The organism is Micromonospora sp. BQ32, from assembly GCF_059358895.1.
On the sequence record NZ_JCADBI010000001.1, the window covers coordinates 684829 to 741708 of the forward strand.

52 protein-coding genes (2 of these 52 cut by a window edge) are annotated in these 56880 nt (G+C 71.6%); 23 read left to right on the forward strand and 29 right to left on the reverse strand.

What is annotated here, in order from left to right:
- Window positions 1-786, reverse strand: the 5' portion of a protein-coding gene (locus AC5L30_RS02990) for a LysR family transcriptional regulator (RefSeq protein ID WP_494865149.1). Its footprint begins 147 nt before the window's first position; 786 of the gene's 933 nt are visible here — the first part of the coding sequence; it begins with the start codon at window positions 784-786; the stop codon falls past the left edge of the window.
- A gap of 127 nt (window positions 787-913) precedes the next feature.
- On the opposite strand from AC5L30_RS02990, the gene AC5L30_RS02995 reads away from it, so the two are divergent.
- Window positions 914-2167: an MFS transporter gene (locus tag AC5L30_RS02995; RefSeq protein WP_494865151.1), complete on the forward strand. Its 1254-nt coding sequence runs from the start codon at window positions 914-916 to the stop codon at window positions 2165-2167.
- On the forward strand, window positions 2167-2739 hold the full coding sequence (locus AC5L30_RS03000; RefSeq protein ID WP_494865152.1) for a GNAT family N-acetyltransferase: 573 nt from the start codon (window positions 2167-2169) through the stop codon (window positions 2737-2739). The genes AC5L30_RS02995 and AC5L30_RS03000 overlap by 1 nt, the downstream gene beginning before the upstream one ends.
- Before the next feature lie 34 nt (window positions 2740-2773).
- On the opposite strand, the gene AC5L30_RS03005 is transcribed toward AC5L30_RS03000, so the two are convergent.
- Window positions 2774-3514, reverse strand: a complete 741-nt coding sequence (locus tag AC5L30_RS03005; protein ID WP_494865153.1) for an SDR family oxidoreductase — start codon at window positions 3512-3514, stop codon at window positions 2774-2776.
- A 125-nt stretch (window positions 3515-3639) separates the two neighbouring features.
- Between AC5L30_RS03005 and AC5L30_RS03010 the strand changes: the two genes are divergently transcribed.
- Window positions 3640-4122: an RrF2 family transcriptional regulator gene (locus AC5L30_RS03010; RefSeq protein WP_494865154.1), complete on the forward strand. Its 483-nt coding sequence runs from the start codon at window positions 3640-3642 to the stop codon at window positions 4120-4122.
- A 34-nt stretch (window positions 4123-4156) separates the two neighbouring features.
- Here AC5L30_RS03010 and AC5L30_RS03015 read toward each other — a convergent pair whose 3' ends face one another.
- Window positions 4157-5710 carry an ArnT family glycosyltransferase gene (locus tag AC5L30_RS03015; protein ID WP_494865156.1) on the reverse strand — a complete coding sequence of 518 codons (1554 nt, stop codon included), beginning with the start codon at window positions 5708-5710 and terminating at the stop codon, window positions 4157-4159.
- A gap of 123 nt (window positions 5711-5833) precedes the next feature.
- Between AC5L30_RS03015 and AC5L30_RS03020 the strand changes: the two genes are divergently transcribed.
- From AC5L30_RS03020 to AC5L30_RS03030, 3 genes are read left to right on the forward strand one after another with little or no spacing between them, the layout of a single operon-like run.
- Window positions 5834-6865, forward strand: a complete 1032-nt coding sequence (locus tag AC5L30_RS03020; protein ID WP_494865157.1) for an aldo/keto reductase — start codon at window positions 5834-5836, stop codon at window positions 6863-6865.
- The gene (locus tag AC5L30_RS03025) at window positions 6862-7368 is read left to right on the forward strand and encodes a mycothiol transferase (protein ID WP_494865158.1); all 507 of its coding nucleotides are present in this window, start codon (window positions 6862-6864) and stop codon (window positions 7366-7368) included. The genes AC5L30_RS03020 and AC5L30_RS03025 overlap by 4 nt, the downstream gene beginning before the upstream one ends.
- 24 nt (window positions 7369-7392) lie before the next feature.
- Window positions 7393-7980 carry a GNAT family N-acetyltransferase gene (locus AC5L30_RS03030; RefSeq protein WP_494865160.1) on the forward strand — a complete coding sequence of 196 codons (588 nt, stop codon included), beginning with the start codon at window positions 7393-7395 and terminating at the stop codon, window positions 7978-7980.
- On the opposite strand, the gene AC5L30_RS03035 is transcribed toward AC5L30_RS03030, so the two are convergent.
- From AC5L30_RS03035 to AC5L30_RS03055, 5 genes are all read right to left on the reverse strand, one after another.
- Window positions 7981-9273 (reverse strand): MFS transporter, encoded by a 1293-nt coding sequence (locus AC5L30_RS03035; RefSeq protein WP_494865162.1) that lies wholly within the window; start codon window positions 9271-9273, stop codon window positions 7981-7983.
- 172 nt (window positions 9274-9445) lie between these two features.
- Complete coding sequence (locus AC5L30_RS03040) at window positions 9446-10714, reverse strand: hypothetical protein (protein ID WP_494865164.1); 1269 nt, start codon at window positions 10712-10714, stop codon at window positions 9446-9448.
- The gene (locus AC5L30_RS03045) at window positions 10711-11232 is read right to left on the reverse strand and encodes a SigE family RNA polymerase sigma factor (protein WP_494865165.1); all 522 of its coding nucleotides are present in this window, start codon (window positions 11230-11232) and stop codon (window positions 10711-10713) included. The genes AC5L30_RS03040 and AC5L30_RS03045 overlap by 4 nt, the downstream gene beginning before the upstream one ends.
- A 127-nt stretch (window positions 11233-11359) precedes the next feature.
- Window positions 11360-12277 (reverse strand): hypothetical protein, encoded by a 918-nt coding sequence (locus tag AC5L30_RS03050; protein WP_494865166.1) that lies wholly within the window; start codon window positions 12275-12277, stop codon window positions 11360-11362.
- Window positions 12243-13532 carry a hypothetical protein gene (locus AC5L30_RS03055; RefSeq protein ID WP_494865167.1) on the reverse strand — a complete coding sequence of 430 codons (1290 nt, stop codon included), beginning with the start codon at window positions 13530-13532 and terminating at the stop codon, window positions 12243-12245. Before AC5L30_RS03055 ends, AC5L30_RS03050 begins: the two co-directional genes overlap by 35 nt.
- Window positions 13533-13818: 286 nt before the next feature.
- Here AC5L30_RS03055 and AC5L30_RS03060 point away from each other — a divergent pair, with 286 nt between their 5' ends.
- Window positions 13819-14313: a DUF397 domain-containing protein gene (locus tag AC5L30_RS03060; RefSeq protein ID WP_494865169.1), complete on the forward strand. Its 495-nt coding sequence runs from the start codon at window positions 13819-13821 to the stop codon at window positions 14311-14313.
- On the opposite strand, the gene AC5L30_RS03065 is transcribed toward AC5L30_RS03060, so the two are convergent.
- Window positions 14314-15546, reverse strand: coding sequence for an MFS transporter (locus AC5L30_RS03065; protein WP_494865170.1), 1233 nt, complete (start codon window positions 15544-15546; stop codon window positions 14314-14316).
- A gap of 68 nt (window positions 15547-15614) precedes the next feature.
- Here AC5L30_RS03065 and AC5L30_RS03070 point away from each other — a divergent pair, with 68 nt between their 5' ends.
- The 6 genes from AC5L30_RS03070 to AC5L30_RS03095 all read left to right on the forward strand — a co-directional run bounded on the left by AC5L30_RS03070 (window position 15615) and on the right by AC5L30_RS03095 (window position 20708).
- On the forward strand, window positions 15615-16130 hold the full coding sequence (locus AC5L30_RS03070) for a MarR family winged helix-turn-helix transcriptional regulator (RefSeq protein ID WP_494865171.1): 516 nt from the start codon (window positions 15615-15617) through the stop codon (window positions 16128-16130).
- Window positions 16131-16184: 54 nt separating this feature from the next.
- Window positions 16185-16700 carry a DUF2087 domain-containing protein gene (locus AC5L30_RS03075; protein WP_494865172.1) on the forward strand — a complete coding sequence of 172 codons (516 nt, stop codon included), beginning with the start codon at window positions 16185-16187 and terminating at the stop codon, window positions 16698-16700.
- 196 nt (window positions 16701-16896) lie between these two features.
- Window positions 16897-18585, forward strand: a complete 1689-nt coding sequence (locus AC5L30_RS03080) for an ABC-F family ATP-binding cassette domain-containing protein (RefSeq protein ID WP_494865173.1) — start codon at window positions 16897-16899, stop codon at window positions 18583-18585.
- 36 nt (window positions 18586-18621) lie between these two features.
- Window positions 18622-19110, forward strand: a complete 489-nt coding sequence (locus tag AC5L30_RS03085; RefSeq protein ID WP_494865319.1) for a GNAT family N-acetyltransferase — start codon at window positions 18622-18624, stop codon at window positions 19108-19110.
- Between the two features lie 102 nt (window positions 19111-19212).
- Window positions 19213-19638: an Hsp20/alpha crystallin family protein gene (locus tag AC5L30_RS03090; protein WP_494865321.1), complete on the forward strand. Its 426-nt coding sequence runs from the start codon at window positions 19213-19215 to the stop codon at window positions 19636-19638.
- A 71-nt stretch (window positions 19639-19709) separates the two neighbouring features.
- Window positions 19710-20708, forward strand: a complete 999-nt coding sequence (locus tag AC5L30_RS03095) for a tyrosine-type recombinase/integrase (protein WP_494865174.1) — start codon at window positions 19710-19712, stop codon at window positions 20706-20708.
- Window positions 20709-20737: 29 nt separating this feature from the next.
- Here the strand turns inward: AC5L30_RS03095 and AC5L30_RS03100 are convergent, their stop codons facing one another.
- Both AC5L30_RS03100 and AC5L30_RS03105 read right to left on the reverse strand, forming a co-directional pair.
- Window positions 20738-21145: a RidA family protein gene (locus AC5L30_RS03100; RefSeq protein WP_350863823.1), complete on the reverse strand. Its 408-nt coding sequence runs from the start codon at window positions 21143-21145 to the stop codon at window positions 20738-20740.
- 32 nt (window positions 21146-21177) lie between these two features.
- The gene (locus tag AC5L30_RS03105; protein WP_494865176.1) at window positions 21178-21549 is read right to left on the reverse strand and encodes a VOC family protein; all 372 of its coding nucleotides are present in this window, start codon (window positions 21547-21549) and stop codon (window positions 21178-21180) included.
- A gap of 88 nt (window positions 21550-21637) precedes the next feature.
- On the opposite strand from AC5L30_RS03105, the gene AC5L30_RS03110 reads away from it, so the two are divergent.
- A complete protein-coding gene (locus tag AC5L30_RS03110; protein WP_494865178.1) occupies window positions 21638-22483 on the forward strand; it encodes an LLM class flavin-dependent oxidoreductase in 846 nt (281 codons plus the stop codon).
- A 7-nt stretch (window positions 22484-22490) separates the two neighbouring features.
- On the opposite strand, the gene AC5L30_RS03115 is transcribed toward AC5L30_RS03110, so the two are convergent.
- Window positions 22491-23663 (reverse strand): outer membrane protein assembly factor BamB family protein, encoded by a 1173-nt coding sequence (locus AC5L30_RS03115; protein WP_494865179.1) that lies wholly within the window; start codon window positions 23661-23663, stop codon window positions 22491-22493.
- A gap of 30 nt (window positions 23664-23693) precedes the next feature.
- Entirely contained in the window at window positions 23694-25397 is a 1704-nt protein-coding gene (locus AC5L30_RS03120; protein WP_494865181.1) for an acyl-CoA dehydrogenase family protein, read from the reverse strand.
- A gap of 147 nt (window positions 25398-25544) precedes the next feature.
- Between AC5L30_RS03120 and AC5L30_RS03125 the strand changes: the two genes are divergently transcribed.
- The 3 genes from AC5L30_RS03125 (at window position 25545) to AC5L30_RS03135 (ending at window position 30424) form a co-directional block, all read left to right on the forward strand.
- Window positions 25545-26003 carry an Rv0361 family membrane protein gene (locus AC5L30_RS03125; RefSeq protein WP_494865183.1) on the forward strand — a complete coding sequence of 153 codons (459 nt, stop codon included), beginning with the start codon at window positions 25545-25547 and terminating at the stop codon, window positions 26001-26003.
- Window positions 25990-27192, forward strand: a complete 1203-nt coding sequence (locus AC5L30_RS03130) for a low temperature requirement protein A (protein ID WP_494865185.1) — start codon at window positions 25990-25992, stop codon at window positions 27190-27192. Before AC5L30_RS03125 ends, AC5L30_RS03130 begins: the two co-directional genes overlap by 14 nt.
- 124 nt (window positions 27193-27316) lie before the next feature.
- Window positions 27317-30424, forward strand: coding sequence for an AfsR/SARP family transcriptional regulator (locus AC5L30_RS03135; protein WP_494865186.1), 3108 nt, complete (start codon window positions 27317-27319; stop codon window positions 30422-30424).
- On the opposite strand, the gene AC5L30_RS03140 is transcribed toward AC5L30_RS03135, so the two are convergent.
- Entirely contained in the window at window positions 30412-30948 is a 537-nt protein-coding gene (locus AC5L30_RS03140; protein WP_494865188.1) for a calcium-binding protein, read from the reverse strand. The genes AC5L30_RS03135 and AC5L30_RS03140 overlap by 13 nt on opposite strands.
- A 190-nt stretch (window positions 30949-31138) precedes the next feature.
- On the opposite strand from AC5L30_RS03140, the gene AC5L30_RS03145 reads away from it, so the two are divergent.
- Window positions 31139-31987: a hypothetical protein gene (locus AC5L30_RS03145; RefSeq protein ID WP_494865190.1), complete on the forward strand. Its 849-nt coding sequence runs from the start codon at window positions 31139-31141 to the stop codon at window positions 31985-31987.
- 109 nt (window positions 31988-32096) lie between these two features.
- On the opposite strand, the gene AC5L30_RS03150 is transcribed toward AC5L30_RS03145, so the two are convergent.
- The 7 genes from AC5L30_RS03150 to AC5L30_RS03180 form a co-directional block, all read right to left on the reverse strand.
- On the reverse strand, window positions 32097-32651 hold the full coding sequence (locus AC5L30_RS03150) for a hypothetical protein (RefSeq protein WP_494865191.1): 555 nt from the start codon (window positions 32649-32651) through the stop codon (window positions 32097-32099).
- 3 nt (window positions 32652-32654) lie between these two features.
- Window positions 32655-35684, reverse strand: coding sequence for an ATP-binding protein (locus AC5L30_RS03155; protein WP_494865192.1), 3030 nt, complete (start codon window positions 35682-35684; stop codon window positions 32655-32657).
- A complete protein-coding gene (locus AC5L30_RS03160; protein WP_494865194.1) occupies window positions 35681-37582 on the reverse strand; it encodes a hypothetical protein in 1902 nt (633 codons plus the stop codon). Before AC5L30_RS03160 ends, AC5L30_RS03155 begins: the two co-directional genes overlap by 4 nt.
- A 97-nt stretch (window positions 37583-37679) precedes the next feature.
- Window positions 37680-38396: a thymidine kinase gene (locus AC5L30_RS03165; RefSeq protein WP_494865195.1), complete on the reverse strand. Its 717-nt coding sequence runs from the start codon at window positions 38394-38396 to the stop codon at window positions 37680-37682.
- 56 nt (window positions 38397-38452) lie between these two features.
- A complete protein-coding gene (locus AC5L30_RS03170) occupies window positions 38453-39844 on the reverse strand; it encodes an MFS transporter (protein WP_494865196.1) in 1392 nt (463 codons plus the stop codon).
- A 17-nt stretch (window positions 39845-39861) separates the two neighbouring features.
- Complete coding sequence (locus tag AC5L30_RS03175) at window positions 39862-40629, reverse strand: glycerophosphodiester phosphodiesterase family protein (protein ID WP_494865198.1); 768 nt, start codon at window positions 40627-40629, stop codon at window positions 39862-39864.
- A gap of 168 nt (window positions 40630-40797) precedes the next feature.
- Complete coding sequence (locus tag AC5L30_RS03180) at window positions 40798-41565, reverse strand: lysophospholipid acyltransferase family protein (RefSeq protein ID WP_494865200.1); 768 nt, start codon at window positions 41563-41565, stop codon at window positions 40798-40800.
- Between the two features lie 152 nt (window positions 41566-41717).
- On the opposite strand from AC5L30_RS03180, the gene AC5L30_RS03185 reads away from it, so the two are divergent.
- The 3 genes from AC5L30_RS03185 (at window position 41718) to AC5L30_RS03195 (ending at window position 45477) form a co-directional block, all read left to right on the forward strand.
- The gene (locus tag AC5L30_RS03185; protein WP_494865323.1) at window positions 41718-43130 is read left to right on the forward strand and encodes a cytochrome ubiquinol oxidase subunit I; all 1413 of its coding nucleotides are present in this window, start codon (window positions 41718-41720) and stop codon (window positions 43128-43130) included.
- Between the two features lie 14 nt (window positions 43131-43144).
- A complete protein-coding gene (gene cydB / locus AC5L30_RS03190; protein ID WP_396722329.1) occupies window positions 43145-44143 on the forward strand; it encodes a cytochrome d ubiquinol oxidase subunit II in 999 nt (332 codons plus the stop codon).
- Window positions 44144-44289: 146 nt separating this feature from the next.
- Entirely contained in the window at window positions 44290-45477 is a 1188-nt protein-coding gene (locus AC5L30_RS03195) for a GNAT family N-acetyltransferase (protein WP_494865202.1), read from the forward strand.
- A gap of 114 nt (window positions 45478-45591) precedes the next feature.
- On the opposite strand, the gene AC5L30_RS03200 is transcribed toward AC5L30_RS03195, so the two are convergent.
- Entirely contained in the window at window positions 45592-46038 is a 447-nt protein-coding gene (locus AC5L30_RS03200) for a MarR family winged helix-turn-helix transcriptional regulator (protein WP_494865204.1), read from the reverse strand.
- Window positions 46039-46134: 96 nt separating this feature from the next.
- Here AC5L30_RS03200 and AC5L30_RS03205 point away from each other — a divergent pair, with 96 nt between their 5' ends.
- Complete coding sequence (locus AC5L30_RS03205) at window positions 46135-46587, forward strand: MarR family winged helix-turn-helix transcriptional regulator (protein WP_494865206.1); 453 nt, start codon at window positions 46135-46137, stop codon at window positions 46585-46587.
- Window positions 46588-46593: 6 nt separating this feature from the next.
- Here the strand turns inward: AC5L30_RS03205 and AC5L30_RS03210 are convergent, their stop codons facing one another.
- The 3 genes from AC5L30_RS03210 to AC5L30_RS03220 form a co-directional block, all read right to left on the reverse strand.
- Window positions 46594-47277: a hypothetical protein gene (locus tag AC5L30_RS03210; protein ID WP_494865208.1), complete on the reverse strand. Its 684-nt coding sequence runs from the start codon at window positions 47275-47277 to the stop codon at window positions 46594-46596.
- An 84-nt stretch (window positions 47278-47361) separates the two neighbouring features.
- Window positions 47362-47823 (reverse strand): peroxiredoxin, encoded by a 462-nt coding sequence (locus tag AC5L30_RS03215; protein WP_494865210.1) that lies wholly within the window; start codon window positions 47821-47823, stop codon window positions 47362-47364.
- A 45-nt stretch (window positions 47824-47868) separates the two neighbouring features.
- The gene (locus tag AC5L30_RS03220; RefSeq protein WP_494865212.1) at window positions 47869-48702 is read right to left on the reverse strand and encodes a patatin-like phospholipase family protein; all 834 of its coding nucleotides are present in this window, start codon (window positions 48700-48702) and stop codon (window positions 47869-47871) included.
- Window positions 48703-48791: 89 nt separating this feature from the next.
- Here AC5L30_RS03220 and AC5L30_RS03225 point away from each other — a divergent pair, with 89 nt between their 5' ends.
- Entirely contained in the window at window positions 48792-49520 is a 729-nt protein-coding gene (locus AC5L30_RS03225; protein WP_494865214.1) for an SDR family NAD(P)-dependent oxidoreductase, read from the forward strand.
- Between the two features lie 37 nt (window positions 49521-49557).
- On the opposite strand, the gene AC5L30_RS03230 is transcribed toward AC5L30_RS03225, so the two are convergent.
- From AC5L30_RS03230 to AC5L30_RS03245, 4 genes are all read right to left on the reverse strand, one after another.
- A complete protein-coding gene (locus AC5L30_RS03230; protein WP_274527293.1) occupies window positions 49558-49683 on the reverse strand; it encodes an MFS transporter small subunit in 126 nt (41 codons plus the stop codon).
- Window positions 49680-51128, reverse strand: coding sequence for an OFA family MFS transporter (locus AC5L30_RS03235; protein WP_494865216.1), 1449 nt, complete (start codon window positions 51126-51128; stop codon window positions 49680-49682). Before AC5L30_RS03235 ends, AC5L30_RS03230 begins: the two co-directional genes overlap by 4 nt.
- Before the next feature lie 232 nt (window positions 51129-51360).
- Window positions 51361-52740 (reverse strand): glucose-6-phosphate dehydrogenase, encoded by a 1380-nt coding sequence (gene zwf, locus AC5L30_RS03240; protein WP_494865218.1) that lies wholly within the window; start codon window positions 52738-52740, stop codon window positions 51361-51363.
- Window positions 52741-53028: 288 nt separating this feature from the next.
- On the reverse strand, window positions 53029-56880 hold the 3' portion of the coding sequence (locus AC5L30_RS03245; RefSeq protein ID WP_494865219.1) for a DUF5005 domain-containing protein. 1509 nt of this gene lie beyond the right edge of the window; 3852 of the gene's 5361 nt are visible here — the last part of the coding sequence; the start codon falls outside the window, past its right edge; the stop codon is at window positions 53029-53031.

The window sequence follows — 56880 nt, forward strand, 5'->3', positions numbered from 1 at the left end:
CACCGGTACGCGCCGCAGGTCGTAGCTGTCCGGCCACAGGTACCGGGTGCGAACGCCTGCGAGGGTCGCCAACTCCGCGGAGTCGGCGATCTCGGCCAGCAGCGCCTCGTTGCCGAAGACCGGCCCGACCAGGTCGATGGTGAGGCCGAACGCGGCGGCGAGTTCGTCGTAGTAGTCGGCCCACTCGGTGCCGGGGGCCATGCCGGGCATCCAGATGCGGTGCTCGGCGAGTTGTGCGGGCGTGACGGTGCGGGCGTCGGCCAGGGCGTGGCGGGGGCCGACGAGCAGTTCGTGGTGCTCGTCGATCACGCGCGTGGTCCTGATCGCGGCAGGCAGGTGGCGCGCGGCGACGGTGACGGCGTGGAAGGTGGCGTCGACCGTCCCCGCCTCGACGGCGGCCGTCGCGGCGTGCAGGTCGGCGTCGAGGGTGACGACGTCCAGTTCGATGCGGGGATGCGCGCGGTGGAAGTCCTGCAACAGCACCGCGGGTGCGATCCGTCGGCTGTGCACGTCCACGCGCAGTGCCCGTCGGCCGGGGCGTACGGAGGCGTCGGCGCGCGCCTCAACCCGGAGCAGTTCACGGGCGTGCGGCAGGAAGGTCTGACCGTCGATGGTGAGGTGGGTGCCGCGAGCCGTACGGGTGAACAGCCGGACCCCGAGGTCCTTCTCCAGCGCGGCGATGCGCTTGGAGACGGCCTGCTGGGTGATCGACAGCGCGGCGGCAGCGTCCTGGAACTGGCCGGCCTCGACGGCGGCGACGAAGGTGCGGACGGCGTCGAGGTTCACCCGGCAACCCTACCGACACAACGTCTGGTTGTGGCGCACCGCTCGTCCGGTTGTTTGATACCTGGTCACCGGCCTTGCTTTGATCGCGGCGATCAACGACGAGTTGTCGGCAGCGGGAGGTGTCAGTTTGTCGGCGAGGCGATCCCTGGGTCGGCGGTTCGGGTGGTTGTGGGCGTCGTACGCGGTCAGCGCCTACGGCTCGGGGCTGGGGTTCGGGGCGTTGCCGTTGATCGCCGTGCTGGTGTTGCAGGCCAGCCCCGCTCAGGTGTCCGTGTTGGCCGCGCTGGGGCCGGCGGTGGGCGCGCTGATCGCGTTGCCGCTCGGGCCGTGGGTGGAGTTTCACCGCAAGCGGCAGGTGATGATCGCGATGGACCTGGCCCGGTTCGCGGTCCTGCTGACCATCCCCGTCGCGTACGCCCTCGGTCGGCTCAGCTTCGGGCAGTTGCTGGTCGTCTCGGCCGTGGTCGCCACCGCCAAGATCGCCTTCAACGCGGCCAGCGGCGCCTTCCTCAAGGTCCTCGTGCGGCCGGACGACCTGCTGGTGGCGAACGCGCGGTTCGAGTCGACGACCTGGAGCGCGATCGCGCTCGGGCCGCCGTTGGGCGGCACGGCGGTGGGCCTGTTCGGGCCGGTCGTCACCATCGTGGCCGACGCGCTCAGCTACCTGCTCTCCGCGCTGGGCCTCACCGCCATTCGCGGCCACGAGGACCACCCCCGCCGCGCCGGCGCGGCCCGCCTCCGGGCCGGTGAGCTGCTCGACGGCTGGCGGCACCTGCTCACCCACCGCGGCCTGCGGGCGCTCTACCTCAACCAGTTGCTCGTCGGCGGACTGATCATGGCCACCGAGCCGCTGCTGGCCGTACTCCTGCTCGGCGAGCTGGGCTTTCCGCCCTGGCAGTACGGACTCGCCTTCGCCGTGCCCTGCGTCGGCGGGCTCATCGGGTCACGGCTGGCCCGTCGGGTCGTGGCGCGCTACGGCCAACACCGCATCATCCGCACCGTGGGTACGCTGCGCGCGATCTGGCTGATCGGCCTCGCCGTCGTCCAACCCGGCGTGGTCGGTCTCGCCACGGTGATCGCCGTCGAGTTCGCGATCATCATCAGCATGAGCCTGTACAACCCGGTCCTCGCCACCTACCGCCTGCAACAGACTCCGAAGGATCGCATCGTCCGTACCCTCTCGGCCTGGTCGATCGGCAGCAGCGCGGCCATCGCCACCCTCAGCGCGCTCGGTGGGCTGCTCGCGCAGGCCACCAGCCCCCGCACGGCGATCACGGTCGCCGGGCTGGTGATCCTCGCGAGCCCGCTGCTGCTGCCCCGGCACCCGGACGCCGATCGACCGGCACCGGAGCGCTCCGCACGGGTCTCTACGATCGCGTGATGTTCCAGCCGACCTACCCGATCCGGACCGCACGGCTCGTCCTACGCCCGGTCACGATCGACGACCTCGACGACGTGTACGCGTTTCAGCGCCGACCCGACGCCGTGCGCTGGATGCTCGGCGCGGAGCCGCGTACCCGTGAGCAGTCGCGGGTGTCGGTGCTCGCCATGGCGGGCGAGGACGCGTGGCGCGCGGAGGGTGACTGCCTGACGGTGGCCGCGGTCACCGACGCCGGGGTGATTGGGATCGTGGAGTTGGTGTGGCGCAGCCAGACCGACCGCGCCGCCGAACTCGGGTTCGTCTTCCACCCCGACCACGGCGGTCGCGGGTTGGCCACGGAGGCCGCCACCGCGTTGCTGGACTGGGGCTTCACCGAGGTCGGGCTGCACCGGGTCTACGGCCGGTGCCACGCTCGCAACGCCGCGTCGGCCCGGATGATGGCGCGACTCGGCATGCGTCAGGAGGCCCGCCATGTCGAGAGTTACCTGTTCAAGGGGGAGTGGGCCGACCAGCTCGTCTTCGCGATCCTGGCGAACGAGTGGCGGGCCGGGACCCGCACGCCGCCGTCGTGATCGTCTGCCATGGCGGCGTGCGGGCGTCGACACCTCATGCCTTGCGGCCGAGCCACTCCCGGTAGGCGGTGGGCGCGATGACGGCGTCGTCGGAACCGGTGAGGACATCGCCGGACATGGCGGCGAACATGCCGGCGGTGTTGTCGGTGGTGACGGTGCGCTGGTCACCGCGGGCGGCGAGGGTGATCCGCCCCAGCTCGTCGAGGGCGAAGACGTCGGGCCCGGCGACGTTGCGGATGCCCTGCAACGGCGCGCCCATGCTGACCTCGGCGACGGCCTGCGCCACGTCGGCGGCGGCCATCGGCTGCACCGGCGTGCTGGGCAGGCGGACGGTGGTGTCGTCAGCCGTCCAGGACATGATCGACTCGACGAACTCGAAGAACTGGGTGGCGCGGACGATCGAGTACGGAATGGGACCGGCCGTGAGGATGTCCTCCTGGAGAACCTTGGCGCGGTAGTAGTCCAGGTCGGGCACCTGGTCGACGCCGACGATGGAGAGGATCACCGCGTGGCCGACGCCCGCGCGGGCGGCTGCGGCCAGCAGGTTGTCCATGGTCGTCTGGAAAAAGGCGGGCGATGCCTCGTCGAAGGTCGGTGAGTTCGTCAGGTTGACGACGACCTCGGCGCCGGCGAGCCCGTCGGACAGGCCCTGCCCGGTGAGCAGGTCCACCCCGGTGGACGGCGAGAGCGGCACCGCCTCGTGACCCGCGGCCTGCAAGATCTTGACGACCTGCGACCCGATGAGACCGGTTCCGCCCAGTACGGCGATCTTCATAACCATGCACCTTCCCGTGGCTGTGAGGTCCGACTGCTGAGGTTCAGCGATACTCGGACCTCTCTTGTCCGAGAACTATACTCGGACACAATGAATCCGAGTAACGGGGTGACTAGGGTGACGTCATGAAGATGTCCGGCGGGGTCGAGTGGGCGCTGCACTGCTGCGTGGTGCTCACGGCCAGCCACACGCCCGTTCCGGCAGCCAAGCTGGCGGAGCTGCACGACGTCTCCAGCAGCTACCTCGCCAAGCAGCTCCAGGCGCTGGCCCGCGCCGGCCTGATCCACTCCGTGCAGGGCAAGTCGGGCGGCTACGTGCTGACCCGCGCACCGGAGAGCATCACCCTGCTCGACGTGGTCCGGGCCGTCGACGGTCCGGGGCCGACCTTCGTCTGCACCGAGATCCGCCAGCGCGGTCCGTTCGCGACCCCGGCCGACGCCTGCACCACGCCGTGTCCGGTGTCCCGCGCCATGTGGGCGGCCGAGGACGCGTGGCGTCAGGCGCTCGCCGCGGTCACGATCGCCGATCTGGCCCGCGACGTCGACGCCACCTCCGGCCCCGAGGCCCTGGTCGGCATCCAGGCATGGCTGACCGGCGGGGCCAACTGACCCTGGCCGACCGGCGAAGCCCGGTGGTGCACGGTCAGCCGGTGTGGCGTACCTCGGTGTCCCAGATCTGCGCCCACGGACGTCGCAGCCCCCGGCACACGTGGATCGGGCCGCCGTTCTCGTCGTTCTCCACCTCGACCCGCTGGTCCACCCGTCCGGCGAGCGTGCACTGCTCGAACCAGGTGTTGAGCTGGTCGGGGCGCTCCCAGCCGACGGCGATGACGACGTCCGCGTCGGCGGGCGGCCGCCCGAAGTCGACCATGCTGTTGTGCCCGGAGTACGCACGGGGCAGACCACGGGCCGGCCCGTACCGGGCCACCGCGCCGGCCTCGCCGTAGTTGCCGGTGAGAACGACCGCCCGCGACCGCTCCGACGGCGGCAATCCGCGATGGACGGCGGCGAGCGAGTCGGCGAACTCCGGCCAGCCGATCGTCTCGCCGGCGTCGTAGTTGACGTCGACCACGACACCGGGCAACCGGTCGGCCGGCAGCACCGGCAGCAGCAGCACGATGTTGGGCAGCAGGAACGGCACCACGCCCAGCACGAGCAGCCCTCGCCGCAACCGGACCGACCCGCGCGATGCCCACGCCACGGTGACCAGCGCCCCGGCGGCGGTGAGCACCAGCAGCAGCGGCGCGTCGTAGTAACCCTTGCCGCCGGCGATCAGCACGATGCCGACGACGACCACCCAGGCCCAGCCCACCGCCCGGTAGGCCCGCCACGCCGGCCGGCGCAGCAGCGCGACCAGGCCGGCGATCCAGATCGGTACGGCGTACGGGCTGATGATGACGAACTGGAGGGTGAACGCGTTCAGCCGGCCACTGTAGGAGCTGTCACCGTCGGAGATGGACACCGCCACGCCGAACTGCGGGAAGCCGTTGGCCGCCTGCCAGATCAGGTTCGGCGCGGCCAGCAGCACGGCGATCCCGGCGGCGGCGAGCACCCACCGGTCGCGCAGCAGCCGGCGCGGCCCGGCGATGAGCACCCCGGCGACCAGACCCACGGCCAGCAGCGCCGGCAGCAGCTTGCTGAGCATCCCCACCCCGAGCGCCAGCCCGATGCCCACCGCCCACCGGCTGTCACCGGTGCGCAGCAACCGCACCGCGCACCACGCCGCGACCAACCAGACCAGCAGGTCGACGGTGGTGGTACTGAGCAGGTGACCGCTGGCGAAGACGATGCCGGAGAGCGCGGCGAGCACCGCCGCGAAGAGCTGCCCGCCCCGGCCGGCGCCCAACTCCCGGGCGATGGCGGCGACCAGCAGCACCGCGCCGCCGGCCAGCATCGCCGACGGGGTACGCAGCACCACCAGGTTGCCCGGGGCGATCGTGTCGAGCAGCCGGGCCAGCGCCGGAACCAGCGGACCCTGATCGACGTAGCCCCAGTCGAGGTGCCGACCGGCGAGCAGGAAGTACAGCTCGTCGCGGTGATAGCCGTAGCGGCCGGCGAGCAGCAGGAGCGTCACGGTGGTGGCGGCGGCCACCAGCCACGGGCCACGGGTTCGTGCACCGGGGGCGGGTGGCACCGCCGATGGCGGCGACTGGGTGGGCTGGTGCGGGCGGTCGATCTCGGTCGCGGGCTCGCTCACGGGCCCATGATGACCGGCGGCGTCGCCGCGTGGGTGCCCGTACCGGCGTTCGGCACTGTCCCGTATGCGGGTGGTCGAGGCGGGTGCGAAGATCAGCTTTGTCACTCGGACCGAAAGGACGATATGCGCTATCGCACTCTGGGCAGCACCGGCACCGTGGTGTCGACCCTGTGTCTGGGCACGATGACCTTCGGCGCGGAGACCGACGAGGCCGGCAGCTTCGCCCAACTGGACCGGTTCGTCGAGGCCGGCGGCACCTTCATCGACACCGCTGACGTCTACTCCACCGGCGTTTCCGAGGACATCGTCGGTCGCTGGCTGCACAGCCGACCCGACCTGCGTGACCGCCTGGTGATCGCCACCAAGGGGCGGTTCCCGATGGGCCCGGGGGCGAACGACGCCGGCCTGTCCCGGGTGCACCTGAGCCGGGCCCTGGACGCCAGCCTGCGGCGGCTCGGCGTCGAGGCCATCGACCTCTACCAGGCGCACGCCTGGGATCCGCTGACCCCGCTGCCGGAGACGCTGCGGTTCTTCGACGACGCGGTCCGCGCCGGCAAGATCCGCTACGCGGGGGTCAGCAACTTCACCGGCTGGCAGTTGCAGAAGGCCGCCCTGCTCACCCAGCACCTCAACCTCACCCCGATCGTGACCCTGCAACCGCAGTACAACCTGCTGGCCCGGGAGATCGAGTTCGAGTTGGTGCCGGTCTGCGAGAACGAGGGCATCGGCATCCTGCCCTGGTCACCGCTGGGCGGCGGTTGGCTGACCGGCAAGTACCAGCGCGACAGCACGCCCACCGGGGCGACGCGGCTCGGCGAGAACCCGCAGCGTGGCGTCGAGGCGTACGCGGGTCGCAACGCCGAGGAGCGCACCTGGCGGGTGCTCGACGCGGTCCGCCAGATCGCCGGGGACCGCCACGTGTCCATGTCGGCGGTGTCGTTGGCCTGGCTGGCGGCCCGACCGGCGGTCACCTCGGTGATCCTCGGCGCGCGGACCACCGAGCAACTCGACGACAACCTGACCGCCGCCGACCTGGTCCTCCACGCCGAGCAGGTGCGGCTGCTGGACGAGGCGAGCGCCCCGCTGGTTGGCGACTACCCGTACGGCGGCGCTGGTGTGCGCCAGCGCGCCCGCGACCTGCCGACCGGGTCATGACGTCGTTCCCCGAGCCCACCACCCCGGCCGGCAGCCGCACCGAGGTCTTCCTGCGTTACCTGGACTACTTCCGCGAGTCCATGGTGGCCAAGGTGTCGGCGCTGGCCGAGGCGGAGCTGCGGCGCAGCCGGCTGCCGTCCGGGTGGACGCCACTGGAGCTGCTCGCACACCTGCGCCACGTCGAGTTGCGCTGGATCGAGTGGGGTTTCCAGGGCCGGGACGTCGCCGAGCCGTGGGGCGACCGCCGCGACGACCGCTGGTACGTCGCCCCCGACGAGAACCGCGCGGATCTGGTGGCGGCGCTGCGGGCGCAGGGCGCGCACACCACGGCCGTGGTGACGGCACACGACCTGGCCGAGATCGGCGCGCCGGGCCCGCGGTGGAACGGCGCGGACCCGGCGTCGCTGGAGCGGGTGCTGTTCCACCTGGTGCAGGAGTACGCCCGCCACCTGGGTCACCTCGACGTGGTCGCCGAACTCGCGGGTGGCCCGACCGGAGAGTGAGGCGCTCGGCTCGACAATGAGCGAATGCCGCTGCTCGTCGTACCAGCCCTGCCCGCCGGGAGCCTCGCCGTCCAGGAGCAACCCCACCTTCCGGTACGCCCCGGGCTGGCGCTGCGGCCGTGGCGTGACGACGACGCCCCGGCCGTCCGGGCCGCCTTCGACTGTCCGCAGATCCAGCGGTGGCACGTCCGGCGCATCGACGGCGACGACGAGGCGCGGGCGTGGACGGCGCAGTGGGCGAGCCGTTGGCGTGACGAGACGTCGGCCAGCTGGGCGATCGTCGACGCCGACGACCGGCCGCTGGGTCAGGTGGGGTTGCGGGGCGTGCTGCTGGACGAGGCGTCGGCGCAGCTGTCGTACTGGGTGTTGCCCGCCGCGCGTGGTCGGGGCGTCGCCACCGAGGCGCTGGGGGCACTCACCCGGTGGAGTTTCGCGCGGGCCGGTCTGCACCGGCTGGCCCTGGAGCACTCGACCGGCAACGCGGCGTCCTGCCGGGTGGCCACCCGGGCCGGCTTTGCCGTGGAGGGCGTGGCCCGGGGGTCGGTTCGCCACGCCGACGGCTGGCACGACATGCACCTGCATGCACGGCTGCGCACCGACGGCCCGATCTGATCACCCGATCTGCTCGACGGTCGGCGCGGATGTCGTCGGCGTGGCGTCACCCTTGTCGGCGCGTCGCATCGCCCGTGGCAGTCTCAGCGCGACGACGCCGGTAGCCACCAGTCCGCCGACGCCCGCGACTATCAGGGTCACCGGGGCGGACGTGGCGTCCAGCAGGAGACCACCGGCGAGGTAGGACGTCGCGGCGGCGACCCCGATCGCGCCGTACAGATTGCCGAAGACCCTGCCGAGCATGCCCGCTGGAACCGTACGTTGCAGCAGCGTGCTGGAGGCGACGTCCATGGCCGCCAACCCGAACCCCCTGACGGCTTGCAGGGCGATCGCTGCGGCGACGGCCCAGGCGAACCCGGTCAGCAGGTTGCCGACACTGCTGACGGCGAAACCCACGATCAGCAGCAGCGGCATCGACGCCCGGGTGCCCCACCTGGACAACAGGGCGTAACCGGCCACCAGTCCGACACCGACCGCCCCCAGCAGAAGCCCGACCGCGGAGTCACCGACGTGAAAGGTCTTCTGGGCCAGCAGCACCAGCGCTACGTCGTCGACCCCGTTGAAGGCGACCACCGCAGCGAAGCCAAGGAAGATCACTCGCACCGTCGGAACACTCAACAGATAACCGATGCCCGCTCTGGCCTGTCGCAGCAGGGACGGCTGGCGCCCGTCGCCGGTTGCCGCCGGAAGTGAGGGGAGCGTCGCGAGCAGCACGGCCGAGGCCAGGAACGACACGGCGTCGACGAGCAGCACACCACGCAGTCCGACCAGCGGGAACAGGGCCGCAGCGAGCAGGGGGCCGACCGCCTCTGCCGCGTTCGAGCCGAACCCGAGGGTGGAGTTGGCGGTCTCCAGGTCACGGTCACCGACCAGTGCGGGCACCGCCGCCCGAGACGCCGGTTGAAAGAGCTGCGCAGCGGTGGCGCGAACCGCGATGAGAGCCAGCAGCACCGGCAGCGAAGGCATTGTCAGCACGATGACCAGCAGGATCGCAGCTTGGACGAGTTCGCAGACGATCATCAACCGTCGGAGATTGAGCCGGTCAGCGAGGGCGCCGGTGAAGGGACCCAGCAGGGATGGCGCGAAGTCTCCGACCAGGAGCAGAAGGGCGACCGCCAGCCCCTTTCCCGTCGTCTCGGCGACGTGGAACATCAGCGCGACGAGGCCGAGTGAATCGCCCGCGTACGAGACGAGCCTCGCCGAGAAGAGGGCTCGGAATGGCCAGTTCCGGCGCAGCAGTTGGGTGGGACGCAACGGCGCAGCGTCTGCCGTGGCGGACGCTGCGCCGGACATCTCGAATCTCCTCTGTCGCTGAGGGCTGCGGTGAGGCATCGTGCTGCCGTCGCCGAACCAGTACGCGCGGGATGGGTGAGCTGCCTGCGACACCTTCACCGACCAGCCTGTGGGTGAAGGTAGCCATCAACGCGTCGGTGAGCGCGGTATTTATGGTTGTCGGGGAGCTGGTTCAGGAAGCGACCGGGACGTCGGTGGTGGTCCCGTTGGCGTCGGTGACCCGTACGTCGGTCGCTGTCGCGGGCAGGAGTGCCGCGTTGCGGCCGGCGTCCTGCCACTGACCGTCGCCGACTCGGAAGCTGAGCGCTGACCCCTCGGCGGCGACAAGAACGCCCTGGTTGTCGGGCAGTCGTAGCCGCACAGGTAGGGGTGCCGACCAGTCCGCGGTCGTGCTGGCCACCGCTTGGAACGGCAGATATTTGCGGGCGAGCAGCGCGATGACGCGGGACGGGTCGTCGTCGTACTGGACGGTTTCCACGAGGAGCCGCCGGCCGTCGGGGGTTGCCCCGTAGACCCACAGGCGGGGAGAGCCATCGTGCGTGTGCGCTCCGCCAGGGTCGAGGTAGTCGGCGAGGGCTTCGGTCGGCGCGTTCACCTCTTTGGCAGCTGGGTCGGTGCCCCAGACCTGCTCCGCGCCGGGCAACGTGTGGCGAAGAAGCGGTGGTGCGGGCCGATCCTTGTTGCCGGGGAAGTAGATCTCGCTCGTGCCGTCGATGTGAATCATGTTCTGCCGTCCGACGGGAGTCCGGGAGAGCGCGACGGTGAGCTTCGTGCGCTGTGGCGGCACCGACAGCACCGCCGCACCGTCTCGGAACACCACCGGCTCGAAGGTCCGCTCGATCGTGCCGTCGGGCGCGTACCGCAGTTGCGGGGAGAACTCCACCGGTTGCCCGAAGTCGAGCACAAGAAGCACGTCGCGCTGCGATCCGAGCAGCGCCGCCTGCTCGAGGCCGTCCGTTTCGGAATCGGTGACCTGCGTCAGGGTGCTGACGCGCGGCCCGTCGGCGGTGGGTTTGACAAACCCCACCGTCATACCGTGCGCGGTGGCGTGGGCGACGTAGGCGGCCGGGCCAGCAGGCGTGTCTCCCGCCCACACGACGTTCGGCTCGCCGCGCGCCGGATCATCCGACTGCTCGATCTGGCGCTGCCACACCTCGCGGACCTGCCGCAAGTACCCGTCGTCGGCGGCCAGATCACCACGAGTGGGCTCGTCCAGCAGCGGCGAGGCGAGCTGTGCGTTCCCTGCGTCGCCGGGCAGGTGAACGACACCAGCCACCGGCACGGCCACCACGGCCGCGCAGACCGCCGCCAACACGGCCCGCCGACGCACCACCCGCCGCCGCCCACCCCGACGCACCTCAGCGAGCAGGCCCGGCGGGCTGACCAGGTCATCCGTCGCGCGATGCAGGATGCCGCGCACGTCACTGTCGTTCATGGTCATCGCGAACTCCCGGTTCCAGTGATGGGCATGACGAGACTCGATCCGGCCAGCGCCTCTCGCAGCCGGGCCAACCCCCGTGAGGCGTGACTCTTCACCGCACCCTCGGAGCAGCCCATCGCCGCCGCGACGTCCACGATTGGCAGGTCTTCCAGGTAACGGAGCACGACAGCGGCCCGCTGCCGGGCCGGCAACGCCCGCAGCGCCCCGACGACCAGCTCGCGAACCGCCACCGCGTCGGCGTGGTCCCGGGCAACCCCGTCGTGGTCGCCCAGCGACTGTTCCGGACGCCGGGCACGCCACCGCCACCGGTTGATCGACCGGTTGACCAGCGCACGTCGCGCGTACGCCTCCGGGCTGCTCTGCACCCGACGCCAGCGCACGTACATCTGCTCCAGCACCTCCTGAAGCAGGTCCTCGGCAGCGTGCCGGTCCCCGGTCAGCAGGAAGGCAACCCGCAACAGCACCCCCGACCGTGTGCGGACGAAGTCATCGAACTCCACCCCACGCGAATCCCTCATCTGACCTCCCGGCCTCGTCAACCAGCAAGACACCACATCGGCGCGCGAGGTTTACCGGTCCGGCAACTTCGCCCGGCGGGTCGGACCCGGTGGAGGGCGTGGGCCGCAGCTGGTGGACGGCCGGCTGTCAGTAGGGGCAGGTACGCCCGGCGCGTACCATCTGCGCGTACTCGGCGCCGGTGATGCGCAGCCGATCAGCCTTGGTGCCGTCCTTGGCCCGACAACCGTCGAACGGACTGAGGTAGATCCAGGAGTAGGCCGAGTCGTCCGCGCGTCCGGTCACCTCGAACGGCTTGTCGCCGGGTGCCGAGATCACCATTGTCTGGCGTCGTCCGTCGGCGAGGTAGTCCAGCTCCAGTCGCCATCGGCAGTGCTGCTTCGCGCTGAGCGCGCGTACCTGGATGACGTTCTTCTCGCCCTTGGGCAAGGTGATTTTGTGGGTGGCGAAGAACGGGCCGCCGGCATCCTCGCCATCCGGGTCCTCGACGAGCATGCGGGGATTCGGTCGATCCACGTGTGTCACGAGGACGATCTTCTTGGAGTCGCCCTGGGATTCGTTGGGCTCCTGGATCCCGGTGAGCGGGGGACGGCAGGGCTCGACGAGGACGGGCCGCAGGTCGACGGCCTCGGCCGCCTCGTCCCGGGTGCCGACGAGGGTGATCTCCCAGGTGCTCCGTTCGATGTCGATTGCGCCGGCCTCGACGGTCGGATCGTCGGGCCGCTTGGCGTCCAGGCGAGCCAGGTCGGCGCCGGCGGGGTAGACGTATTTGGCCGCACCCTCCTGCGGGTAGGGAACGTGCTTCAGGTCCAGGACGACGACAGGCCCGCGGCCGGCCAACTGCTCGGCCAGCTCGTTCGCGGGCTTCCACTGGTTGATCGCGCCGAGAACGACAGCGCCGAGCCAGGTGGCGACGGCACCGACCACGATCGTCAGCAGCCAGGTGACGGGACGTTTCCACCAGGCGACGGTCGCCGGCGCGGGCGACGACACCGGAGCCGGCGCGGGGCCCTTACGGCGACGCGGGCGCTTGTTGCGTGGACTCATGGACCGGAGTCTCCTGCGTATCGATGGACGTGTTCGGGGCGAGGAGCCGACGGGCCAGCAGCACGGGCAGCGCGACGAGCCAGCCCCAGGCCGCGCCGAAGCGCAGCGAGGAGGTCAATTGGACACCCAGGGACTTCCAGGGCGCGCAGCCGGTGGGGGAGTCCGTGACCGCGCAGTCGACGAGGACGTCGGACGTCGCGGTCAGCGCGGCCGCCGCGATCGTGGCACCCCAACAGACGACGACGAGCCCGAGGCGGTGCCCGGAGCTTGGCAGACCGGCGAGCAGCGCCCACAGCAGGAGCCACAGCACCAACAGCAGAGCGAGGGCGAGCACCGACCTGTGCACCCACACGTCCATCGACAGAAGATTCGGCTCGATCTCGTGGGTCAGCCGGTACTCCACGTCGTCGCGTACGCGTGGCGGTGGGGACAGGGCGGGGCGGTGCAGGAACACCCTGAGCAGTCCCAGGAATCCTCTCCCGGAATAGCTGTCCGAGACCGCGTGGGTGCCGTTGACCAGCATGAGCACCAGCACCGGAAGGACACCGGCCAGGGCAAGGTTCGCGCTGCGTCGCCGCACGTCGCCGATCAGCGCAACGTGGGGCTCGGTATCGACAACCGCGTCCTGAGCCTCGCTGTCTTCGACCGCGTCCTGGGACTTGGCTTCGCCTTCGTCGGTGTCTTTGCTGAGCCGGTCCAGCAGCAGTATCGCCAGGCTGGTGCCACCCACCAGGGATGCGTTCGTGCCTGCCAACAGGCAGCCGAAAAAGAGGGCGTCGGACGTCCAGCCGGTCAGCGTCAGGTGCGCGCTGGCGAGGAGCGTGGAGTGGTCCAGCGCCTCGTTGGCGTACCAACCGGTGGGGGCGGTGTGGACACGGACCACGAGGGTGGCCCACCAGAGCAGGTCCCCGACCGCCGTGGCGGTGAGGGCGGCGGCCGCGCCGGTCATCGCCGCGATGAACGGGTGCGTCCGCCGGGTGACAAGGCCGCAGGCCAGGTACGTCGACACCCCGATCAGCAGGATCACGACCCAGCGGATCAGCGGCGTCACCGCGTCCATCATGGGGGCGGTGATGGGGTCGAGGGGGGCGAAGAAGGCCATCCCCTTCGCGACGAGCGTCCGGAAGTCAACGGCGGTCCGGGTGACGGTGAATGGCCCCGACATCGAGCGCATCTCGGCGGTGACGCCCAGGTAGATCAGGGTGGCACTGACCGCAGCGAGCACGGCGACGACAATCCTGAATGGTCGGCTCATTTCGCCGGCCTCGTCCCGGGGTGGGTCGTCACGCCGTCAGTCTCTCGCATTGCGCTGCCTCGTATCGACCCTTGGGGGTGGCTGACGACGCCTCAGCGGGTTTCGGCCCAGCCGACGAGGCGCGGGGTCAGATCGGGCAGCGCGACGTCCGGTTGAGCTTGGTGAGATCAGTCGCGGCTTTCTCGTTGCGGCGCCGCCCACACCGCACTGTGCCGGGGGTTGCTGGACAAACACACAGCGTTACTAATCTCTTCGGGGCAGCGGATCTGTTCCAGGGAGGGACGGCATGAACCACGCCTTTGTCGCAGCGCTGGCCGCGGCGGGTCACACCGCCGAGAGCCTCGCAGGTCAGCTCGGCGTGCACCCGAAGACCGTCGCCAGGTGGGCAAGCCCGGGGCACATTCCCCAGAGTCGACACCGTGCGACCGTCGCAGGGTTGCTGGCGAAGGAGGCCGACGCGCTGTGGCCGGACGTGGTTCGGCGTCGCGAGCCGGTGTGGTTCCGGGCGTGGGTCGACCTCGAACGCGAGGCCGTGACGCTGCGGTCGTTCGAGCTGACGTGGGTGCCGGGGCTGCTCCCGGGCGTGGTGCTGGTTCGTGACACGAAGGACCGCGACGGAGGCACGCTGACGTTCAGCCCGCAGTCGTGGCGTGGCTTCGTCGCGATGGCCCGCGACGCCGGCTGGCCGACCACATCGCACGAAGGCTCCCGGCCAGCGCCGGGAGCCTTCGTCATGGGGTGGGTCCGGCCGTCGACCGCCGCGCACCGACGATCGATCTGATCATCGGACGCCAGCGGGTTCGGCCGGTTGCGGTTGCGGGGTCGCCGGCCAGGTGAGTCGACGTACGCCGGGGACGAGCGCGGTGCCCGCGCAGGAGGCGAGGACCAGCAGGCCCGCGACGGCCAGCGGGACGGGTGCGCCGAACGCGTCGGCGGCCAACGGTGCCAGCGCGTAGCCCAGCGGCATGGCACCCAGCGACACCAGCCAGTCGTACGAGGTGACCCGGGCCAGGACCTCCGGCGGGAAGTGGTGCTGCACGACGGTCTCCCACACCGGGTTGAGGTAGCCGAGGGCGGTCAGCGCCACGGCGTAGGCGGCGATCACCGCGGGGGCGGGTGCGGCGACGGCGAGCAGGAACAGCGGCGCGGCGTAGCAGGCCAGCCCGAGGTTGGCCAACAGCACCGGCCGGTGCAGCCGGACCCGTCCGGCCAGCAGCGATCCGGTGAGCATCCCGACCGCGCCGGCCTGCAACAGCAGCACCCAGGTCGTCTCGCCGCCCAGGCGGTCGATGGCGACGGCCGGCCCGAGAGTCATCAGCACGGCTGCTGCCCCGTTCCACGCGCCGTGCCCGAGCAGGCTGGTCCAGAACCAGTCGCGGGCGCGTACCTCGCCGAAGCCGTGCCGCAGATCGGCGAGGACGGAACGGCGGGGCACCGGCACGTGGCGGACCCGTACCAGCGCGAGCAGCGTGGCGCTGAGCGCGAACGACGCGCCGTCCAGGATGAACGCCCAGCCGGGCCCGGCGGCCCAGATCAGCGCGCCGGCCAGCGCCGGGCCGGCGAGGCGGCTGGTGTTGGCGGTGATCCCCATCAGGGCGTTGGCCCGCTGCCGGTCGGCCGGTTCGACGGTGCCGGCGACCAGCGGGGACGCGGTCGGAATGGCGAACGCCGAGGCGGTGCCGCCGAGCGCGGACGCCACCACCACGGTGGTCAGCGACGGGTCGCCGCCGAGCAGCTCCACGCCGACCGCGAGCTGCGTCACGCAGCGGACCAGGTCGGCCAGGAGGGCGACCCGGCGGGCGTCGAACCGGTCGGCGACCACACCGCCGAACGGCAGCAGGAGCAGCCGGGGGACGACCGCCGCGGCGAGGACGACGGCCAGCGCGCCGGTGGAGCCGGTGGCGCGCAGCACGGCCAACGCCAGCGCGGCGGGCACCACCGCGTCACCGAAAGCGGAGATGGTGCGACCCAGGAACAGCAGCCGGAAGGAGGGGTTGCGCAGCGGGTGAGCCATGACCACAACGTACTTCGCCATCGAATATTTCGCCATCGAATATTTCGGTGTTGAGGTAAACTGGCGCGGTGACCACCATTCCGGACGCCGTCGACCGGCACATCGAGCGCTGGCTGCCCGTGGTGCCCGGCCTCGACGCGGACGTCGAGGGGGCAGTGACCAGGATGATCCGATTGACCCGGCACCTACGGGCGGTCAAAGAGCGGGTCCTGGTCGACCTCGACCTGCACGCCCACGAGTACGACACCCTGCACGCCCTGGCCGGCCGCCGTGGCCGGGCGGCACCCTCGGACCTCGCCGCTGACCTCGCGATGGCCCCCGCCTCCATCACCGCGCGGGTGGACGCGCTGCTGCGGCGGGGCTTCGTACGCCGGATTCCGTCGACAGTCGATCGTCGCCGCGTCGACGTGGAGCTCACCGAGGCGGGTCAGGCCGCGTGGCGCGGGGCGATGGAGGTCCAGGGCGCCGAGGAGCACCGCCTGCTCGGCGCGCTCACCGCGACCGAGCGACGACACCTCTCCGACCTGCTGCGCCGGGTGCTGCTCGTCGCCGAGCAGCCGCAGAGCCCGCCGGAGACCGACTGAGCCGGGCCGAAATCGCCTGGCGGTCGGCGTACCGCTGATGGAAGGGTGACCGGCGTGACTGCGCATGCGCTGGCCGGGGCCCTGGCCGACGACGGACGGCGACGGATCTTCGCGGCGATCGTGCTGGGTGCGACCAGCGCGACCGAGGTCGCCGAGCGGACCGGCCTGTCGGCGCGGGTGGTGCTCACCGGGGTCCGCCGGCTCACCGACGCGGGCCTCGTCACCGGCGCGGACGGCGCGCTCGCGGCCGACGAGGCGTCGCTGCGGGCCACCGCGCGCGACAGCCGCCCAGCCGACGACGCCGAACCCGGCGTCGACCCGGTGCTACGGACCTTCCTGCGCGCGGGCGTCCTGGTGAGCCTGCCGGCGCAGCCGAGCCGGCGGCGGGTCCTGCTCGCCCACATCGCCGAGCAGTCGTTCGAGCCGGGCACCCGCTATCCGGAGCGCGCCGTCGACGACGCGCTCAAGCCGTGGTGCGCCGCGGGAGGCTCGGATCACGCGACGCTGCGCCGATACCTGATCGACGAGCGGTTGCTCACCCGCGAGCACGGCATCTACCAGCGGCTGTGATCGTCGACAACTCTCGCAAGGTGGCGCGTCATGGCTGTTAGCATCGCCGTCATGGCACGAGGTATCTGGTCGCAGAAGGTCCGCTCCGCCCGCTGACGGCGGCGCCCTTCCTCTGCTGAATTCGCGCTCGCCGTCCCGGTTCCCGCCGGGCGGCCGTTGGCTGCTGCCCGGCTCCATCGCGAGCTGCGGAGCACCGTTGAACCTCACCCCGAACCCCGAAACCATGTCCCGGTCCGTCGAGGCTGGCGACAGCGCGCACCTGCGCGCCACCAACGTCAGCGTGACCCGCGGGTCCCGCCGCGTTCTGAACGATGTCTCGGTCACCGTCTCCGCCCGGTCGCGGGTGGCGGTCGTCGGCGAGAACGGCCGTGGCAAGACGACGCTGCTGCACGTCCTCGCCGGGCTGATCACGCCGGACGACGGCACGGTGCAGCGGGCCGGCACGATCGGCCTGGCCCGTCAGGAGCTCTCCGCCCGCGACGGCGAGACGGTCGGCACCCTCACGTCCGAGGCGCTGGCCGCGTCGCTCACCGCCCTCGCCGCGCTGGACGAGGCAACCCTCGCTCTGGCCGCGGGCGATCAGAGCGCCGAGGACCGCTACGCCGCCGCGCTCGACGCGGCCACCCGGCTCGACGCGTGGGATGCCGAACGCCGCGTCAACGTGGCACTGGAGGCCCTTGACGCCTGCACCGACCGCGACCGTCCCCTGGCGACGTTGTCGGTGGGGCAGCGCTACCGGGTTCGGCTGGCGTGCCTGCTCGGCGCGCGGCACGACGTGCTGCTGCTCGACGAGCCGACGAACCACCTCGACGCCGACGGCCTGGACTTCCTGACCCGTCGGCTGCGCGAGCACGACGGCGGTCTCGCGGTCGTCAGCCACGACCGGGCGCTGCTGCGCGACGTCGCGGACCGGTTCCTCGACCTCGACCCGACCCACGACGCAAAGCCGCGGCTCTACGCCGGGGGCTATGACGCCTGGCAGGACGCGCGGCGTCGCGAGCGGGAGCACTGGGAGCAGGAGTACGAGCAGCAGCAGGACGAGCGTCGACGGCTACAGGACGCGGTGTCGAAGGCCCGCGACCGGCTCTCCACCGGCTGGCGGCCGGACAAGGGGACCGGTAAGCACCAACGCCAGTCCCGCGCGCCGGGCGTCGTGCAGGCTCTGAACCGGCAGCAGGACGCGCTCCTGGCACACCGGATCGACGTACCGAAACCACCGCCGACGCTGCGGCTGCCGGACCTTGGCGTACGGCCGGGCGCGCCGCAGGTACGCGCGCAGGGCGTCGCCGTCGACGGGCGGCTCGCCGGCCCGATCAACCTCACCGTCGACGGGGGTGACCGGCTGCTCGTCACCGGACCCAACGGCGCCGGGAAGTCCACCCTGCTCGCCGTGCTGGCCGGAGTGCTCGAACCGACCGACGGGTACGCCTGGACGGCGAGGGAGGCCCGGGTCGCCCGGCTCACCCAGGAGACCGCCGGGCAGGCCCCCGAGCTCACCGCCGACGAGGTGTACGCCCGCCAGGTGGGACGTCTGGTGTCGGGTGGGGTGCTGCCCGCCGCCGAGGCCGTGTCGCTCGGGTCGCTCGGGCTGCTGGACTCCGCCGCGACGCGTACGCCGGTCGGGCGGATGTCGCAGGGGCAGCAGCGCCGCCTCGACCTGGCGCTGGTGCTGGCCGGGCGGCCCACGCTGATCCTGCTCGACGAGCCGACCAACCACCTGTCGTCGACCCTGGCCGACGAGCTGACCGCCGCGATCCGCGCCACGAACGCCGCGGTCGTCGTCGCCACCCACGACCGGCAGTTGTTGCGGGACCTGGCCGACTGGCCGCTGCTGCGCCTCGGCGAGTCACCGACACCGGGCGCGCGAGGCCGGGCTACCGGATAAAGCCGTTGACCGGGCGGTGATGATCAACAGGTGACCATGACCGCCCGGCCCACCTGGACGACCAGCGCCAGCCGGCCCGACCACCCCGACGCGGTGGTGCTGCTGCGCGAGTACATGAGCGAGATGGTGGTGCGCTACCACCGCCGCCCCGCCCTGCCCGGTGAGGTCGACGCGGCCCTGGCCGAGATGCCCAGCGACGACCTGACCGAACCGAGCGGACTGCTCCTGATCGCCCACCACGGCCGCGACCTGGCCGGCTGCGCCGGGCTGCGCTGGCAGCCGGGCTGGGCAGAGCTGACCCGGGTGTTCGTCCGCCCCGCGCATCGCGGTGCCGGTGGGGGTGCTGCGCTGCTGACCGCGGTCGAGCAGCACGCACGGGCGGCCGGAGCGGACGCGATACGGCTCGACACCCGGCACGACCTGGTCGAGGCCCGCGCCCTGTACGCCCGGCACGGCTACGCCGAGATCCCGGCGTACTCGCGGGGCCCCTACGCCGATCACTGGTTCGAGAAGCGGTTGTCCTGAGCAGTTGACGTCGGCGCGCGGACGCGCTAAATAAGAAGAGGAAGTTGAGTCACCCCGGCTCAACTCATTACCTTCGGCCAGGAGAACCGAGGAGGCATGACGATGTTGATGCGTACCGACCCGTTCCGCGAGATCGACCGGCTCGCCGAGCAGTTCTTCGGTACGGCGGCCCGCCCCGCGACGATGCACCTTGACGCCTACCGCGACGGCGACCACTTCTACGCGGCATTCGACCTGCCCGGCGTCGATCCGGACACCATCGACTGCACCGTCGAGCGCAACGTGCTCACCGTCCGCGCCGAGCGCCGCCGGCCCTCCGGTGACAACGTCGAACTGGTCGCCGCCGAACGCCCGATGGGCACCTTCACCCGGCAACTGTTCCTCGGCGACACGCTCGACACCGACAAGCTGGAGGCCGGCTACGAGAACGGGGTGCTGACGCTGCGCATCCCGGTCGCCGAGCGCGCCAAGCCCCGCCGGGTGACCATCCAGGCCAACGGCGCCAGCCGCCGAGAGATCAACGCCTGATCCGCCACGGCAACGGGTGGGACCGGCGCGCCTGCACGCCGATCCCACCCGAGGCTGAGAGCCTTTTTCACATGGTGTTCTCCGACGCTCCGGTGCTCGCCCGCCCACCCGCGCCACCGGCGCTGCCGAACGGGCCGGTCGAGGTCACCGAGGCGTGGCTGCGCAACCGGCGGCTGTCCGAGCACACCCGTGACGCCTACCGACGCGACGTCACCGGCTGGCTCCGCTGGTGCGCCGGCCGCGACCTGGACCCGCTGCGCGCCACGTTCCTGCACGTCAACGAGTACGCCCGCGCCCTGGAGAGCAGCGTGGGCGCGCGCAGCGGTCGCCCACTGACCCCGGCGACCGTCGCCCGCCGACTCTCGGCGCTGTCCAGTTGGTACGACTTCCTGGTCAAACTGAGTGCTGTGCCGGCCAACCCGGTCTCCGGCGCCGACCGCCCCCGCGTCGACCGGGACCACTCCGCCACCGTCGGGCTCACCCCCGAGGAGGTGGACGCCCTGCTCAGTGCCGCCGACGCGGACACCGGCGCGACCGCCGTGCGCAACCGGGCCGCGCTCGCGCTCCTCGCCGACCTGGGCTTGCGGGTCGGGGAGCTGATCTCGCTGGACCTGACCGACCTCGGCACCGAACGCGGCCACCGCAGCGTGCGCTTCGTCGGCAAGGGCGGCAAGCAGCGCCGCCGCGCCCTGACCCCCGGCACCGGGCACGCCGTGGACGCCTACCTGGCCCAGCGGGCTGCCGCCACCGGCGTGCCGGTGCCGCAGCTGACCGGCCCGCTGCTGGTCACCGCCAGCGGTGCCCGGCTGGACCGGCACTCGGTGTTCCGGATGGTCCGTCGGCTCGCCCGCGCCGCCGGCATCCCGGCCTGGGCGAAGCTGTCCCCGCACTCGCTGCGGCACGCCTTCGCCACCACGGCCCGCTCGGAGGGTGTGCCGTTGGAGGACGTGCAGGACGCCATGGGGCACGCCGACCCGCGCACCACCCGCCGCTACGACCGGGACCGGCACAACCTCGACCGCGACCCGGCCTACGCGGTGTGGGCGGCCCGGTCGCGGCGTCGCGGCTGAGTGCTACACGCCCGACGTCGGGTTGTTGATCAGTCGAGAACCGCAGTAGCTTCGACCTCGACGAGGAGATCAGGCTCGCCCAGAGCACTGACACCCAGCAGCGTGATGGGCTTGACCAGGTCAACTCCCAGCTTCGCACCCGCCCGAGCGACGCCTTCGCCCAACAGGGGCATCTTGTCGGGCGACCAGTCAACGACGTAGATGGTCAGTTTCGCCACGTCGCCGAAGGACCCTCCGATTTCGGCCAGGGCGGTGCCAATGTTGAGATAGCACTGCTCGACCTGGGCGGCGAGGTCTCCCTCGCCGACTTTGCGCCCTTCGACGTCGCGGGCCACCTGACCGGCGAGGAAGACCAGCTTGGACCCGGTTGCGATCGACAACTGACGGTAGACGTCCGGCTTCGGTAACCCGTCCGGATTGACGAGAGTGATGGCCATGCTGACTCCTTCTGTCGTTGCGCCGGGCCGTCTCAGCTCTGTGGGCGGGGGCAGATGCAGAACGGCTGCCCGATCGGGTCGAGAAGCACTACCCACCGATCACCACCGGGCTGGAAGGCCGGCTTCGACGCGCCCGCGGCGACGAACTTCTCCTCCGCCACCGCCAGGTCGTCGACGTAGAGATCCAGGTGGTAGCGCTTGTCACCGCTCTGATCCGGCCAGCTAGGCGGTCGGTAGCCCTCGACCAGCCCGAAGCCGATGGAGACGCCACCGGAGCTGATCATCGCGTACTCCGGTTGACTGTGGGTGACCTCCCAGCCGAGCGCCTCGTGGTAGAACGCGGCGTGGCCGGCGGGATCGGAACTGTCGAGGTTGACCATCGCGAGGTCGGCAGAAGCTGTCACGCCGGCAGTATGCCGCCGAGGCCCGACAACTCCGGCCCCGCGACACTCGCTGCGGCCTAGTGTCGGGCCCCCGCCCTACGGTCGGCGGATGAGACACGGTCTGGAGATTTCCTGCGGCGGGGCCTCGGTCGCGGTGTCCACCCTGCTCGAGCTGGGTGAGCTGGCCGAACGCGCCGACTGGGACGGCGTGTTCGTGGAGGACTATCTGATCCACTATTCCGGCGACGAGCCGTTCACCTACGACCCATGGCTGGTCCTCGCCGCGATCGCCGGGCGCACCGACCGGGTGCGACTGGGCACCACGGTCACCGCGCTGCCCCGGCGTCGCCCGGCGAAGTTGGCGCGGGAGGTCCTCACCCTCGACCACCTCAGCGCGGGCCGGGCCACCGTGGCGGTCGGTGTCGGCGACCCCGGCGATCGGGGCCTGGCCGCCTTCGGCGAGCAGACCGAGGTGTCTGTGCGGGCCGCGATGCTCGACGAGGGTCTCGACCTGCTGACTGGGCTGCTCAGCGGTGGGCGGGTCAGCCATCAGGGCACCCACTACCGCGCCGACGGGGTGTCGCTGCGGCCTGCGCCGGTGCAGTCACCGCGGGTGCCGGTCTGGGTCGGCGGGAGTACCCAGGCCGGGGCGGTGCGCCGCCGGGCCGCCCGCGCCGACGGCATCGTGCCGTACAAGCTCACCGACACCGACGGGTGGTCCGACTTCACCCCCGACGAGGTACACGACCTGGTGAAGGCCCTGCCATCAACGCGCGCCGACGGTCAGCCGTTCGACGTGGCGGTCGGCGGCCGGCGGCGCCGTCCTGACGAGCGCACTGAACGGGCCTACCTCGGTGAGCTGGCCGCCGCCGGCGCCACCTGGTGGCTGGAGTTCGTCCCGGCCGGCGACCCGGCGACGATGCGCGCAGCCGTTGCCCGCGGCCCCCTGCGCTGACCCGGGGTCAGCGGGCGTCGAGGGGCCAGAGCGTCACGCGGGCCGTGCCGTCGCGGCAGACCAACCCGGCACCGACCCGCCGGCAGTCGGTCAGACCCGCCGGCAGCACCGCGGACACCCGATGACCGTCGCGTCCCACCGTGGCGAGCAGGGAACGCCTGCCATCCGCTGCCATCCCCAGCACCACCAGGGGTTCCGCGGCGACCCGTGGGCCCGCCACCGTGCGCCAGCGCGCCCCGGCCGGCCACGTCCACACCCGTGCCCCGGTGCCCGCGTCGATCGCCCAGCGGCCCTGCTCGTCCTGCCCGCAGATCAGGCCCTGGCAGGGCCGCAGCGTCAGCTCACCCGGCTGCACCGGCGCCCGCCAGCGCGGTGCCAGCCCGGGTAGGTCGTACCCGGTCAGCGCCACCGCGCCGCCGCCCGGGTGGCGCAGCACCAGGTGCGCGCCGACGACCTGGGGGTTGTCCGGGCCGTAGTCGGCTGGCGGAAGCTGACCCCGCCCACGTTCGGTGCCGTCGCGGGCGTCGAGCAGCCGGGCCAGCCCGTCGTCCTGCACCAGCAGCACCCGCCCGGGCCGGCCGGGCAGCGCCCGCAGCACCGCCGTGGAGGGCAGCGGGACCGACCACCGGGTCGCGCCGGTGGCCGGGTCGACGCCGTGCACCGTGCCCTCGACCCGCCGTCCCGGTTCGGAGGCGCTGCGCACCTCGCTCACCGCCACCGCCTCGTCCCCGGCCGCGTACACCCGCTCGGGTCGCCGCCACACCGGCTGGCCGGTACGCATCGACCGCGCGGTGGTCACCCGCGCCCCGCGCGCCTGGTCGCGTTCGACCAGCAGCAGCAGATCACCGACGACCTCGGCGGTCCACCCGGCGGCGGGCGGCACGGTGACCCGCCACCGCGGCGGGCCGTCCGGCGCGGCCGAGTCGTAGGCGCTCAGCGTCGGCGGGTTCGGGTCGGGGTCGACGACCAGCAGCAGCGGCCCTGCGCCGAGCACTGTCGCCCGGGCAGGCACCGCCGGCCCGACCTGGGGCGTCAGGCGCGCGACCGGGGCGGCCCCGCCGAGCAGGACACAGGCCGCCACCAGCACCGCCACCCGCCAACGGCGGGACACCGGCGGGGGTGCCCGGCGCTCGTCCAGGGGTGCGCCCCGGTCGTCACCCAGCTCGATCAACACCGACATGGGCGCCATCCGTCCGCTCGCGCCGGCCGGTCAGCAGAGCAGGTCGAGGTGGTGGTGGGCGTCCTCGGCGATCTCCTCGTGCCGCAGCCAACGGCGCGCCCACAGCCGGGCGGCCAACTCCGACTGCTCGTCCCCCCACCCGGCGTGCTCGACGAGCAACGCGGTGGTCAGCGCGTACGCCAGGCGCAACGCCAGACCGCGGGCGCCCGCGAGCACCCCCGACGCACCCGGGTCGGCGGTCACCGCGGCGATGGTCTGCTCCAACTGCGCGGCGGCGGTGGCCAGGGTGTCGGCCAGCACCGGCGACAGCGGCCGAGCCAGGTCGACGGCGGCGGCCAGCCGGCTCAGCAGCGGCGCACCGGCGTCCTCGCGGGTCAGCGCGCGCAGCACGTCCAGGGCCAGCACGTTGGTGGTGCCCTCCCAGATCGGCAGCACCTGGGCGTCGCGCAGCAGCCGGGGCACGCCGGTGTCCTCTACGTAGCCGGCCCCGCCGAAGCTCTCCACGTACTCGCTGGCGGAGCTGACGGCGAGCCGGCCGGTGGCCAGCTTCGCCAACGGCGCCACAATGCGCAGCTCCGCCGCGGCCTCCGGGTCGGCGCCGACCTCCACCCGCCCGAGCAGGGCGAAGGCGTGCCCAGCGAGGGCGAACGCGCCCGCCGCGTCGACCGCGAGGGTGCCCAGGGTCGCCCGGTGCAGGGGCGAGGACACCAGGGGGCCGCCGGCGACGTGCCGCACCTCGGCGTACGCACGGGCGTAGGCGAGACCCCGCCGCATCCCGCCGGCCGCCGCCGCGGCGTTGTGCACCCGGGTCACCACGACCAGGGTCATCGCCCGGACCAGGCCGGGCACCGCCGGGTCACCCAGCGGAAGGGCGTACGCGTCGCGCAGGCCGATCTCGGCGGTGGGCAACGCCCGGGTGCCGAGCTTGTCCTTGAGGCGGTGCACGGTGACACCCGGCGCGGGTGCGCCCGGCGTCGCGCCGTCGGCCAGCGGTGAGTCGACCGCATACCGGGGCACGAGAAAGGGGGCGAGCACCCGGCTGCCCCGCCCGGCGCCCTCCGGTCGGGCCAGCGCCACCGCCATCGCCGCGTCGGCGGCGGAGCAGAACCACTTCTCCCCGGTCAGCCGCCACGAACCGTCCGCCGCGGGTCGGCCGAGCGTGCTGGAGCGGCCCAGGTCGGAGCCGCCCTGTGACTCGGTCATCCACTGCCCGCTGGTGATCGCCGTGGCCGGGTCCGTGGAGATCAGCCGGGGCAGCCACGCGTCGCGGACCGTCGCGTCGACGTCGGGCATGCTGAGCAGCGCCGCCGCCCCGTCGGCCATCGCCACCGGGCAGGAGAACGTCGCCGACTCCGGCCCGTACAGGTGCAGCAGGGCGTGCTGCACCACCCGTGCGGCGGCACCCCAGGTGCCCCGGGCGTCCGGCAGGTAGGGCAGCGCGACCACGGCGTGTCGGGCGGCGGCGGCGCGCTGCGCCTGCCAGCCGGCGGAGGTGTCGATACGGTCGATCCGCGCGCCCCACGGGTCGTAACGGACCAGCGTCGGCGGATGTGCTTCCGCGTCGGTGTGCGCCGCGCGCAGCGGCCCGGTGACGTCGGCGGCCAGGTCCGCGAGACGACCCTTGGCGGCGGCGTGCCCATCCGGGCCGAGGTGACGCTCCAGCCAGGACCGCAGCAGGCCATCGCCGGCGTACGGGTCGACGGGGGGTGGTACCGGCTGCACGAAGCGGCTCATCGATCGACTCCTGGCACTGCTCGGGGGGTGTGCGCCGACGGTAGACGATGCGAGGCCGCCGCGAACAGGGCACACCCGCCCATCGGGCGCACCCAGTTTCCGACTTGTCGCCCGTCGGTGCGAGCGGGTTCTCTACGGTCGGTAGTCGTGGGTGCGGGCCAGTCGTGGAGCCGACCGGCCCGGCGTCACCGCCCGATGCGTACCGGGTTGGCGTTCGCCGGGTTCGGTGTGGCGCTGTGCTGCGTGGGGGTGGCCGGGTTGGGCGCCTGGAACCTACAGACCGTCCGGCAGGCCGCCGGCCCGATCCGGGAGACCGCCGACGGTTTCCTCAGCGAGGTGACCCTCGGCGACAGCGACCGGGCGTACGAGCGGCTCTGCGAGGACGCGCGCAGCCGGTGGAGCGCGATCGGCTTCACCAGTTGGGTGCGGACACCACCGATGGTCACCGACTACGAGATCACCGACGTGTCGGTCGCCACCCGCAGCGGCCGACCGCACGGCACGGTGACCGTGAAAGTGACCCGCGATGGCGGGCTCAGCGAAGAACGTCGCCTGCCAGTGGTCCGCGAGGACGGAAACTGGCGGGTGTGCGGTGACCCCTTCTGAGCCCTCGGTCGCCGCCCCGGTACGCCCACAGCTGCTGCGACCGCGTGAGGGGGTGCAGCCGACCACCTCCACGGAGCTCTTTTTCGACCTGGTCTTCATCTTCACCATCACCCAGTTGTCGCACTACCTGCTCGCGCACCTGGACTGGCACGGCGCCGCCCGTACCGGCCTGTTGCTGGCGCTGGTGTGGCTCGTCTGGGTCTACACCACCTGGCTGACCAACTGGCTGCAACCGGACCAGGGACCGGTGCGGACGATGCTGATCGGGGTGGGGCTGGGCAGCCTGCTGTTGTCGGCGGCGATCCCGGAGGCGTTCGGCTCGACCGGCCTGCTCTTCGCGCTGGTCTACGTGATCGTGCAGGTCGGCCGCACCCTGTTCGCGTTGTGGGCGGTGCAGGGCAGTCCGTGGTTGGTGGCCGGTTTTCAGCAGTCGCTGCCGTGGATCACCGGGACGTCGGCGCTCGTGGTCCTCGGTGGCCTGGTCGGCGGGACCGCCCGGGACGCGGTGTGGGCGGCGGTGATCGTGATCGAGGTGGTCGGCCTCTCGATCGGCTATCCGCTGCCGCGACGGGGACGCAGCCGACCCGAGCGGTGGATGGTGGAGGGTGGGCACCTGGCCGAACGGTGCGCGGCGTTCGTCCTGATCGCGTTGGGGGAGTCGATCCTGGTCACCGGCAGCACCCTCACGTCGCACGTGGACCTGGTGACGTCCGGGGCGTTCCTGCTGGCGTTCGGCGGTTCGGTGGCGCTGTGGTGGGTGTACTTCGCCCGCTCGGCCCCGGCCGCCACGGAGGTCATCGCCCACGCCGGGGAGCGCACCGGCGCGTTGAGCCGGGTCGCGTTCAACTTCCTGCACCCGATGATCGTCGCCGGTGTCGTGGTCACGTCGGCGGCCGACGAGCGATTGCTGCGGGAGCCGGGCGCACCGGCCACCACGGTCGACGTGCTGCTCACCCTCGGCGGGCCCGCGCTGTTCCTGGCCGGGCACGCCGCCTACAAGGCGCTGTTGTGGCGGACCCTGCCGACCAGCCGGATCGCGGCGGTGGTGGTCCTGCTGGCGTTGATGCCGGTCGCTGTGCTGCTGGGGGCGCCGGTCGCGGTGTGCGCCGCGGCGGCGTTGGCGGTGACGGTCGCCGTGATCCTGACCGACCGGTTCCGGGTGCGGGCCGCCGCCCCGCAGCCGTCCTGACCGTCCGGCCGCATCGGGTCGGTTCTAGGACAACGGGACCGTCTGCGGGCCGACGGATGGTTAGCGTGGGTCACCGGCCCTCCGGGTGACCTTCCGCAGTGCTCGGACGAGCGGAGGCGACCCGATGACGACCGCGCAGCAGACCTGGCCACAGCGGTGGTTGGTGCTGGTCGCCGCCGCCGGCTACGGCAAGACCACCGCCCTGGAGACCATCGGCGGAGACGGCCCGACAACCTGTCACCGGGCGACCGACCTGATCGAGGCGGCCCCACACGCCACCTGCCCACCGGCGAAAACGCAGCCCCCGGAACGGGTCGCGGTGGACGAGGTGTCCGCGCTCACCCAGGACGACCAACTGACCCTGGTTCGCCTGTTGGCCGCGCTGCCCGGTCAGCCTGCGGTCACGCTGGCGGCCCGGCACCCGCTGGCGGCCGCGACGCTGAACGCCTGCGCCGTACCCGTCGTCGAGCGCGGGCCGGAAACCCTCGCCCTCGGCCGGGACGCGGTCGCCCGAATCCTGCGCGACGAGCACGCAGTGCCCGACAGCGACCTGGCCTACCTGGTGTACGAGCTGACCGCAGGCTGGCCGGCGTGGGTGCACCTCGCCGGTGACGCCCTCGGCCGGCAGGGCGTCGGCCGGCGGGAGCTGCTCGCGGCCCTGACCGAGCCGGGCACCGCCGGCGGGCACTTCGCCCGCGACGAGATCCTCGCCGACCTGCCCCCGCCGGTGGCGCGGCTGCTCGGTCGCGTCCACGACCTCGACCCGATCAGCGCGCCGCTGTGCGCGGCCGTCGACGCTCACGCCACGGCCGAGGCCACCGCAGAGGCGTTGCGCTGGGCGACCCGCACCGGGCTGCTGGTCGCCCACCCCCGCCGGCACCCCGGGCGCACGCCGCCGACGTTGCACCTGGTCCCGGTGCTCGCCGAGGTGCTGGCGCAGCAACCGGGCCGGCCCGAAGCCGCAGAACGCCGTCGGCTGAACGCCGCCGCCGACTGGTACCTCGCCAACGCGTACCCGCTGGCGGCGGCCCGAGCCCTGCACGACGCGGGCGACACCGGCCGGTGCGCCGACCTGATCATTCGCCACGGCGGGGAGATGCTCGCCGCCGGCGGGGCGCCGGAGGTCACCGACCTGGTCACCGCGTTACCGCAGGCCGAACAGAGCCCCGACATCCGGCTGATCCACGGCGAGGCGCTGCGAATGTCCGGCTCGGTCACCCAGGCGGCACGGGTCTTCGCCCCGCTGCTGGCACAGGCGGACCGGGACCGCCGCTGGCCGGCACGGGTGCTCTGGCGGGCGGCGATGGTGCCGTACCTGCGTGCCGACTACGCCGGCGCCCTGGCCGTGCTCGACCTGGTCGGTACACACCCGACAGTCACCCCACCCGGCCCCGACGACGTGCTGGTGCTGGCCTGCCGCGCCAGCACCCTCGCCCAGCTCGGCCAGGTCGAGGAGGCCACCGCCACCGGGACCAGGGCGCTCGCCGCGGCGCAGCAACTCAACGAGGACGGCCCGTTGGCGGCGGCGCACATCGCGGCGGCACTGACCTCGTCCGGCACCCGCCGCGACGGGCACCTCGCCGAGGCCCTGGCGGCGGCGGAACGTGCGGGCGACCTGGTCCAGCAGGCGCGGGTCCTGGTCAACCAGGCGCACTGCCTGCTGCGGGAGGCCCGTTACCCGTCGGCGCTGGCCACCGCCGTGCGGGCCGTCCGCGCGGCGGAACTCGCCGGCCCGCCGGGTGTGCTGGTGACCGCGCTGCACAACGCCGGTGAGGCGCTGCTGCGGCTGGGGCGCTACGACGAGGCGACGCTGCACTTCAGCCGGTCCACCTCGGTCTCGCAACGGCTGGGGCTGCGCCGGGCAGCGGCCGGCGTCTACGGGATCGCCGAGGTCAGTCGCCGCCTCGGCCGGCGGGAGGAGGCGTTGGCGGCCTTCGCCGAGGCGGTGGAGCTGGCCCGCGACGTGGAAGACCTTCAGGTGCTCATTCCGGCGCTGGTGGGCCTGGCTCGGCTGCGGTGCGAGGGCGTGGGCGCCGACCTCACGGCCGCCCGCGCCGCCGCCGACGAGGCGCACCGTCTGGCGCCGGCGTACCTGCTCTCGTCCGCGCTGGTCGCGACGGGCTGGGTGGCGTACGCCGGGGGTGATCTGGGGTTGGCTCGGCGGCGGGCGGCCGAAGCGGTCGGCGCGGCCCGGGCCGGTCGGCAGTCCGACGCGTTGGCCGAGGCGTTGGAGCTCACCGCCGCGGTCGCCGCCGAGCCGGCCGCGAGCCGCGTCGCGTTGCTGGAGGCCGCGGAGATCTGGCAGGCGGCGGGCGCTGGTCCTGCCGCCGAGCAGACCGTCGTCCTGCTCGGCCGCGTCCCGGGTGCCGACGGCGCACAGCGGTCGGCGGCGCAGGTGGCCGCCGACCGGTTGGTGGCGCTCGGGGTCGAGACGGTCGACGGGCGGCAGTTGCCCGAGACCTCCGGCGGGAGCGGTGCCGTCGAGGTGCGGGTGCTCGGGCGCTTCGAGGTCACCGTCGGTGGGCGGGAGGTGCCGCTGCCGGCGTGGCGGTCCCGACAGGCCCGTACGCTGCTGAAGATCCTCGTCGCCCGGCGTGGCCGTGCCATCGGGCGAGCGGAACTGCGTGAGCTGTTGTGGCCCGACGACGAGCCGAGGCGCACCGCGCACCGCCTGTCGGTGCTGCTGTCCGCCGTGCGCGCCGTGCTCGACCCGCCCCGCCGGTGGCCCGTCGACCGGTACGTCCGCGCCGACCTGACCGGCGTCCGCGTCGACCTGACCCGGGTGGTCGTCGATGCGGAGCGCCTCCTCACCGACGTGCCACGGGCCGAGCGCCTCGCCCGCGACGGTGACCCGGCGCGGGCCCGCGAGCTGCTCGCCGAGGTGGACGCCGCCTACCAGGGGGACGCCTTCGCCGACGAGCCGTACGAGGACTGGGCCGACGGGCTGCGGGAACAGACCCGCTCGGTGTGGTTGCGGGCGCTGCGTGAACTCGCCCGCCTGTACCGGCGCGACGGACACGCCGACCGGGCCGCCACCACTCTGGTCCGACTGCTCGACGCCGACTCCTACGACGAGTGGGCGCACCGCGCGCTGGTCGCGACGCTGGTCGGCGCCGGCCGGCACGGGGAGGCCCGCCGGGCGTTCGACCGGTGGTCCGGGGCGATGCGTGCGATCGACGCACCGCCCCCGGACCCGGGTCTGCTGCGCAGACGGGCCGGTCAGCAGCTGTAGAGGTTTTCGTTGCCCGCGGCGGTCTGCACGTACGAGTAGAAGATTGCGCCGGGGTCGGGCTCGTCGTCCTCCGCGCAGGTGTCCACCCCGGGTCCACCGTCGAGGCTGTCACCGCCGGTGCCACCCGTGACGGTGTCGCCCGCCACCCCGATCAGCAGGTCGGCGCCGTGGGCGCCGGAGAGGACGTCGTTGCCGTCGAGACCGGCGAGCAGGTCGCCGCCGGCGCCGCCGGCGATGAAGTCCCCGCAACCCTCACCGAAGATGGTGTCGTCACCACCGCCGCCGTGGATCGTGTCGACGCCACCGCCGCCGTAGATGGTGTCGTCGCCACCGAGCCCGTAGATCTCGTCGGGTCCGCCACCGCCGTAGATGATGTCGTCCCCGTCGGTGCCCATGATCGGGTCGCCGTCGGTGGTGGCGCACGGGTTCGCGTTCGGGTCGGCGTGCGCCGCGCCGCCGCCGACCAGACCGGCGCTGAGCAGTAGGGCAGCCAGTACCGCCGCCACCGACGCTCGGGTACGCATGATGGAACCTCCTGTTCGTGGGCCCCGTCCGGAGCCCGGCGACGCCACGATGACGTCGCGCGCAGGGTCGCAGCCGCACGTCATCGTGGCGTCAGTACGACGCGCTGCTGACGCCCTCCTGACGACCGTGCGGAGCCTGATCCCACAGCCGTCGTCGACCGTCGACGAGGCAGTGCGGAGGGAAGATCCAATGAAGCGGAAACTGGCTGGTCTGGTAGTGCTGACCGGCATGGCGGCGGCCACGACGCTGCTCGCACCGGCGACCCCGGCGCAGGCGTCGGTCGGCCTGTACCGGGTCGCCGCCACCAGCGTCCTGGACGCGACGAACGCCAAGACGATGGCCATCTCGTGCAACGGTGTCGACCAGGTGGTCGGTGCCGGCGGGCGCATCAACGACGGTCAGGGTGACGTCCTGATGACCCGCGTGTACGCCGACGCGACCCTGCACACGGTGACCGTGCTGGGCGTGGAGGCCAACGCCACAAACGTGCCCTGGTCGGTGGACGCGTTCGCGGTCTGCGCACCGGCCGGGGCGGTGGCGGGCCTGCAACTGGTCACCACCACGTCGACGAACAACGCCCTGGACAAGGTGGGCATCACCGCCGTCTGCCCGGCGGGCAAGAAGACCTTCGGCGGCGGGTACCGGATCGACAACGCCAACGCCGCAGTGGCGATCGACGAGTTGGCGTTCACATCGGCGCTCGGCTCGGTGTCGAGCACGGCGTACGTGTTCGGCGCGCCGGGCAACTTCACCCTGCAAACCCAGGCGTTCTGCGCCAACCCGCTGCCGGCGATGGCGTTGACCGAGGCGACGAGCGCATTCAACGCGAACGCGCCAAAGTCGGCGACCACGCCGGCCTGCGCGGCGGGGTCGCAGACCGCGGGGGTCGGTGCGGTGCTGACCGGGCTCACCGGGGCCGGTTCGGTGGCGACCCTGCTGCCCAGGGCGACACTGGACAGCGCGGACGCCACCGGCCGCGAGATCATCGCGTTCGCCGCGGGGTGGAACGTCAGGGCGCAGCAGGTGTGCGTCGGTTGATCGAAGCGGGCCGGCCGGCCGTCCTCGACCAGGGGGCGGCCGGCCGGCACGGTCGGCTCACGCCCCGCTGTCAGCTGCCTCACCAAGGTGCCGGGGGAGTGCAGCCAGCTCACTGGTCGTCGACGGCGTCCGGGCGCAGCCCTTCTGCCGGCGGCCGGTCCACCGTCGGTGACGGGGTCGCCGGTCGCTCGCCCTCCCGGTCCGGTGGCAGTTGCTCCTGGTCGATATCCCGGTTGGGCTCCTCCACCGCATCCTCGCGGTTCTTTCTCTTCTTGGCATCCGACGCTGCTGCTTCGACGGTGTCCGTGGCCGTCGTCGCGGTCCGTGCGGCGTCCGGCAGCCTGTCGTCCGTCTTCTGCCAGCCGAGGATGCTGGCCGCCGAGACCACGACTGCCCCGGCGGTAGCCGCCGCGACCTCGCCCGCCCGCTGCGCGCCGGCCTGTAGCCGCTCCCGCAGCGACGCCTCGTCGGTCGCCGCCCGTTCCTCGGCCGGGTCCAGCGTCTCCGCCCGAGTGTCCGGACCTTCGGCGTCCGTCTCGTCGCCCGACTCGGGCGACCGTTCCACCCGGTCGCGATCCTCGCTCAGCTCGGTGTTCTCGGAGCGTCGCGTGTCGTCGTCTGGGCTTTCTGCCGTGTGCTGCGGGTCATCCCAGCGTGGACTCATCTGTCACACCCTTCTGTCGTAACGGCCGCTCGCGAGGAGCCGCATCGGCCATCGGCAGGCGGCGAAATGGGTGTCGACGGCTTCGGCGAGCCGGTCGGGCCAGGATGGGCTGTCGTACCCGACCCCGACAGCCGTCTCGATGACCGACGGCGTGCGGGACCCGAAGGCCACGATCCGGCAGGCTGCGCCGTCCCGCTGGTCGATCTCGAACAACTTCGAGACGACGGCGAACTGTTCGGCGACCGTACGGCCGGTGATCTCCACGCCGTACCGCCGCGCCCATTCGTTACTTCGCGTGGAGCCTCCGGCTCGGTCTGCCGCTGCGGCCACCTCGGCTCGCAGGTCGGCACACAGCGTCGCCCATCGGTACCGGTGTGCCAGGAAGTCCGGCTCCTGCTCCGCGCAGTGCCCGCCGCCGAACGCCGTCCAGTGCAGCGAGTCGACGACGTGCTTCACCAACTCGTCCGGGTCGCACCGGCTCGACAGGTGCGCGGACCGGGCGGCGACCGCACCGTCGACCGCGTGCGAGAGGGCGCATTCGCGCAGCCGTACCGGCATCATGTGCAGGATCTGGATCAATTCCGCGCGAATGGCCGGCGTGGGCCAGCCGGTGAGGTGCCCCAGTACCGCCAGGTCGGCCCAGAGCCCCAACCAGGGCAGATCCGCCAACAGCAGGTGCGCCCGGCGCATGTCCCGCAGGGTGCAGGGCTGGGCCAGGCATGTGGCGCCACAGCTGGTGCTGCGCCGGCCAATGATCTGCGACGGGTCGGCGGTGGCGGCAGGTGCGGCTGTCTCGCGAGCGGTGCCGTCCGGCACGCGGACAAGCACCGGGTGGTCCATGCCGTCGGTGAAGACGGCGCCGACACCGGGCGGCAGCGTGACGACGAACTCCGACTGACGTTGGGTGAGGTTGACCGTCGCTCCGACGACGTCCCGGTCGTCACGAGCGGGCAACCTGTGCATGACCTTCACGGCGGTGTTCTTGATGACGTCCGGGGCGAGCTTCTCCGGGATCTGCTCGGCGATCACCAGGCCCTCCCCGTACGCGCGGATCTCCGCCAGCAAGCCGGCGAACAGCTCCACCGCGTGCGCGGCCGGGCCCTGGTGGCCGGTGTGCCGCAGGAGCCGGTGCGCCTCCTCGACGACGCACAGGTGTCGCAGGGTCACCCCGGTGGGGTGACCTTCCCGGCGTTCCCGCATCCGCAGGTACTCGGTCAGCTGGATGAGCAGGGCCCCCATGAGGAACGCCTTGTCCCGGTCGTCGCCGACGTCCTCGATCTCGACGACGACGTTCGAGTCCAGCAGGCGCGCGAGGTCGATGGGGTGGCCACCCTCGAAAAAGCTTCCGGTCGTACCTAGCCGCAGGCTTGCCAACCTGACCCGGATGAACCCGCGGACATTGTCGGCGACCTCGCGGCCGTATCCGATCTGGTCCACCACCTCCTCCGCCACCTGTTGCAGATCGCCCAGGGTCGGATAACGCGGCCGGTGCCCGGGTAGCCGCGGCTCGCCCAGGGCCAGGTCCCACCCGAGCTGTTCATACGAACGGGCCAGGGCCGCGGCGAGTACCTGGGGGAAGGGCTCGTCCGCGTCGAAGGCGGCAAGGAACAGGGCCCGGACGAGGTCGGCGTGGGTCTGCAGCGGGAACCCGGGCACCGGTTGCAGGGGATTGAACCCGGCGGGCGGCGCCGTTGCCTCGCCGGGGCGGACCACGACGACACTCGCGCGCGGCAGCCGGTTGGCCATCCGCCGGTACTCGGCTTTCGCCGGCTCGATCACCAGCCAGGGCAGCCCCGCCTCGGCGGCCTGCTCGAGCAGGTGTCGTACGGTCTGCGACTTGCCGGCCCCGGTCGCCCCGCAGACGAAGGTGTGCCGGTTCAGGCTGGTCAGCGGCACCCGCAACTGATCGCCCACGTTCCCGTGTCGGTCGAGCACGTCACCGATCGCTATCGACTCAGCATGGACCCGACGTGGCCCCCGATCCGTCGCGGCGTCGGTCACCGTAGCTACGGCCGAGGGTTGCCGGACCTCGACGGTGATGGTCTCCGGGGTGACGTCGAACTCCGATCGCACGGTCAGGCGGACTCCGGGTGCTTCCTCCGTCGGAGGAACCGCCAGCGCGGCGACCAGCGACGAGCTGCCGAGAAACCAGCCACTCGGGGCGGCGGGCGGCTGCCCCGGGGACCGTGCCGGTTCGCCGGTCAGGGTGGCCAGTTCGGTGCGCCCGAGCAGGTCGGTCAGGACGCCGGAGGCTCGGGTGGGCGCCAGGGCGTAGGGCAGACCGTGCAGGTCGACCGACGCGCTGAGCAGCCCCGCCACTGCCGCGGCGGCCGCCGGCGTCGTACCTGCGGCCAACAGGTTGATCCGCCACCACCCGAGCGTCTCGGCCGCAGCCAGCTCCCGGTGCCGACGTTCGAGTCGCAAAGCGCGTACCGCCTGGGTGGGCGAGGAGCCGCGGGCCCTGGCGTCGCGTTCCTGAACGGCGAGCTGCCGGGCCTGCGCCGCGACCTCGTCGGCGGGGACCGGGTCGGCGAGCAGCAGCCAGGCGAAGGCCCCCGGCCAGACGCCGAGCAGGCAGTCGTCGAGCCGGGGGCGCAGGTCGGTGGCCGCATCCCGGCCGTCCCGCTCCTCGACCAAGCCCTCGGTCATCCCGGCGATCCGCGTCCAGCAGGGCAGCGCGTCGAGCATCGCGGTCAAGCCTCCGGCGGGGTAGGCAAGGCCGACAGCGCCAGCGAAGAGGCTGGTTCGGTGCCGGCCGGCAGCGCCCGCGACGTCGACACCGCCGCCGGTGAAGACGTGCACCCCGCTCTGTGCGTGCGGCCGGCACCAGCCGACGGCGAGGTGGCCGCCACCCCCGCTCACGGCAGCCGCGTGGTACGCCGCGACGACGGCGGCCAGCCGCTGCCGGCGTCCCGGATCACCGCGTACCTGGTCCACCTGTGGGGGCAGCCGAGGCAGTTCCACGATCCGGTACGCCGTCAGGTGGTCGAGCCAGCCCCGTACGTCCCACCGCGGGTCAGTGGGAGACGTCACCGCCAGTCCTCCGGGTAGTGATCCTCGCTCCACTCGGACTCGTCGTCGGCGTAACCACGGGGCGACTGTCCCGGTATGCCCGGGTTGCCGGATGGATGGATCGGCACCTGCGACGGGTCCGGGAGAGGTAGATCCGGCAGTGGCCCGGTGGTGACCCCAGGGAGGGAGACGATGTCGGGGTTGCACTCCACACTGCGTACCGACAGTCTCCCGGTGCCCTGCGTGACCTCGATCAACGCGTAGTCCGGCAGATCCTGGAGAGTGCGCGGCTCGACCACGTACTCGTACGCCCGTTGCTCGCTCGCCGACTCGTTCCAGTTCACGCTGTCGGCGACCGTCCTGGTGTGGGTCCAGTTCCGGCCGACGCTGACGCGCTTCTGCCAGAGGGCACCACTGGTCTGGTCGGAGAATCCGACGCTGGTGCCCTGGGAGTGTGTCTCGCTGCCGCCGAGCGTACGGGTGAGCTGGCTGAGGAGGAACGTGTGGTGCCGGCCGATGAAGTCGGCCGCTCGCGCGGCCTCCTCGTGGTTGCTCAGGCGCATGAACGCGACAACGTCCCCGCCGACGGCGCGGACCGCCGAGTCCCGCAGGTGACGGAACATCAACACCAGTCGGACGTCGCGGCGTACGCACAGGTCGCTCAGCCGCTCGATGTGCCGGTGGCTGAGGTCGTCCGCCCCGGCGATGACCAGCGGGCCGATGAACGGCTCCGGCGAGGTGAGCCGCAGGGCCAACCCCTGCATGACCAGCTCCTTGAGCAACTCCTCCCGGACGTTGTGCGTGCCGGTTTCGTGGACGAGGCAGGTCAGCCCGGGTTTCCCCAGATCGTGTTGGTCCTGTCCCCGGTCGGTCGCGGCGAACAGCTCGCGCAGCGGGTACAGGTGGGATTCGATCCGTCGCAGGTTGGGGTGGGTCTGGCGCCGGAACTCGTCGGAGAAGAGCGAGTCGCTGATGTGCTCCCGCTCAGCCTCGCTCAGCTCGGGGAAGTCGCCCGGCTCGTCGAGCAGGACGCTGACCGCCGCGGCGATCCTGGGGATCGTGACATCCTCGCCGAGCGCCCGGCAGACGGTCGAGAGGATGCGGTCGTCCTGGGCGCGGTCGGCCCGCCGACCGGCGGGGGCATCCCCGTGCATCGCCTCGACGAGGCTGTCGACCAGACCCTGTCCGTCTATCTGGGACAGCAGCGTGGTCTGGCCCACCTGGTCGGGCAGTCGGATGGCGGTGACGCCGACGGAGGTCGCCCTGGCCAGCCAGACCAGTTCGTGACAGGCGGGCTCGCCAGAGAAGTCCAGGAGGGTCATCGCGCCCCTGGTACGCAGCATCGAGGCCCCCATCACGGTCAGCAGCGCCTCCCAGCCCCAGGCGCTGCCGCCGACGATGTCAACCCGGCGGGCCGTGGGCGGCAGGAGCGCGGCCCCCCATTCGAGATAGCCGCTGACCCGCTCCCGCTCGGCGGTGTCAAACTGCTCGCGGCGCTCCTCCCACCAGGCGCACTCGGCCTCGTAGCGCCGCAACTGCCTCTCGCGCTCCCGTACCGGCCCATCCTCGGCGGAGCGGCTGTTGAACCAGCTCAGCAGAGCGCCACCCACCATCACCGCGAGCCCTGTCACGATGATGGCACCGAGGTTGGTGGTCGGCCCATTGCCGAGTATCCCGAGACAGAGGAGGACCACCATGACGCCGAAGCCGATGCCCACCCAGCGCCGCATCCGGTACCACTTGTCCACCTTCGCCGCCGCGGCGTCGAAGAAGACCCCGTCCGGTACGGGTTCGAGAGTCGGGTACGGCTCGGGGAAGTGGTGGCAGTAGAGGTGCCGGTCGCGGAAGATCCAGCCCAGGCGTTCCCCCTCGACGAAGAGGAAGTCCAGGTACTTCGATTCGTCCGGGGAATCGATCATCATTCACCTCGTGTGGTGAAGTGTGGATCGAAGCAGTATCCCGAATCAACGAATCAATGACTATCGTTCTCCCGGTCGCACCCGCCGCCCGGGGCGGCTAGGAGCGTGGGCCCAGGTCGCCCGAGCGGTAGTGCCGGCGGCACAGCACCTGGTAGCGCACCTCGGCGGTGTCGACGGTGTCGCCGATGACGACCTGGGCGCCCTCACGGACGACCCGCCCGTCGACGACCCGCGCGTTGAGCAGCCCTTCGCGGCCACACCAGCAGAGCACCTCGACCTGGATGCGGGCCACCTCGTCGGCCAGCTCGAACAGGCGTTGCGCGGCGGGGAACATCCGCGACCGGAAGTCGGTGGCCAGACCGAACGCGAACACGTCGACGTCGTAGCTGTCCACCAGCTCGGCCATCTGCTCGACGTGCTCGACCGTGTAGAAGCACGCCTCGTCACAGATCAGGTAGTCGACGCGTACCCCGTCGGCCCACCGGCCGCGCACCAGGGCCCGCAGGTCCAGGTCGTCGGTGACCTCGATGGCCTCGTGGGCCAGGCCGATGCGGGTGGTGACCTGCGGCCCCAGCGACCGGTCGATGCGGGTGGTGACCAGCCCGCGCCGGCCCTGCCGGGCGTGGTTGTAGTTCATCTGCAACGCCATCGTGGATTTGCCGCAGTCCATCGGCCCCCAGAAGAACTTCAACGCCGCCGCGTGCACCGGACGCCCGTCGAGCCCGCGCGCGGCCGCGCACCCGGCCGGAGCGTGTGGCTGGCCGGGAAACGGGTGGGCCAGGCAGGTCGGGGCGATGGCGGCGTCGTCGGTCACGGTCGGGCAGCCTAGCCCATTGACCGGCCCTGATCGGCTGGGCGCGGGACCCGTGCTCAGAGCACCCGGGGTGGTGTGTTGCCCGCGGCCACGATGGCACGGCGGATCGGCACGGCGGCGAGGAGCAGGAACCCGACCACGAAGAAGATCAGCAGTGAGACCAGGCCCACCCGGTACGAGGCGGTGAGTTGGAACACCAGGCCGAAGGCGAGCGGGCCGAGCCAGCTGGTGCCCTTGTCGCTGATCTCGTAGAAACCGTAGTACTCGCCTTCCTTGCCGGCCGGGATGAGCTGGCTGAACAGCGACCGGCTCAGCGCCTGACTGCCGCCGAGGACCAGGCCGATGGCCGCGCCGAGGACCATGAACGGCACCGGCGCCTCGGCCGGCAGCCGGAACGCGCCGATGATCACACCGGTCCAGAGCACCAGGCTGAGCAGCACGGTCTTCCAGGCGCCGATGCGCCGGGCCAACGCGCCGAGGCTCAACGCGCCCCCGAAGGCGAGGAACTGCACCAGCAGGATGGTGATGATCAGGGTGCTCTGGTCCAGCCGCAGCTCCTCGGTGCCGTACTGGCTGGCCAGGGTGATGACGGTCTGGATGCCGTCGTTGTAGACCAGGAACGCCAGCAGGAAGAACAGCGTCAACGGGTACGCCTTGATCTCCCGCAGGGTGCGGCCCAGCTGCCGGAACCCGTCGGTGAGCACGTTGCCCCGCCGGGCCAGCGCCGCCGCGCTGGGGCGTTCCCGCAGCCAGCGCAGCGGCACCAGGGTGAACACCGCCCACCACACCCCGGCGGAGACGATCGACCAGCGGGCCAGGTCCAGGGTGCGCTGCGGGTTGTCGTCCTCGCTGAACAGGGTGACCGCGACCAGGTTGAACGCCAGCAGCAGGCCACCGCCCAGGTAGCCCAGCGCCCAGCCGCGGCTGGAGATGCCGTCGCGTTCGTCCGGGCCGCCGAGCTGCGGCAAAAACGAGTTGTAGACCACGACGGCCGCGCCGAAGGAGATGTTGGCGACCAGGAAGAGCGCCCCACCGAGCAGGTAGCGGTCGCCGGTGACGAAGATCATCGCGATGGTCGCGCCGGCGCCGGTGAACGCGGCGCCGCCGAGCAGCCGCTTCTTGTGCGCCGACCGGTCGGCGATGGCCCCGATCACCGGCAGCACGAACACGGTGAGGAACACCGACAGCGAGATGAGGTACGGGTAGTAGGACCCGGCGGCCACCCGGATGCCCAGCGGGTAGACGTACCCGTCGCAGGTGTCCGCGCCCAACTCGCAGCCGGCGGCCAGCTCGGCGACGGTGGTGATGAACGGGCCCAGGAACACCGTGATGACGGTGGTTTGGAACGCGGAGTTGGCCCAGTCGTAGATGTACCAGCCGCGCCGCTCCCGGCGAGTGCTCGCCGGAGGCGGGGTGTCGTCCACCGTGGGAGTCACGGTCTCGGCCATCGGGGGTCCTTCGATCCTCAGGCGGCCCAGTGGCCGCGGCTGCGGTAGACGTCGCGCAGCACGCCGACGTGATCGGTCATGATGCCATCCACGCCACGATCCAGTAACTCGTGCATCTGGGCTGGTTCGTCGATCGTCCAGACGTGCACCTGCAGGCCGATGCGGTGGCAGTAGTCGAGGAACCGGGCGTCCACCACCGGCACCCGCCCGTAGCGCGGCGGCACCTGTGCGGCGACCACCGACGGCGGCAGCCGCAGCGGCCGCCCGTGCAGGGAGGCCAGCCGCAGCCGGGCGACGCCGCGCATGCCGAGGCTGGTGGCGACCCGCCCCTCGGTGAGCGCGCGCATCCGGGTCAGCCGGGCGTCGCTGAACGAGGCGAGCAGCACCCGGTCGCTGGCGCTGGCCCGGGTCACCGTCGCGACCGTCGGCTCGACGCCGCCGTCGGCCTTCACGTCGATGTTGAAGCGGACCTGCGGCCAGGCGGCCAACACCTCGTCGAGCCGGGGTACGACGGCAGCGCCGCCGACGCGTACCGAGGCGAGGTCGGCCCAGCTCATCTCGGCGATGCGTCCCGCCTCACCGGTGACCCGGAGCAGCGTCGGGTCGTGGAAGATCACCGCCACCCCGTCCGCGGTGGCGTGCACGTCGGTCTCCACGTACCGGTAGCCCAGCCCGATGGCCCGGGCGAACGCCTCGGTGGTGTTCTCGTCGCCCTCGGCGGCGCCGCCACGGTGGGCGAACGCCAGCGGCGCGGGCGCGTCGAGGTAGCCGGGTCGGGTCAACACGCGACGCAGTATGCCCCCGGTGGGTGGCCGGCGGGTGGCCGGCCAGCGTCTGTCGCCCGCTCGCGCCGCCGCTCGTCTGGTGATCGACTCGGATTCCTGAAGTCGGTGTGTCCCGGGCGCGGGCATGCCCCCGATTTGCCGGAAACCGAGCCGATCTTGGGGCAGGCGTCAGGAGGAGTGGCGGCGGTGGATGCGGCTGAGGTCGCTGGGGCGGCCGGGGTCGACGTGGCGGGGCCGGTCGGGTTCGTCGGGGCGCAACGGGGCGAGGGCGTCGGTGAGCGCGTCGATGATGCGGTCGGTGGCCCGGCGGGCCGCGCCGGGACCGGCGGCCGAGGTCTCGCCCAGGTCGACGGGTACGCCGAAGTGCACCCGGATCACCGGTCGGCGCCACAACGAGCGGGCGATGCCGCGCAGCATGCCCCGGGGCGCCTGGTAGGGCAGCACCTCGTGCGAGCCCCACTGGGCGACCGGGACGACCGGGGCGCCACAGGCCAGGGCGAGTCGGGCGGCGCCGGTCTTGCCGCGTTCGGGCCACAGGCCGGGGTCCAGGCCGATGCGCCCCTCGGGGTAGATGAGGATCACCGAGCCGCGGGCGACGGCCGTGGCGGCGTCGTCGAGGGCCCGATGCACGGCGCTGGTGCCCCGGTCGACCCGGATGTGCCCGGCGCGGCGCATGGCGGCGCCGAACACCGGGACGCGGAACAGTCCGGCGGTCGCCATGATCCGCGGGACGACGCCCCGGGTCTGGCAGGCGGCGGCCATGACCACCGGGTCGAACGGGCTGATGTGGTTGGCGGCCAGCACCAGCGGGCCGCGACGCAGGTGCGCCGGGACGTCGCCGGTGACCTCGAGGCGGGCGAGCAGGCCGACCAGGCCCCGGGCCAGCAGAAGGGCTGCGCGCCAGATCAGCGGCGGCTGCCAGGTGGAGGTGTTCATCAGCGCGCCATCGTCGCACGCGGCGGCGGGGCCGCGAGGGCGGGTCGGGTGATCAGGGTCATTGGTCCCGGGAGGGCGGGGGCCGTCCAACCGTCTACGACGAGCAGTAGTATTTACTACGTCTCGTAGTACGAATGGCTGGGGGTTTTCAGGTGGACGCGTTGGACGTTGCCCGCTGGCAGTTCGGTGTCACCACCGTCTACCACTTCCTGTTCGTGCCGCTGACCATCGGCCTCTCCGTGCTGGTGGCCATCCTGCAGACGATGTGGCACCGCACCGGCAACGAGCGCTATCTCAAGCTCACCAAGTTCTACGGCAAGCTGTTCCTGATCAACTTTGCCATGGGTGTGGTCACCGGCATCGTGCAGGAGTTCCAGTTCGGCATGAACTGGAGCGACTACTCCCGCTTCGTCGGCGACGTCTTCGGTGCCCCCCTGGCCATCGAGGCGCTCGTCGCGTTCTTCCTCGAATCCACCTTCATCGGCCTGTGGATCTTCGGTTGGGACCGGCTGCCCAAGCGGGCGCACCTGGCCAGCATCTGGGCCGCCGCGATCGGCACCAACCTCAGCGCGTACTTCATCCTCGCGGCGAACTCGTTCATGCAGAACCCGGTCGGCTACCGGATCAACCCCGACAGCGGACGCGCCGAGCTGACCGACTTCCCGGCCGTGCTGACCAACAAGGTCGCCCTGATCACCTTCCCGCACACCCTGGCCGGCTCGTTCCTGGTCGCCGGGTCGCTGATCGTCGCGGTCGGCCTGTGGCACGTCATCCGCAACCGCGACTCCGCCGACACCGGCGCGTACCGCTTCGCCACCAAGTTCGGCTCCTGGGTGGTCCTGGTCGCCTCCGCCGCCGTGCTGTTCACCGGCGACATCCAAGGCAAGATCATGACCGACGTGCAGCCGATGAAGATGGCCGCCGCCGAGGGCCTCTACACCACCGAGAGCCCCGCCTCGTTCTCCGTGCTCACCATCGGCAGCCTCGACGGCACCCGCGAGGTGTTCGCCCTCAAGATCCCGTACCTGCTGTCGTACCTGGGCACCGGCGACCCGAACGGCACCGTGCACGGCATCAACGACCTACAGGCCCAGTACGCCACCCAGTACGGCGCGGGCAGCTACACCCCGATCATCCCGGTCACCTACTGGAGCTTCCGCTTCATGATCGCCTTCGGGATGGCGGCCGGCGCGATCGCCCTGCTGGTGCTCTGGACCCAGCGCAAGGGCCGCACTCCGAGCAGTAAGTGGCTGCTGCGCGCCGGGCTGGCCATGCCGGTGCTGCCGTTGCTGGCCAACTCCTTCGGTTGGATCTTCACCGAGATGGGTCGGCAGCCGTGGATCGTCTTCGGCGAGATGCTCACCCGCAACGGGGTGTCGCGCAGCGTCTCGCTGGCCGAGGTGCTCACCTCGTTCACCGCCTTCACGCTGATCTACGCCACCCTCGCCGTGATCGAGGTCAAGCTGCTGCTGCGCTACGCCAAGGCCGGCGTGCCGGACGTCAGCGAGCAACCCCCCACCGACGACACCGACGACGCCGAGCGCCCGCTCGCCTTCGCCTACTGATCCCGGAGCCCATCGTGGAACTGACCACCATCTGGTTTCTCCTCGTCGCTGTGCTGTTCACCGGGTACTTCATCCTGGAGGGCTTCGACTTCGGCGTCGGCATGCTGCTGCCCGTGCTCGGCCGCGACGACCGGGAACGCCGCGTCCTGATCAACACCATCGGCCCGGTCTGGGACGGCAACGAGGTGTGGCTGATCACCGCCGGTGGCGCCATGTTCGCCGCGTTCCCCGAGTGGTACGCCACCCTCTTCTCCGGCTTCTACCTGCCGCTGCTGCTGATCCTGTTGGCCCTGATCGCCCGGGGCGTCGCCTTCGAATACCGGCACAAGCGCCCCGAGGCGTCCTGGAAGCGCCGCTGGGACACCGCGATCGTGGTCGGCTCGCTGCTGCCGGCGATCCTGTGGGGCGTCGCCTTCGCCAACATCCTGCGCGGCGTGCCACTGGACGCCGACCACGAGTACGTCGGCGGCCTGCTGGACCTGCTCAACCCGTACGCCCTGCTGGGCGGCGCGACCACCCTCGCGCTGTTCCTCACCCACGGCGCGGTGTTCCTCGCCCTGAAGACCACCGGTGACATCCGGGAGCGGGCGGGCGCGCTCGCGGTGCGCCTGGGTGTGGGCGCCGCCGTGCTCGCGGTCGGGTTCCTGACCTGGACGCTGAGCATCCGCTCCAGCGCGGCCGCCGTCGTGCTCGCCGTCGGCGCGGCCCTCGCCCTGCTCGGTGGTCTGGCCGCCGCCCGGGTACGCCGGGAGGGCTGGGCGTTCACCGGCACCGCCGTGGCGATCGGCCTGGCCGTGGCGACCCTGTTCGCGGCGCTGTTCCCGAACGTGCTGCCCTCCACCCTGGATGCGGCCGGCACGCTGACGGCCACCAACGCCGCATCCACCCCGTACACCCTGAAGATCATGACCTGGGTGGCGGTGATCTTCACTCCGGTGGTGCTGGCCTACCAGGGGTGGACGTACTGGGTGTTCCGCAAGCGCATCGGCGTGGCCAACATCCCGCAGCACTGACAACCCCCGTCGATCTTGCAGTCTCGGTCGCTGTTATGCGTGGAATGCCCCGTATGCCGCGACAGGAACTGCAAGATCGCGGCCGGGTCGATCATGCCGGCGGTAAATCGGCTGTTGGGGCGGAGCCGCCTCGCTACGGTGTGCCGATGCCCGCCACTGTGCACGTACGCGAACTCACCGCCGACGACCTCGACGCCGCCTGGGAGCTGGGCCGGTTCGCGTTCGGCTCCGACCCGCAGCGCCCGGCGCCCGCGCCCGCGCCGGTGCCCGGACTGACCCGCTACGGCGCGTTCGACGACGCCGGCCGGCTCGTCGGCAAGGCCGTCGACCTGCACCACGACCAGTGGTGGTCCGGGCGGGCGGTGCCGGCCGCCGACGTGGCCGGGGTGGCCGTCGCACCCGAGGCCCGGGGCCGGGGGGTGGCGCGCGCCCTGCTCACCGCGCTGCTGCGCGGTGCCCGCGACCGGGGTGCGGCGATCAGCGCGCTCTACCCGACCGTCGCCGCCCCCTACCGGGCCTGCGGGTGGGAGTCGGCCGGGGTGCTGCGCACCGTCGACCTGGCCACCGCCGCGCTGTCCCGGCACCGGCCCGCGTCGCACCTCACCGTCCGGGCCGGTACGCCCGCCGACCTGGCGGCCGTCGACGCCCTGTACGAGCGGGTCACCCGGCACCGCAACGGCATGCTGACCCGCCAGGGTGCGCTGTTCGACACCGACGACCGCGGACTGCCCGGCGACGGGGTCACCCTCGTCGAGGCCGACGGTGAGCTGGTCGGCTACGCCACCTGGCAGCGGGGCCGGGGCTACGGGGCCGACTCCGTGCTCACCGTCGACGAGGTCCTGGCCGTCACCGCCGAGGCCGCCCGGGAGCTCGTCGGGGTGCTCGGCAGTTGGGCCAGCGTCGCGCCGACCCTGCGGCTGTGCCCGCTCGACGGTGACGCGGTCAGCGTCCAGCTGCCGTTGGAGTCGGCCCGCGAGCACGAGCGAGACCTGTGGATGCACCGGCCGGTGGACGTGGCCCGGGCGGTGAGCGCACGGGGGTGGCCCGTCCACGCCCGGGGCGCCGTCGACTTCCACCTCACCGACCCGCTCGCCGACTGGAACACCGGCACCTGGCGGTTGGCGGTAGCCGACGGCGCCGCCGAGCTGACCCGCGTCGACGCGGAGGCGGGTCTGCGGTTGGACGTCCGCGGTTTCGCGTTGCTGTACGCCGGGGCGGCGCACGCCCGGTCGGTCGCGCAGGCCGGCCTGCTGCACTGTGCCGGTGACGCCGACCCGACCGCCCTGGACCTGCTGGGCGTCGGAGGTCCGGCCCAGCTGCTCGACTATTTCTGACCGACCGGGCCGCTGACGCGAAAGCAGGACCCGGCCCGGCACGCGGGCCGCTCACGCGCCGGGCCGACCGGGCCCGTACCCCGTTGGGCATCGCGCCCCGCGGGCGCATGCCCGTCACGTCGAGGTCGCGGCCAGTTCGGCGTTGGCGCGCTGGGTGACCAGGATGAGCGCGCGGGCGGCGGCGCTCGCCTCGTCGGTGGGGATGTCCGCGTAGAGGCGGGCGCTGATGTCCGCGACGGCGTCGGCGATGCGGGCCTGCACGGCGTGACCGGCGTCGGTGAGCCGCAGCCGTGGCGCGTCGGCGTCGTGGTCGACCTGGGCGAGGTTCGCCTCGACGAGGGTGGCGAGCACCCGCTGCACCTCCTGTTCGTCAACCTTGCGCGTGCTGGTGATCCGCTGGGTGAGTGGTGCCGGTTCGGTTGGACCGCTGGCGAGGACGTTGAGGACGAGCACCTGGTTGAACTCGATGCCGAGGGGAGCGGTGGCCCGTTCGAGCAGGGCCCGGGTGGCGTAGTGGGCCTGGCCGATGACCTGGCCGCCCAGGGTGGGAGTGGTGGACATGACGCCTCCTTCGATGCGTTGGTCGGACCAACGTTGGCAGCGCCAACGTACCATCCAATCGTGGGTCACGCCAACGATTCCTGGTAGGCTGCGCCCATGGATCACACGGCCCCGCAATCACCCGCCGGGCTCAGCACCACCCCGAGCTGGCTGCTCAACCAGACCGCCAGCCACGCCGCCCGCCTGCTCAGCGAGGGCTTCGCCGCGCACGACCTCCGCGGCTACCACTACCGGCTGCTGGCCACCCTGGCCGAGGACGGGCCCGCGAGCCAGGCCGACCTCGGCCGGCGCTGCGGCATCGACCGCAGCGACGTGGTGGCCGCCATCAACGACCTGGCCGGCCGAGGGCTCGTGGTACGCGCCCCCGACCCGGCCGATCGCCGCCGCAACGTCATCAGCGTCACCGACGCCGGCGCCGACGAGGCCCGCCGCATGGGCGCGACACTCGAACGCGTCCAAGAGAACCTGCTCGCCCCGCTGTCCACCACCGAGCGCGAGCAGCTGACGCGACTGCTCACCCGACTACTGCACCACCACAGCCGCCCCTGACCGGCCTCAACGGGCCTCGCGCAGCTCCGCCAACCGGGCCTCGATCTCGGCCAGCTCCGCGCGCAGCTTCTCGGCCTGCTGCTCCGCCTCGGCCCGCTCGGTGCCGAGGATCTGCTCCACCGCCTCCTGCACCCCCGGCACGTCGACCAACGCCACCATCTTCAACGCCTCGGCCGGCTTCACCACGTACGGCTTCGCCAGGGCCTTGCTGCCCTGCTGCGCCGCGACGGTCCACTCACCGTCGGCGTACGCCAGGGTCACCGTGAGGCCCGCGGGGCCCTTCGGCTTGACGGCCTTGACCGCCCGCCGCGCCGGCGGCTTCTCCGTCTGCTCCACCTTCGGCTCCTCCTGTCGCTGCGCGGGCACCCGCGGCGTGTCCAACACGAACTCCGGCGCGGCCACCGCGGGCGGCTCGGGCTCGGGCTCCGGCTTCGGCTCCACCACGCGACGAGTGACACCCTTGGGCGCCACCGCCAGGTCGGCGGGGGAGAACGGCAACTCGTCGCGGCCGAAGCGCACCACCACGAACTCGTCGGACACCTCGGGGTCGGTCAGCTCGATCACCTGGCCGACCTGACCGGCGATCTGCCCCGCCGACGCGGTGAACACCACCCGCGGTTTACGCCCGGCCGCCAACGCCTCCCGGATGCTCTGCACCTCGCTAGTGGACAAACCCTGGCCGGCATCCATCACAACCCTCTTCCGTACACCTGTTTGATTGCTGTCTTGATACCAGCCGGCTGCGACACCCGCCGCACGGGGCTCACACCCCGCTCAGCCGCCCAGCGCCCGCAGCGCCCGGTCCGCGTGGTCGTTCATGCTGACCTCGCTGTGGATCACCTCGATGACCCGCCGGTCGACGCCGATCACGAACGTCATCCGCTTCATGCTCAACGGCCCCAACGGCACCCGCCGTTTGACCCCGAACTGCTGCGCCACCGCGCCGTCGGCGTCCGACAACAGCGGATAGTCGAAGCCGTGCAGCTTCGAGAACTCGGCCTGCTTCGCCACCGGGTCCCGGCTGATGCCCACCCGCGACGCGCCCAGCGCCGTGAACTCCGCCGCGAGGTCGCGGAAGTGGCAGCTCTCCGCCGTGCATCCCCGGGTCATCGCCCCCGGGTAGAAGAACAGCACCACCGGCCCGGCCGTCAGCAACTCCGACAGCCGCCGCGGCGTGCCCGTCTCATCCGGCAGCTCGAAATCCTGCACCACGTCGCCGACACCCACACCCGCCACCGCGCACCTCCGTCGTCTGATCGACCGCGCGGTGAGCGTAAGCGATCACGCCCAGAGTGCTGCCACCTCGTCGGTCACCACGTCGGCCTGGGCCCGCCCGGCCCGCGCCGCGCCCGCGCGCCGCGTCGGGTCCAGCATGTTGCGGCCGATCGCCGTGCGCGCCGCCGCGTCGGGTGTCACCACCACCACCCGCGACCCGGCCGCCCGCAACGCGTCGACCTGCGCCGACAGCCGTGGCATCGGCCCGAACGCCGCCGACGTCGGCGCGAGCACCAGCACCCTGCGCGCTTCCGCCGCCAGGTCCGCGTTCACCGTCGAGCGCATTCCACCGTCGACGAAGCGGCGCGCGCCGATCGTCACCGGCGGCCACACCCCGGGCACCGCGCAACTCGCGCCCACCGCGTCCACCAGGGACACCCCGCTGTCGCGGTCGAACACCACGAACTCCCCGGACGACGCGTCCACCGCCGTGATCAGCAGCCGCCGCCGCGGCCACTCCCGGTCCGGCAGACGGGCCTCGATCACCGCGCGCCGCGACGCCTCCGACGGGGTACGCGCCGCCACCGCCATCGCCCCGATCCGCGCCCGCGAGCGCACCGCGTCGCGGGTCCGACCACCGGCCCAGATCAGCCGCGCCACCGCCGCGAAGCCCAACCGTGCCGCCAGCTCACTCGACGGCGGCGCCAACTGCTCGGCGTAGAAACGCTCGACGGGCAACCCGGAGCACACCTGCGCGCCGACCACCGAACCCGCCGACGTCCCCACCACCAGATCCGCCCCGGTAACCGGCACACCCCGCTCGACCAACCCGGCCAGCAGCCCCAACTCCCAGGCCACCCCGGTCACCCCGCCACCGCCGAGCACCAGCGCCCGCTGCATGTGACCCTCCTCTCGACGACCGACCCGCGCCGGTCACGGTAGCGTCGGCACGACCATCGCGCAGCCGTCAGACTCCCCGGGAGGCACCCGTGGCACCCGTCACCGTCATCACCGGCGGCGGCCGGGGCATCGGCGCCGCCACCGCCCGCCGGCTCGCCACTTCCGGTCACCACGTCGCCCTGTGCTACCGCCGGGACGCCGCCGCCGCCAGCGCCGTCCTGGCCGACCTGCGGGCCGCCGGCGCGCAGGCCATCGCGGTACGCGCCGACACCACCGACCCCGAACAGGTGCACGCCCTGTTCGACGCGGCCGCTCAACTCGGCCCGCTCACCGGCCTGGTCAACAACGCCGGCGTCACCAGCCTCATCGGGCCCTTCACCGAGCTGCGCGTCGACGACCTGCGCCGGGTCGTCGACGTCAACCTCGTCGGCTACGTCCTCTGCGCGCAGCAGGCCGCCCGGCGGCTCACCGACGGTGGGGCGATCGTCAACGTCTCGTCGGCGGCCGCGACCCTCGGCAGCCCGGGGGAGTACGTGCACTACGCCGCCGTGAAGGCCGCCACCGACACCCTCACCGTCGGCCTGGCCAAGGAACTCGCCCCGAAGGGCATCCGGGTCAACGCCGTCGCCCCCGGCATCGTGCGCACCGACATCCACGCCGACTCCGGGGTGCCCGACCGCGCCGACTCCGCCGTCGGTCGTATCCCGCTGGGCCGCGCCGGCGAACCCGACGAGATCGCCGCCGCCATCGCCTGGCTGCTCGGCCCGGACGCCTCATACGCCACCGGGACCGTGCTGCGCGTCTCCGGCGGTCTCTGACCACGCGCTCGCGCGGCCGGAGACCGCCGGATCCGGCTCAGTGGGTGAACAGCTTCGCCGCGGTCATCACGGTCTGCGCCACCCCGTAGCCGAGCAGCGCCGCCACCACCAACCAGGAGATCCACAACCGGGCCTGCTGCCCGGGTCGGCTGTCCTCGCTCATCGCGTACCACTCCTCTGCGCCGTCGTGTCCTCGGCCACGTCCCGATCCGCGTTCTCCGCCGCGCTGTCTTCGCTGTTCTGTTCCGCCGCCGGTTCGTGGTAGCGCTGCGGCACCGGTCGCACCAGCAGGTTCGCCACGAAGCCCACGGCCAGCACCCCCACCATCGTGAACAGCGCCGGGCGGTACGCCGCGGCCGTCAGCGAGCCCGGCTCACCCTGCGCGTCGAGGAACCCGTTGACGATCAGCGGACCGGCGATCCCCGCCGCCGACCAGGCGGTCAGCAGCCGACCGTGGATCGCACCGACCTGAAAGGTGCCGAACAGGTCCCGCAGGTACGCCGGCACGGTCGCGAACCCACCTCCGTAGAACGACAGGATCACACAGGCCAGCAGCACGAACAGGGCCGTCGAGGTCTGCCCGACGAGCGCCAGCAGCGCGTACAGCACCATGCCGACACCGAGGTACACCAGATAGATCGGCTTGCGGCCGATGACGTCCGAGGTGGACGACCACACGAACCGGCCGGCCATGTTGAACAGCGACAGCAGACCCACGAACCCGCCGGCCGCCGCGACGGTCACCGCCGAGGTGCCGTTGTCCCGGAAGAAGTCCTGGATCATCGGGCTGGCCTGCTCCAGGATGCCGATGCCGGCGGTCACGTTGCAGAACAGCACCACCCACAGCAGCCAGAACGAGCGGGTCTTCACCGCGTTCGCCGCCGACACGTTCGCCGTGGTGACCAGCGGCTTCGCCGCCACGCTCGCCGGGTCGAAGCCAGCGGGCCGCCAGCCCTGCGCCGGCACCCGCACGTTCGCCACCCCGAACATCATGATCACGAAGTAGCCCAGGCCGAGCGTCACGAACAGCCACACCAGGGCGCTGCCCGACGCCGTCGACCCGGCGTTGGCCGGATCGTAGCCGGCGTCGTAGAACGACAACAGTTGCCGGGACAGGGGAGAGGCGACCATCGCCCCACCACCGAACCCCATGATCGCCAACCCGGTGGCCAGCCCCGGCCGGTCCGGGAACCACTTGATCAGGGTGGAGACGGGGGAGATGTAGCCGATGCCCAGGCCGATGCCGCCGAGCAGCCCGTAGCCCAGGTACAGCAGCCACAGCTGCTTCGTGGCGATGCCCACCGAGCCCACCAGGAAACCCGCCGCCCAGAAACAGGCGGAGACGAACATGGCCTTACGCGGCCCGTTCGCCTCCACCCAGGTCCCGGCGACCGCGGCGGACAACCCGAGCATCACGATCGCGATGCTGAAGATCACCCCGATCGCCGTCTGGCTGGTGTCGAAGTGGGCGATCAGCGAGTTCTTGTAGACGCTGGTCGCGTAGACCTGACCGATGCAGAGGTGGATGGCCAACGCCGCCGGGGGGATGAGCCACCGGCTGTAGCCGGGCGGCGCGACGGTGTGCCGACGATCGAGTGCGGAAAGCATGCGCTGCTTCCTCTCCGACGAGGACGAGAAACGTCGCACCCAACGTGCCCACACCACTCGTAAGCGGCAAACCTCACCGTCGCCGGACGGTCGCCGCGGTGAGGTGAGCGGTCAGTCAGCGCCCGCACGGCGGCCCCGTGATCGACCCGGCTTCCGGAAAGTCGGGGTGTCGCGCCGAGCCGGACACCGCGACATGCCGGGAAACCGAGTCGTTCACGTCGAGGAGCGCTCGCTACCGCAGGTCCGGCAGGTGCCAGCCGCCGGCCAGCGCGTCGGCGTCCGCCGGACCCCAACTGCCCATCTCGTACGACTGCACCGCCGTCGGCAGGTCCAGGATCGGCTCGACGATGCGCCACTCCTGCTCGATCGTCTCGGCACGCGCGAAGCGCAGGTGCTGCCCGTCCATCGCGTCGTCGAGCAACCGCTCGTACGCCTCCTGCCGGCGACCGAGAGCCGAGCCGAAGTCGACGGACAGGTCCACCGGACGGCTCGCCACCTCAGCACCCGGGCTCTTCGCCTGGATCGACATGGTGATGCCGTCACCACGACCGAGGCGGAAACGCAGCAAATTCGCGGCCCCCGCCGTGCCCCGCTCGGCGGGGATCAGCGAGCGCTGCGGCTGCTTGAACTCGACCACGACCTCCGTCGCCGTTCCCGGCAGCGACTTGCCGGTGCGCAGGTAGAAGGGCACACCCGCCCAGCGGGGGGAGTCGACGGTCAACCGGGTCGCCACGAACGTCTCCGTGTTCGAGTCTGCCGCCACGCCCGGCTCGTCGCGGTAGCCGGCGTACTGCCCCCGGACGGTGGACTCCGGCGACAGCGGCGCAACCTGCCGCAGCACCGCGGCCTCCGCCTCCCGGAACGCCGCGGTGTCCGCACTGGCGGGCGCCTCCATCGCGATGAGCGCGACGACCTGAAGGATGTGGTTCTGCAGCACATCCCGGGTCGCGCCCACCGTGTCGTAGAAACCGGCCCGGCCCTGCGTGCCGAAACCCTCGGCGAGGGTCACCTGGATGTTGTCGATGTGCTCGTTGTTCCACAGCGGCTCGAACAGCCGGTTGGCGAACCGGAAGGCGTACAGGCCCTCGACGGCTTCCTTACCGAGGTAGTGGTCGATGCGGAACACCCGCTCCGGCGCGAAGGCCGCGCCGAGCGTGCGATCCAGCTCGCGGGAGGACTCCAGGTCACGCCCGAACGGCTTCTCCACGATCACCCGGCCCCGGTCGGCCAGACCCACGGCCGCCAGGCCCTCGACGACGGAGCCGAACACCGCCGGAGGGATCGCCAGGTAGAAGACCGGCCGCTCGGCGTCGCGCAGCCGCTCAGCCAGCCGCTGGTACGTCGTCGGGTCCGCGTAGTTGCCGGAGATCATCGAAAGGTTGTCCGCCAGCCGATCGAAGGTCTCGTCGTCGATCTCGTCATTGGCCTCGGTGACCGACTTACGGGCCATGGTGACCAGCTGCTGATCATCCCAGGGGGAGCGGGCTACGCCGATCACCGGAACGTCGAGGCGGTCGCGCCCGGTCAACTCGTACAGCGCCGGGAACAGCTTCTTCGAGACGAGGTCGCCGGTGACACCGAACAGCACTACCGCGTCTGAGCGCATGTGCATGTCACTTCCATTCGATCATGTGCTTCTGATCTTCCGAACGGAGAACCGCGCGATCCGCTCCGGGAATTCCCCGCGAACGGCCCACGTGAGGTCGGCGACAGCGACGGCGCTTACCTTGGAGAAGGGTTACAGCCCAGACGACGGTCTGCGGCCCAGGTGTGACGTGGGTAACGCCCAGCCGGACCTGCACCCGTCACCGTCGCGCGGGCGAGCACGGTGACGGACGCGTGGCGGTGCCGGTCAATCGTCGATCGACAAGCACCGCCACGCTGTTGCGCTAAATCACCGTCACCATCGACTCACCGTGCAGGAGTCGTAGCTCTCGCCCCAATCTTCTCCGTTTGGACCCTTTACGTAAACTTGCAACTCCGCCTTCGCGCTCCCCCACACGGGAGCGGCGACCTCGACCAGTGATCCCCAGACCCAGTACGCATCACTGTTCGTCGGCCTGTAATGAGACGAGCCGGGGTTCGACATATAAAGTAGTCCGCCCACATGAATCTGGTAGTCAATTGTGGCCCTGGAGTTGGCGACTGTCCCCACTCCGTGCGCATCGTAGTTGAGAATCGTTATGCCCTGCGGGAATCCACGGACATCCACGTAGACGTTGTTGCAGTCAATGTTGGCTCGGGTGTAGTGCACCCGAGCGCTCACCACGTTGGATGCCGCGCTCTCTCCGGTCATGTTCGAAGCGGTGACCTTGAATTGGTAGAGAGCACCCTCCCGTAGGTTCCCGACCGAGGCGCTCCCGTCCCAGTCCCAGACGTCGGTCTTACGCCACGCCTGTCCAGTTGAGACATTCCGCACGTAGACGTGGTGATCGGCGAACCAGGTGGGAGACGCTGTCCACCTGAGCGACGCCTTCCCGTCGATCATCTTGACGCTCAGGTTGCTGGGAGGCTGAGGCACCGGCGGCATGGGCCTCGCACTCGCGACATTGCTCGCAGCGGCGGTACCGGACAGGTTCGTGGCGCGAATCCGGTACTCGTACGTCGTGCCATTGTTGAGCATCGTCACCGTGAAGCCGCAGCAGCCGACCGGGTAGGGCAACTTCTGCCAACTACCACCCTTGGCCCGGTTCTCGATCACATACTGCACGCCACCCGTCGCGCTGGCCGACCATTTCAGCGTCACTCGCCCATCGCCGGCGGTCGCCGTCAGATTGGACGCGGGCTGCGGGAAGGGTGGCATCGGACGAGCCGACACGACGTTCGACCAACCGGAGTCGCCCGCCAGATTGTTCGCCATTACCCGGACTTCGTACGTGGTGCCGTTGCGCAACAGATTGATGGTGTAGCCGCAGCACGACGTCACCGGATACGGCAAACGGCCCCAGTTACCGCCCGACGGCCGGGTCTCGATCCAGTAATGCACGTTGGAGGGCGAACTGGCGCCCCACGACAGGGAGATCTTCCCGTCACCAGCGCTCGCGCTCAGGCCGCTCGGCGCGGTGGGCCGCGGTGGTAGCGGCCTCGCCGACGCCACGCTCGACGCCGCACTGTTGCCGGCCCAGTTGGAAGCGACGACCTTGAACTCGTACGTCTGGCCGTTGGTCAGAACGCTGGCGGTCATGGACGTGTTGGCAATCGAGTAGGGCAGCTTCTGCCACGACTGACCAGCCGTGGCATTCCGCTGATAGATGATGTAGGAAACCCCGGACGTGCTGCTGGCGTTCCACCTCAGGGCGACCTGACCGTCACCAGCGGTCGCAGTGAGGCCGGTCGGCGCTGCGGGCAGTCCGCCCTTCGACGTCACCCGGATGGCCGACGAGGCCGAACCCTCACCTCCCGCGTTCGACGCCGCGACCTTGTACTCGTAAACATGGTTGTGCTGCAGGAAACCGAGGTCGGCCTCCGACCGGTCGGTCGGCAGTTGACTCTTGGTGAAAGCTGTCTGGCCCGCCGTCACGTCCCGGAAGTAGATCCAGTAGAGAAGGCCACCGGGCACGGGGGCGTCCCAGTCGAGATGGATCGTGCCATCGCCCCCGCTCTCGCCCCGCAGGTTCTTGGGCGCCGGTGGCGGGCTGTAGCGCGCCGTCGCCCCGGCGACCGCGCTGGCCGGCCCGGCACCGGCGCCATTCGTCGCCACCACCTTGAATTCGTAGGCGTGATTGTGGGTCAGCAACGCCGCGGTGAAGGAGCAGCAGGTGGTGACCGGCACCGGAAGCTTGGTGAAGCTCTGCCCCGCTGTCACGTCCCGTTGGTAGAGGTCGAACCACAGGTTCTCGCCCGGCGCGGTCCACGCCAACTTGATGGTTCCGTCGGTCTGCGCGGTGGCGCTGAAGCCGGTCACAACGCCCGGCAACGGCATCTGCGGCGTCGCCCGGACAACGTTCGAAGCCGTCGACTCCTGTCCGAAGCGGTTGGCGATCACCTTGAACTCGTAGGTGTGGCCGTTGGTCAGAAAGCCCGCGTCGATCGCGCAACACTCCTGCACCGGCAGTGGCAGTCGCTCGAAGTCGGGCTCGTTCGCCGTGACATCACGCTGGTACACGTCGTACCAGACGCCCGCCGTCGAACTGGGCGACCAGGTCAACTCAACGTGTCCATCACCGGCGCGGGCGACGAGTCCCGACGGTGCGCCAGGCTTCGGATACGTCGAGGTGGCCTTCGCGGGTGCGGACTGAGGGCCCTCCCCGCCCCGGTTGGTGCCGCTGATCCGGAACTCGTACTCGTGACCGTGGATGAGGAACGCCGCGTTCATCGCGGTACCACTGGTGATCGGGATCTCCAGCTGGGTCATCTCCGTCTCACCGGCGGTGATGTCCCGCTGGTACACCCAGTACCAGGTGTGGGGACCGAGACTGGTCCACGCCAGGTCGATGCTGCCATCGCTCTTCGGGATGGCCGTCAACCCGGTTGGCGCTGGCGGGGGAGAGACGATGGCGGTGGCCAACACCGGGGCCGAGTTGGGACCCGTACCGGCGGTGTTGGCGGCGGCGACGACGAACTCGTAGCGGTGTCCGGAGGTCAGCTCCGGTGAGGTGGCGCTTGTGGCACCGAAGACGGGCGTGTCCCAGGCCACCAGTTCGGTGTCACCGGCGGTGACGTCGCGCGACGAGACGACGTAGTGGACGTTCGCCTCCGCGACCGCGTTCCAGCGCAGTCCGATGGTGCTGTCGTTGTTCGGCGTGGCGCTGAGATTGGTGGGAGCGATGCCCGGAGGCTGCTCGATGTACAACAACCCGTTTCTGGCGCTCCTCGCGTCGTCGATGATGTCCTTGGTGGACGCGTCCACCAATGCCTGCTCCACCGCCGCGTTGGTGTAGCCAGGATGCGAGGCGAGCACGATGGCGGCCGCCCCCGACACCAGGCCGGCACTGAGCGAGGTTCCCGAGATACCGGTGTTCATGCCGTTGTTCAACGTGGGCGTGACAATTCCGGCCGCAGGCGCCCAGATGTCGACACAGGAGCCGTAGTTGCTGTCCTTCCATCGGACGGCGCTGCCGTCACTCTTGCGGTCCATGCCCGCGACGACGATGACGTTCCCCACCTGGTTCGGTGCGTCGGTGCAGGCATTCGCGCCCCTGTTACCCGCCGCGGTGACCACGCTGATGCCGCGCTGGACACTGCGACCCACGGCCCATTCGAGACGGCTCGCCTCCTTGGTGCCCTGAGGAATCCGGAAGCTGAGATTCATCACCGCCGGAAGCTGCGCGTTGCGGGTGACCCACTCGATCCCGCTGATGATGCTGTCGTTCCTGGCGACCCTGTTGCAGTTGAACGCCTTCACCGGCACCACGGTCACACCCTTGGCCACGCCACTTACCGTTCCGGCGAGCGCTCCGGTGACCTCGGTCCCGTGCCCGTTGCAATCGGCGGTGTCGGTGCTCAGGTCGATGCTGTTGTGCCCGGTAGCGACCCGGCCACTGAACTCCGGATGCCCCGGCCAGAGACCGCTGTCCACGACGTACGCCCTGACGCCCGATCCGTCGTTGGGGTACCGGTACTTCTGATCCAACAGCGTCTCGCGCTGGTCGATCCGATCAAGGTGCCAGGGCGGGCTGGCCTGTTCTCCACCGCCCTCGAGGGTCACCTCCACGTTCTGCTCGACGGCGACGACATCCGGATGCGACGCCAGGTTGTGGGCCTGACTCTCGGTCATGTCCGCCGAGAAGCCGTGCAACGTGACGGGGTAGAG

What these genes read in the sequence shown, in the direction of transcription:
- AC5L30_RS03000 (WP_494865152.1), top strand. Translation starts at nt 2,167, where the DNA reads ATGTTCCAGCCGACCTACCCGATCCGGACCGCACGGCTCGTCCTACGC.
- AC5L30_RS03005 (WP_494865153.1), bottom strand. Translation starts at nt 3,514, where the DNA reads ATGAAGATCGCCGTACTGGGCGGAACCGGTCTCATCGGGTCGCAGGTC.
- AC5L30_RS03010 (WP_494865154.1), top strand. Translation starts at nt 3,640, where the DNA reads ATGAAGATGTCCGGCGGGGTCGAGTGGGCGCTGCACTGCTGCGTGGTG.
- AC5L30_RS03020 (WP_494865157.1), top strand. Translation starts at nt 5,834, where the DNA reads ATGCGCTATCGCACTCTGGGCAGCACCGGCACCGTGGTGTCGACCCTG.
- AC5L30_RS03025 (WP_494865158.1), top strand. Translation starts at nt 6,862, where the DNA reads ATGACGTCGTTCCCCGAGCCCACCACCCCGGCCGGCAGCCGCACCGAG.
- AC5L30_RS03030 (WP_494865160.1), top strand. Translation starts at nt 7,393, where the DNA reads ATGCCGCTGCTCGTCGTACCAGCCCTGCCCGCCGGGAGCCTCGCCGTC.
- AC5L30_RS03035 (WP_494865162.1), bottom strand. Translation starts at nt 9,273, where the DNA reads ATGTCCGGCGCAGCGTCCGCCACGGCAGACGCTGCGCCGTTGCGTCCC.
- AC5L30_RS03040 (WP_494865164.1), bottom strand. Translation starts at nt 10,714, where the DNA reads ATGACCATGAACGACAGTGACGTGCGCGGCATCCTGCATCGCGCGACG.
- AC5L30_RS03045 (WP_494865165.1), bottom strand. Translation starts at nt 11,232, where the DNA reads ATGAGGGATTCGCGTGGGGTGGAGTTCGATGACTTCGTCCGCACACGG.
- AC5L30_RS03050 (WP_494865166.1), bottom strand. Translation starts at nt 12,277, where the DNA reads ATGAGTCCACGCAACAAGCGCCCGCGTCGCCGTAAGGGCCCCGCGCCG.
- AC5L30_RS03055 (WP_494865167.1), bottom strand. Translation starts at nt 13,532, where the DNA reads ATGAGCCGACCATTCAGGATTGTCGTCGCCGTGCTCGCTGCGGTCAGT.
- AC5L30_RS03060 (WP_494865169.1), top strand. Translation starts at nt 13,819, where the DNA reads ATGAACCACGCCTTTGTCGCAGCGCTGGCCGCGGCGGGTCACACCGCC.
- AC5L30_RS03065 (WP_494865170.1), bottom strand. Translation starts at nt 15,546, where the DNA reads ATGGCTCACCCGCTGCGCAACCCCTCCTTCCGGCTGCTGTTCCTGGGT.
- AC5L30_RS03085 (WP_494865319.1), top strand. Translation starts at nt 18,622, where the DNA reads ATGACCGCCCGGCCCACCTGGACGACCAGCGCCAGCCGGCCCGACCAC.
- AC5L30_RS03090 (WP_494865321.1), top strand. Translation starts at nt 19,213, where the DNA reads ATGTTGATGCGTACCGACCCGTTCCGCGAGATCGACCGGCTCGCCGAG.
- AC5L30_RS03095 (WP_494865174.1), top strand. Translation starts at nt 19,710, where the DNA reads ATGGTGTTCTCCGACGCTCCGGTGCTCGCCCGCCCACCCGCGCCACCG.
- AC5L30_RS03100 (WP_350863823.1), bottom strand. Translation starts at nt 21,145, where the DNA reads ATGGCCATCACTCTCGTCAATCCGGACGGGTTACCGAAGCCGGACGTC.
- AC5L30_RS03110 (WP_494865178.1), top strand. Translation starts at nt 21,638, where the DNA reads ATGAGACACGGTCTGGAGATTTCCTGCGGCGGGGCCTCGGTCGCGGTG.
- AC5L30_RS03115 (WP_494865179.1), bottom strand. Translation starts at nt 23,663, where the DNA reads ATGTCGGTGTTGATCGAGCTGGGTGACGACCGGGGCGCACCCCTGGAC.
- AC5L30_RS03120 (WP_494865181.1), bottom strand. Translation starts at nt 25,397, where the DNA reads ATGAGCCGCTTCGTGCAGCCGGTACCACCCCCCGTCGACCCGTACGCC.
- AC5L30_RS03135 (WP_494865186.1), top strand. Translation starts at nt 27,317, where the DNA reads ATGACGACCGCGCAGCAGACCTGGCCACAGCGGTGGTTGGTGCTGGTC.
- AC5L30_RS03140 (WP_494865188.1), bottom strand. Translation starts at nt 30,948, where the DNA reads ATGCGTACCCGAGCGTCGGTGGCGGCGGTACTGGCTGCCCTACTGCTC.
- AC5L30_RS03145 (WP_494865190.1), top strand. Translation starts at nt 31,139, where the DNA reads ATGAAGCGGAAACTGGCTGGTCTGGTAGTGCTGACCGGCATGGCGGCG.
- AC5L30_RS03150 (WP_494865191.1), bottom strand. Translation starts at nt 32,651, where the DNA reads ATGAGTCCACGCTGGGATGACCCGCAGCACACGGCAGAAAGCCCAGAC.
- AC5L30_RS03160 (WP_494865194.1), bottom strand. Translation starts at nt 37,582, where the DNA reads ATGATCGATTCCCCGGACGAATCGAAGTACCTGGACTTCCTCTTCGTC.
- AC5L30_RS03170 (WP_494865196.1), bottom strand. Translation starts at nt 39,844, where the DNA reads ATGGCCGAGACCGTGACTCCCACGGTGGACGACACCCCGCCTCCGGCG.
- AC5L30_RS03180 (WP_494865200.1), bottom strand. Translation starts at nt 41,565, where the DNA reads ATGAACACCTCCACCTGGCAGCCGCCGCTGATCTGGCGCGCAGCCCTT.
- AC5L30_RS03195 (WP_494865202.1), top strand. Translation starts at nt 44,290, where the DNA reads ATGCCCGCCACTGTGCACGTACGCGAACTCACCGCCGACGACCTCGAC.
- AC5L30_RS03200 (WP_494865204.1), bottom strand. Translation starts at nt 46,038, where the DNA reads ATGTCCACCACTCCCACCCTGGGCGGCCAGGTCATCGGCCAGGCCCAC.
- AC5L30_RS03205 (WP_494865206.1), top strand. Translation starts at nt 46,135, where the DNA reads ATGGATCACACGGCCCCGCAATCACCCGCCGGGCTCAGCACCACCCCG.
- AC5L30_RS03210 (WP_494865208.1), bottom strand. Translation starts at nt 47,277, where the DNA reads ATGGATGCCGGCCAGGGTTTGTCCACTAGCGAGGTGCAGAGCATCCGG.
- AC5L30_RS03220 (WP_494865212.1), bottom strand. Translation starts at nt 48,702, where the DNA reads ATGCAGCGGGCGCTGGTGCTCGGCGGTGGCGGGGTGACCGGGGTGGCC.
- AC5L30_RS03230 (WP_274527293.1), bottom strand. Translation starts at nt 49,683, where the DNA reads ATGAGCGAGGACAGCCGACCCGGGCAGCAGGCCCGGTTGTGGATCTCC.
- AC5L30_RS03235 (WP_494865216.1), bottom strand. Translation starts at nt 51,128, where the DNA reads ATGCTTTCCGCACTCGATCGTCGGCACACCGTCGCGCCGCCCGGCTAC.
- zwf (WP_494865218.1), bottom strand. Translation starts at nt 52,740, where the DNA reads ATGCACATGCGCTCAGACGCGGTAGTGCTGTTCGGTGTCACCGGCGAC.